The sequence below is a fragment of the Pedobacter sp. Leaf170 genome (assembly GCF_920984665.1).
In the GTDB taxonomy this organism is placed as follows: domain Bacteria; phylum Bacteroidota; class Bacteroidia; order Sphingobacteriales; family Sphingobacteriaceae; genus Pedobacter.
Window position 1 is genome coordinate 230,687 of sequence record NZ_CAKLBP010000007.1, and the last position, 57,458, is coordinate 288,144.

Genomic DNA, 57,458 nt, shown 5'->3' on the forward strand with positions numbered 1-57,458 from the left:
TGGATTTTTAGCTCACGCCCATAGTAAAGCATTTTAGCATAAGTTGGCCAAAATTCCTTTGCATCATATTTTGGAAAATCACTCTCGTTTGGCATTTTGCTCATGTAAGTATAAATCAATTTATAATCCTCTGCAGTTAAATTATATCGTTCTTTTACTGGAAAAACTTCTGGAAACATTAACTTTTTCATCAGTTGTTGTTGGTCCTCAATTGCAAAAGCATTTTTATTCTCTAAACTAAATGGCTTGTTTATTAATTTATCGGCACTGTCTAAATAACCTTTACCCATCACCGTATTGGTTAAGTTTAAATTATATTCTTTTTCGTCGTACTGTGCCGACTGGCTGTAGATTAATTTATTTCCATTATAAAATTTAACCGGATTGGTGTGCTTAGATGTTTCGCCGGCATCGCCAACGGCCAAACGGTTTAATATTCTGCTATTAGCCAGTCCATTCTTTCTTAGCTTTTTATTTATTTCGGCTCTTCCAATAAATTCGAAAAGCCTATTAAATGCATCGTTATCGCTGGTTAGCAAAATCTTTTTAATGTAATGCTCAATGCTTGGTAAACCATTTTGTGCTGAGGTATCTTTAGTAACTTTGGTTTGTTTTTTAAAAGCACTATCTGTTATCATTACGCTTTTAGCTGTTAAACCGGTAATTTTTAATCTATTTACTTTTTCCAAAGCAAAAATCACGGCTGCTAACTTTACTGTACTTGCAGGATAAAAGTAACGGTGTGCATCAAGGTTATAACTAAAACTTTTAAAGCTGGGTTTGTTGTTGGCGTCCCGATTAATTTGCGTGTATAAAACCTGAATTTGATTTTTATCAGGATGTGTTAAAACACCACTAAAAAGTTCGGGCTTGGTTTTCATTAAGTTTTCGAGATATGTGGTATCTATTTTTTGTGCCATAGCTGAAAAACATGCAAATAGTAGGAGTGAAGTGAAAATTGATTTCATGTTAGGTATTTGAATCTTAAAGTTAACGTTTTGTATTTCAAATGCCATTTTCCATCATCCATTTTACAACCAACATTATTTTATTACTTTTGCAGCGCTTTTGGTTTCCGGCTTTACACCCGGAATTAAAAGGGAATGCAGTGAAATTCTGCAACTGTCCCGCAGCTGTAAGCTCTATAACGGTAATTCAATCTAAAGCCACTGTTTTTAATTAAACGGGAAGGTAGAAATCACCGGGAGTAAGTCAGAAGACCTGCCTTTAGCGATTAATTTCATAGCTTTCGGGGATTGAAGCTAGGATTGAGGTACTTAACGTTACACGTATTTTCATTTCCTTTCCTAATCTGTTGGCTGTGGGCAAAACTCACAATCAAATGAACAAAAAAAGAATTTTAATTGCTGCAGGCCTGGGGTTTGCACAATTAAGCTTTAGCCAATTTGCTAAAGCACAAGACAGTTTAAAACTTGATGATGTTGTTATCAAGGCAACTAAAAACGACCAGAAGCAATCGCAAACTGGTAAAGTTGTAACTATCATTTCTAAAGAAACTTTAGAACGCAGTCACGGTAAATCGTTACCGGAATTAATTAGCGAACAAGCCGGAATTATCGTTGCAGGTTCCAGTAGCAATCCTGGTTTAAATAAATCTGTATTTTTTCGTGGTGCCGGAAGTGCTTACGCAGTTGTATTAATTGATGGTATTGTTCAAAATGACCCATCTGGAAATGGTGGAGCATTTGATTTACGATTAATATCTATCGACCAAATTGACCATATAGAGATTTTACGAGGCGGTCAATCTACAATTTACGGTTCTGATGCGGTTGCTGGTGTAATCAACATCATTACCAAAAAGGGCGGACCAAAAGGAAATACAATTTATGGTGTTGCAACAGCAGGCAGCTACGAAACTTACAAAGGAACTATTGGTTTAAATGGTGCTGTTGAGGGATTTTATTATAACATTAATTACACTCAGCATAAAACAAACGGCATTTCTGAGGCAGCTAATCCAATAGGTAACAATACAGAATTTGATAAAGATGGCTTTAGAACTGGTGCTTTAAATGCAAACTTCGGGATTGAACTGGATAAAAATTTTACTGTAAATCCTTTTGTTAGGTATTATTATGGTAATTATAGTTTTGATGGTGGCTCTTTTGTAGATGCCGGTAATTATTCAATTTTAAAAAATGTTGCCGTTGGTACAAATGCTAAATATGAATTTGGAACAGGTAAAATTAATTTAAACTATAGTTACGAAAGTACATCGAACGATGCGCACAGCAGTTTCCCTAGCTTTACTCAAGGTAAAATTAATATAATTGATTTATTCTACAATCAAAAATTAGGAAGTAAAGTTGATTTATTGGTTGGTTTGGATAACAGAAGTATGAAACTTAAAGCTGGCACAGCAAGTCCGAACACAAATATTTTTGCTGCTTATACATCATTATTTTTGCATGATTTAAGCATATTTAATTTAGAAGTTGGTGGGCGTTATAATAAACACGAGCAATATGGCGAAAACTATACTTACTCTGTAACGCCAACAATTAATATCATAAAAGAAATTAAATTATTTGGTACGGTATCTACAGCCTTTAAAATTCCAACATTAAATATGTTGTTCGGTCAATTTGGTGCTAACTTAAATTTGAAGCCCGAGAAATCTCAAAATTACGAAGCAGGTGTAAATTTCAGCTTTGCTGATGATAAATTTAGCCTGAGAGTTGCAGGTTACAAACGCGATTTATCAGATGCAATTATTTATGCTTATCCGGCAGGATACATTAATCAGGTGAGCCAAAAAACAAAGGGATTTGAAGTTGAACCAGCGGTAAAATTTGGTAGATTTAATGTTAGCGGTTACTACGGTTATGTTGAAGGAAATGAGTTTAATTTTGTTGATAATGCAATTGCTGATTATTTATTCCGCAGACCTAAACATACTTTCGGTATAAATGCAGGCTTACAAGCTACAAGCAATTTATATGTTAGTGCTAACTATCGTTATTTTGGTAAACGTACTGATGGTAACTTTTCTAGCTATACTGTAGATACTTTGCCTGCTTACAAATTACTAAACGCCTATGCAGAATATGCCTTGGCAAACAAGCGTGTTAAGATTTTCTTTGATGCAAAAAACATCCTGAACGAAAAATACAATGAAATTATTGGTTATAACACTATGGGTTTCAATTTTAATACAGGCGTTAGTTTTAATATCCGCTAATAAAAAATTAACTTTGCAAAAAGATCTTAGGTTTAATTCCGATATTTTATATAAAATACTTAATAAATAATATGGCTCATTTAAAATTTAATCCACGTACGGCAATTTTACTGTTAATGATTTTAGCAATAACGGCCTTCCGTTTACTGGTAACTTTTAACTCTGATGAATTAAAATTTGCAAACTTCTCTTCAATAGGCGCTGTAGCATTATTTGGCGGAGCTTATTTTAAAGATAATTTGAAAGCTTTTGCCTTCCCTTTGTTAAGTTTATTTTTAAGCGATTTCGTTTTAGCCACAACCATATTTAGTAAATACAGTAATGGCTTTTTGTATGAGGGCTGGTATTGGGTATATTTAGCTTTTGCCTTGATGGTTTTGGTTGGCAGAATTTTATTAAAAAATATCAATGTAGTAAATTTGCTAACATCAACATTTGTAATTGTTTTAATTCATTGGATTGTTACCGATTTTCCCATTTGGTACAAAAACCCAGCTTATACACAAGATATAGCAGGCTTTTGGCTTTGCTTGGAAAGAGCTATTCCTTTTGAGATAAGATTTTTAGAAGGAACTATTATTTATGGGGCGATTTTATTCGGAGCGTTTGAAATTCTAAAATCAAAATATCCTGTTTTAAAATTGCAAACACAAAAAGCATAATAATTCATTACATGGCTATTGAAAATCCTCTTTTGATTAATTTCTAAAGAGGATTTTTTTCTTTAACATTGAGCAATAATAGCAACTAAATCAGCCTCCGTCATTCATTTAACCTTTTACCATATATGAAAGTTGTCTCTTTCCTTCCCGCTGCAACCAAAATGATTTACGACATGGGGTTGCAGGAATATCTGCATGGCGTTACTTTCGAATGCCCTAAAGAAGCAGCCGATATGCCTAAAATTGTACGCTGTATTTTAGAAGGAAAGAATTATTCGAGCATGGAAATTGATAGGATTTTTTCAGCCTCAAAAGCACAAGGAAAAAGTTTGTATTGGGTAGATGATGAACTTTTGGAGCGCATTTCGCCTGATATTGTTTTCACACAAGATATTTGCGAAGTGTGTAATATTGATACCGTTTGTACTGAAACTGCAGTGATGAAACTAAGCAAGCAGCCTAAGCTTGTTCCACTATCTCCAAATAATTTACAGGATGTTTTTGAATGCGCTTTAACAATTGCCAAAGCTATTGGTAAAGAAGAGGTTGCTCTAAAATATTTGGCTGGTTTACAAGTAAAAACCGATTCTATATTAGATAAGTTAAGGGCAAACCGAGCTCCTTTAAAACGTGTAATGTTAATGGAATGGATTGAACCTATTTACAACTGCGGACATTGGATTCCTTTCCAGATTGCTGCTGCAGGTGGTGTAGATATGCTTTCAAACCCTGCCGGAGATTCTATTGTTACCCAATGGGATAAAATTTTAAAATACAATCCTGAGGTTCTGGTAATTGCACCTTGTGGTTTTGATGTTATTCGAAGTGCCGAAGAAATGACTTTACTTACATCTAAACCTGGATGGGATAACCTCGAAGCTGTTAAAAACAACCAAGTATATATTGCTGATTTCGATATGTTTACTCAACCGAGTATTGGTACCTTAGTTGAAGGTATTGAAGCATTATCTTGCATGTTTCATCCCGAAATTTTTTCAGCTGATGATAGAATCGCGAAGAAATTCATCAATTATTCGGAAATAAAAGTTAATTGTTAATGATGAAATTGGTAGTATTAACTGGTGCTGGTATTAGTGCAGAGAGCGGCTTAAAAACCTTTCGCGATTCGGATGGATTATGGGAAGGACATAATGTTTATGATGTTGCTACGCCCGAAGCCTGGGAACGAAATCCTATACTGGTGCAGGATTTTTATAATGAGCGTAGGAGGCAGGTTTTGGCGGCCAAACCCAATTTAGCACATTCTATTTTAGTAGAATTAGAGGAGGAATTTGATGTTGAAATTATCACCCAAAACATAGATGATTTACATGAGCGGGCAGGTTCTACAAAAGTTACGCATCTTCATGGTGTGATAACTAAATCTCAATCTGATGTAAATTCATCACTCACATATCCAATTAATGGTGCGGAAATTAAAATGGGCGAATTATGCGAATTGGGTTCGCAGCTAAGACCGCATGTGGTATGGTTTGGTGAAGCTGTACCAATGATTGAGTATGCTGCCAGACTTTGTCAATCTGCAGATTTTTTTGTAATAATCGGAACATCTCTTGCGGTTTATCCGGCTTCCGGTTTGGTCGATTTTGTACCGAAACACACAACAAAATACATTATCGATCCTCGGACTCCAGATATTAGACATTATAAAAATGTCGTAAATATTGAACAGAATGCGGTAAATGGCGTGCAAATGCTGAAGAAAATCTTGCTAAATGCCATCTAAAAAACAATGTATTTTCAATTGGAGTGGTGGTAAAGATAGTACACTCGCACTGCACTATGCTCTACAAGATGATTCGTTGGAAATAAAATATCTGGTTACAACGGTAACTGAAAAGTTTAATAGAGTTTCCATGCATGGTGTTAGAGCAGCTCTCTTAATAAAACAGGCTCAAAGCGTTGGTATTCCATTGTATCAAATTCAACTGCCAGATATGCCTGATATGGAAACCTATGATAATGTTATGAAAAATCACATGAACCATTTTAAGGCATGTGGAATAACACATTCTATATTTGGTGATATTTTTCTCGAAGATTTAAGAAAATACAGAGAGGAAAAACTGTCTGAAGTTGGCCTAAAAGCAATATTCCCGTTGTGGAAGCGAAATACTACCGATATCGTTAACGATTTTCTAAATTTAGGTTACAAAACAATAATAGTTTGCTGTCAGCAAAATCTAAAATTATACTGTGGCGAAGTTATTACTAAAGATTTAATAAATAATTTGCCACCTGATATTGACCCCTGTGGTGAAAATGGTGAATACCATACATTTGCCTTTGATGGTCCAGTGTTCAATAATAAACTCGATTTCAATATAGGCGAAATGGTTTTTAGAAGCTATTCAAAGCCAAGCGATACTACCCAAGATGATACTTTATCTATCAGTAAATCAGATAGTTTAGGTTTTTGGTACATTGATTTAGAAGAAAAAAATTAAAACATTAAAACTTTTTGGCATCATTTTTTCTTTACTATCTGTAATTAACTAAAAAACACATACAAATGAAATCTTTTGGCTTTAGGTGGCTAAAGGTTTACTTTAAAAAATTTATGTTATGAAAAAGATATTAGTAGTAATCGCATTAAGTAGTTCGGTTTTATTCGCTTGTAACAATAAAGCAAAAGAAGAAGCTGCATTAAAACAAGCAGAAGCTGAAAAAGCAACGGCCGTTAAAGCCGTAAAAGATAGTTTAAGATTGGATAGTTTCAAGAGAGCAGAAACTGCAAAAATTGAAGCAGAAAAAGAAGCTAAACATCAGGCAGAATTAGTAGCTGCAAGAAAAGCAGGACAACGTTCTTCGTATTCTGGTTCTGGTCGTACTTATTCCAGCACTAGCTCAAGCTCTTACGGTGGTACACAACCAACTGCTAAAAAACAAGGTTGGAGCGATGCTGCAAAAGGTTCAGTAATTGGTGGGGCAGCAGGTGCAGTTGGTGGTGCATTAATTGATAAGAAAAAAGGTAGAGGTGCAATTATTGGTGGTTTAGTTGGAGCTGGTGGCGGTTATTTAATTGGTAGAGGTGAAGACAGAAAATCAGGTCGAGTGCAACCTAAAAACTAATATTTTTTTTCACTCTTCGGAGATATGATGAAGTGGCAACCAGTTAATGGTTGCCACTTTTTTTTTGGAGGTATTTAACCATTCGTTATTTTGAACATGTTTGAGTTTCATTTTGATTGAGGATTTTTTTTTAAACTAATACATAAAAGCTCCGTGCTTCATTGCGAGAGGCGTATGCATTTCGTGATTCTGAACTTTCTCCTGAAACTTTTTCATTGATGATTATATACAAACCGATATGTAAGCTTCCTGCGTCATTGCGAGGCACGAAGCAATCTTATGGCGCATGCCATTTAAACTTGATGTTTAAGATTGCTTCGTGCCTCGCAATGACGTGGTGTGTAAGTGTGTCGTGTTTCTGAACTTGATCCTGAAACTCTTTTATTAAAGATTATATTGAAAACTATGCCTACGGGATCATGCGTCATTGCGAGGTACGAAGCAATCTATTAGCGCTGGCCCCATTCAAACCTTAAGATTGCTTCGTATTTTGCAATAAGTTGGTGTGTAAGCATGAGGTAAGACATAAGCTTCCTGCGTCATTGCGAGGTACGAAGCAATCTCATGGCGCATGCCAGTTGCACCTAATGTTTTAGACTGCTTCGTGCCTCGCAATGACGTGGTGTGTAAGCGTGTTTTGATTCTAAACTTGTTTAAGAATCATTTTCATTGAGGATTATATACAAACCTATATGTAAGCTTCCTGCGTCATTGCGAGGCACGAAGTAATCTCATGGCGCTTGCCATTCAAACCTAATGTTTAAGATTGCTTCGTGCCTCGCAATGAAGTGGTGCATATATGTGAGAATGTCGTGATTCTGAACTTGTATAAGAATCTCTATTATAAAATTTCACAAGCGGAAAATTCTTTTGAAACATCAATAAACGCAAAAAAGCCTCAATGAAATATTTCACCGAGGCTTCAAACTTAATTTTAAACTATTAATTAATATAATGTAAATTCTACGCGACGGTTAGCTTGACGTCCGGATGCACTTTTGTTAGTCGCAATCGGTTGGTCTGGTCCGTAACCTGTAGCTTCGATTCTTGAAGCATTAGCACCTTGAGACACTAAATAAGCTTTTACTGATTCAGCTCTATCTTTAGATAAACGTAAGTTCAATTCTCTGCCACCAGTGTTATCTGTATGTCCAGCTAATTTTAAGCTAAAGTTTTTCTCCATTAACAAAGTAGCAACTCTGTTTAACGTTTCGTAAGATTTAGAACGGATTGTTGATTTACCTAAATCAAATTCTAAGTTAGAGATTGCATCTCTTACCACTTTACGGTCAGCTTCTGTAATTACAGTAGTTTCTTTAATTACTTTAGTTGTTGGAGCAGCTAATGGACAACCTGAACCATCAACAACAGTACCTGAAGCAGTTCCAGGGCATTTGTCGAATTTGTTAGCTACACCATCATTATCATCATCAGCTAAATCTTTAGCATATTGTGCTCTGTCTCTGGCAGCATTTTCTTCAGCTGTAGATAAAGCTCTTCTTAACTCATTACTTTCTTCAGCAGTTTGTTTACGTAAATCTGCAATAGCGCTGTAGTTCTGTAATTGAGAGTTTTCTTTGTTTCCTAATGCAAACTCAAGACCTACGTGAGAGTATGAATATCTGTTCTCTAAGTAAGCACTTTTAACTGTTGGAGAAGATTTGATAAAGTTAATGTCGTAACCTAAATCGATGTTAATTCCTTTTGATACACCAAATTTAAATCCAACACCTGTTGGGATATACCAACCTTCTCTGTCTTGAAAAACTTGAGTAGCACCAACTTGCGAATCTGACGACATGTAACCGGCACCCGCTTTAATGTAAGGGATTAAAACTGCGTTTTCAGTATTTAAACTAAAGTTAGCAATGTTTAATACCGCAGTTAATGAACCAGCCCAATTGATGCTGTTTTTTTGCTCGATTGTACTTGTAGCGTTTAAAGTTTTAATCTCACCACGTAAGAAATCTGCTTGTAAGCCTAATGCAGGAAGAATTTGTTTTTTGATAAAAGCTCCGTAACCTACGCTTTTAAATTCTCTAGCTTTAACACTTCCGCCGCCTAAGATGGTATTTTGGCTGAAGATACCACCCTGAGCACCAACGCTCCATGTTCTTAAATTTTGTTTGCCGAATCTACCAGAAGCGGTAGGTGTTTCTTGTGCAAATAATTGTGATGATAATCCTAATAAGGCAACCAACATTGTTGATTTTGTAATTTTCGTATTCATATTTTATTTTCTAAATAATAGTGGTTAAACAGCTTATTTATAATTCTGTTTTACACTTTTTAGAAAAATATATGCCTAAATATGATTTAAAACTGCAAACCGCAATAAATCAATTACTTATGTTATAATTTTTTTCACAAAAAAGTTACGTTGATATTTAAATTATATCACAATATATATGTATTTTATGAAAAACTATGCTTTTTTAATCTTCAAAATACCTAAGCAGACGGATTCTTCTTACCATCTAAAAGCATAATTAGTGCCTTATCAATTCTTGCTTGTCTTGTTTTTTCTTGTTTGGCTGATAGAATCCAAAGTACATACTCCTTTTTATTGGAGTATGCCAGGCTTTCAAAGTAACGAATTGCTTGTGGATGTTGTTCCAAAACAAATTTTAGACCTGAAGGTAAGGTTACTTTTTTATTTACAACATCGATAAAATCCGAATAATCATTTGTTTGAATATGGTCGTTTCTTAAACCGCTTGGTTTTATTTCGCCTATAAATTTTAATCTTAAAGCTGTCCAAATCTCATTTACAGAAGCAGATGAACAAGGATTTAATCCAAAAACATCCAACTCATGCCAGCTTTTCATCAAATCTAAATCAGTTTTTATTTTTGATGATTTCTTTGGTGAGAAAATCCAAATTATAGTTTTTGGATTTAAATACATTAGCTGACTTTCGATTTGGGCTTTTAATTGATTTTGAGAAGTTGTAAAAGTAATAAGTGCATCAAAATGATTTACCTCATCGTAACAGATGGAAATATTATCTGGTTTATTCAAAAAGATGGAGTCTACGTTTTCTGGCGCATCAATAACTTTGACAACAAAGCCAGGCTTAATTTGTAGCTTTTTTAATAAGGCATGTTCCATCTTAGTCTTTTTATAACCTAAGTTTTGCAAAGAAATCCCAAAAAACAATTCCTGCAGAAATGGTTATATTAAACGAATGTTTTGTGCCAAACTGAGGAATTTCGATGCACTCATCAATTTTAGCCATTACTTCATCGCTCACACCATCAACCTCGTTACCAAAAATTAAAGCGTATTTTTTGTCTTTATCTGGCGAAAAAATATTAAGCATTGTGCTATTTTCTGCTTGCTCGATAGCTACAATTTCATAACCTTTTGCTCGTAATTCATCAACGGCAGTTGTTGTATCAGCATAATGCATCCATTCTACTGATTGCGTTGCGCCTAAAGCCGTCTTTTCAATTTCCCGATGTGGTGGTTGTGCCGTAATACCACACAACACTACTTGCTCTAATGCAAAACCATCTGCCGTACGGAAAATAGAACCTACATTGTGCATACTTCTAACATTATCCAAAATGGCTACTACGGGTAACTTTTCTTGTGCTTTAAACGATTCAACATCTGCTCTGTTAAGTTCGTTTAGTTTTAACTTTTTCATTTATAAAAAGGTTAGCTAAATCTTTAGCTAATAATTAAATTATAATTTGGTTGGTCCGTTGCCAATGTCACTTACATATATTTCTCCCGGGTATCCAATTCTTGCTACATAATAATCTGTTAAATGTTTCGCAAAATCTTCCTCAAAGCCTTTTTCTAAAAGTGCTATTGCACAACCGCCAAAACCAGCACCAGTCATTCTCGCACCAATTACATGTTCATAATCTATACAAAAATCTACAACTGTATCTAACTCTTTACCGCTTACCTCATATAAGCTGCGTAGCGATTGATGTGACGCATACATTAAACGTCCAAATTCTTCTAATTCACCGGCATTAAGCGCTTTGGCAGCCAAATGAACTCTATCATTTTCTTTAACTACGTGAGATGCTCTGTTTAAAATCGTTTCATCTGCAATTACATGCTTGTGAAGCGCAAATTTCTCCGCGTTTAAATCGCATAAATTATTCAGTTTTACTTCTTCATTAAGCAATTTTAGTGCAGTCTGGCATTCTTCCACACGTTCATTATATTTAGAATCGGCTAATTCGCGTGGTTTTTTTGTATTGATAATTGCCAGAACATATTTGCCTAAATTAATATCAACCATTTTATATTTAAGTGTCTCGCAATCCAAAACAATTGCTTTATCTTTCTCCCCGAAAGCAACTGCGAATTGATCCATAATGCCAGAATTTAAACCAATAAAATCGTTCTCAACCCTTTTAGCCTTTTTAACCAATTCTAAGTTATCATAACCAAGGTTGAAATAATCGTTTATTGCAAAAGCTGTGGCAATCTCAATAGATGCAGAAGAAGACAATCCTGAACCTATAGGGATGTTTCCAAAATATAAAAAATCTAAACCACTGATTTCTTTACCATCTTTAATAAACTCATTGATTACACCAATAGGGTAATTAGACCATAAACCTCCATTTTTTTGATGCAGAACATTACTTTCTACCTCAGTTTGCTCATTAAAGTTTAAACTTTTAAATCTGAATTTACCATCGTTATTTGGTGAGATGGCCAGCCATGTACCTAAAGTAATTGCACAAGGCATTACCAAGCCGCCATTGTAATCGATATGTTCACCAATTAAATTTACACGACCAGGTGTAAAATAAACCGCATCAGCATTTTTTTGATATTGTTCTGCAAATTTTTCTTCGAGTTGAGATTTCATCAGTTTAAAATATTTATAAAAGCAAGTATTAATGGTATGTTTGTTTAGCAAACAAAAGCCCTAAGTTACAATTTATGAGCATTAAGCAAATACCAACAGGAAATATAATTAATGGCGAAGAAGTTATCGCAATAGAATTAACTAATAATAATGGCACCTACATTAAATTATATAATTATGGAGCCATTATTAATAATTTTATAATTAAAAATGCCAAAGGCAATATGCAGGATATTGTTTTAGGCTTTGATGATTTTAACCAATATTTCGGAGCAGATTACCTGGATAACAATCCACACTTAGGAGCAGTGATAGGCAGATACGCAAACCGTATAAAGGGTGCATCATTCCAAATTGATGGTCAAAATTTTAATTTACCTAAAAATAATAACAGTGATACCTTACATGGAGGGATTGATGGTTTTGATAAAAAGGTTTGGGATATAGTTGAATTTGATGAAGAAATATCATCCGTTACTTTACAATATGAAAGTATTGATGGTGAAGAAGGCTTTCCAGGTACTTTAATTGTTGATTTAACTTTGCAATTAACAGAAAACGATGAACTTATTTTAAGCTACGAAGCTGAAACAGATAAAGCGACAGCCATAAATTTGACTCACCATGGCTATTTTAATTTATCACCTGATGGTGGAAAAATTGATAAACATAAGCAACAGATTTTTGCCAAAAATTATTTAGAACAAGATGATAATTATTGCGTAACCGGCAAATTAATTCCTGTTAAGGATACCGCACTTGATTTTACAGAGTTAAAGGAATTTGGTAAAGACTGGAATCCGGAGGAAGGTTATGACCAAACTTATGTTTTAGATAAAACTTATGGAGATTTAACGTTGGCCAGCAAAACAGTTGAGCAGGAGAGTGGTTTAACGCTTAGCATTTATACTACAGAACCGGTAGCGCATTTATATACATCAAAATACTTAAAGGTAAAAAATGGTAAGGGCGGAAAAGATTATAGTGGTTTTGAAGCTTTTTGTGTGGAAACCCAACACCACCCGAATGCTGTAAATATTATTGAATTTCCTTCAACAATTTTGCGACCAGGAGAGTTATATACTCAAACAACCATTTACAAAGTATCAACTAACAAATAATTATATGTTTTCCATAGAAGAAATAAAATCTGCAGAATCAAAAATTAAAACCGGCGCAGATTTCCCACAATTTATAAAAGAGATTGCAGCCTTAGGGGTTGTTAGAAATGATGTTTATGTAGCAAATGGATTATCGGTATATTTTGGCAATGATGATACTTCTGTTCAGGCAAGCCCCGAAAATTATCCTGAATTGATTATCAATGATGAATCATCTGCTGAAAAATTAGCGCATGCTTTAAAAATTCATCAGAATGGTGAAACTGATTATTTTACCTTCTGCAAGCAGGCTGCTGATGCAGGAGTTGAAAAATGGGTTATAGATATTCAGAAAATGACTTGCTCATATTTAGATATGGAACAAAAGGAATTGGTAAAAGAAACTATACCAGGTGCATAAATAGCTTATAATTCAAAGTATTATTTTTCACATTAAGCCTCTCGAGATGTTTATAATTCGCTTTCGGGAGGCTCATACAGATTTGGAATTAAATTCTTTCGAGCACCGTTTCAATTGCTTTTGCAACAATTTTATCTGGCTGATTACTAAATTCATATTTCACCCGACTCGCTAATATGGCATTAACAGATAATGCATTATGCCCTAAAATTTTTGCTAAAGCATAAATTCCGGCAGTTTCCATCTCCAAATTTGTAATTCTTTCTTGATTGCATTTAAAACTGTTAATCAAGCCAATAAAATCCGGAACTGCATTTTTCGCCCTAACTTTTCTACCTTGCGGTGCATAAAAACCTGGAGCTGTAATTGTAATTCCTTTAACCATCTCTTTTCCAATCGTATCCAATAATCTACTGCTCGAAGCCGTTAAATAAGGTTTTATATTTTTTAAATGGCCGAAATGAATATTAATATCGTTTAATAAATTTTGCTCGTCTCCATTTAATTCATGTACATAATAATTCATTAACGAATCCATGCCTAAGCCGTATGATGATGACAGAATTGTTCCCATTTCTATATCAGGCTGAACTGCGCCAGATGTACCAATTCTTATGATATCTAGTGATTTAAGTTTGCTATTTACTTCGCGTGTTTCAAAATTAATATTAACCAGAGCATCAAGCTCGTTGAAAACAATATCAATATTATCTGTACCAATTCCGGTTGAAAGCACAGTAACCCGTTTTTTACCCACATATCCAGTATGTGTGATAAACTCTCTTTTGCCTTTTTTAAGTTCGATACTATCAAAATACTTGCTAACCTCGCCAACGCGATCAGGGTCGCCAACCGTGATAACCGTATCCGCAATATCTTCAGGTAATAAGTTTAAATGATAAATTGTACCATCAGGGTTTATAATAAGGTCGCTTTCTGGAATTTTCATAATGAATTTGGCTGATATTTAATTCGAAAAGATAATAACTATTTATGGTTACAAGGTTTCTAAATATTTAAGTTTGATGTTTTCAATCTTATCAAACTTAGCTAAAACCTGATTTAACTGGGCTTTTCTTATTTCAAATTTTATGATACAATTGATATCAAATTTCTGCTCAATAACTTCCAGACCTTCATCTTTTATCAATTTCATTACATCGTTCATTTGCAAATAATCGAAATACACTTCATAAACATCGTTTATAGTTTTGGTAATCTTTTCTGCGTTTTGAAGTGCTTCAATTGTAGCCGTTTTGTATGCATTAATTAAACCCGGAACGCCCAATAAAGTTCCGCCAAAATACCTTACAACTACAACCAAAATATAAGTAACATCTTCTGATAATAAGCAGTTCAAAATCGGTCTGCCTGCTGTTCCTGATGGTTCTCCGTCGTCATTTACCCTAAAAACAGAACGGTCTGTAGTTAAACGATATGCATAGCAAAAATGCCTGGCTTTGGCATGTTCAGTTCTTAAAGCATTTATTATTGGCTTAATTTCTTCATCAGAACGTATTGGGTAAGCATAAGCTATAAATTTGCTTCCTTTATCCCTAAAAATTGCTTCTGAAGGTTTATTAATGGTTTTATAAGAATCGTCAAATAGCATTTAGTTGTGATAATGTAATTAAGATAACTGCACAAATTGCAAAAGCAATTCCGATGTAATTAATGCGGCTTAATTTTTCTTTAAATACGAGCACACCAATTAAACTACCAACTACAATAACACCTAAATTCATAGCTGCAAAAACTGTTGATGGATTGTTGGCAAGTGCTTTATGGGCTTTCATGTAGAATAATATGTTTCCAAAATTGAATAATCCTAAAATTAAACCACAACCGATATTTACGATTTGTATTTTGGTTTTTTTAATTAAAACCATAACTAATACAATAATTAGGGAAACGATAAAAGCGAGACAAAAAACAATAAATAATGATGTTGTATAAGGAAATTCTTTGTGCAAAGCAATTTGCTTAAATAATACATCAATCACTCCAAAACCTATAAACACCGAGAGTGGAAAAATCCATCTACTGTTTTTTTGATTATTATCGCTTTTGCGGAGAAAAGTTAAAACTATAGCAGCAAAGCCAACAGCCAAACCAACAAATTTTAAAGGGTTAAAATTTTCTTTAAAGATAAAGTAGGCGGCAAGAATTGGGATAAACAAGGATAACCTTTGTGCAATATCAGTTTTAACAATTCCTAAATTTTTAACCGATGCCGCTAGTATTAAAAAAATTGATGGTAACAAAATAGCTAATGATATATATATTGGCCAAGGTGCGTGAGCATCAATTAGCTTAACATCTGGCTTAAAGAAAAGAAAACATAAAAATAACGCGGTAAGGTAATTTATAGTAACTGCTTGTATTATACTAATCTTATATCTTTTTGCAAGTTTTAAAAGCACTGCTACAGTAACGCTACATAAAACGCTTAATATAATGTATGTCATTAATTTATATCATTTACATAAATAGAAAGTTTATCACTTTCAATTTGAATTTGTTCGGTTAAAATACCTTTTATCACAGGAGATGCTATTCCTGCAGACCAACTATTTTTTGAAGAAAAAATTCTGGCTTCATCCCAAATTCCAGCACCTAAAAATTGATTTAGAATATTAGCACCACCTTCTACAATTACAGATTGAATATCCATTAGATAAAGCTGAAAAGCAATTTTTTGAGGCAAATAAAAGTGCATGTCTTCCATTTGGATGTAGTGGATATTATCAACTACATCTGTTTTTACCTCGTTAAATATGATGGTTTTAGCTTCCTTGTTAAAAACATTATTATCTGATGAAATTTGAAGATTTTTATCAATCACTAATCTGATTGGATTTTTGCCTGGCCATAATCTACTTGTTAATTGTGGGTTATCAATTATAGCAGTTTGTTTACCAATTAAAATGGCATCTTCTTCAGTGCGCCACTGGTGCGCCAATCGTTTTGCCAATGCGCCACTTATCCACTTTTGATGTCCATCTAAGCTAGCGAAAAAGCCGTTTGCAGTTTCTGCCCATTTAAGTATTATGTAAGGTCGCTGATTTTGTATTCTGGTAAAAAATCTTTTATTAAAACCTCTGCATTCTTTATCCAGAACACCACTAATTACTTCAATTCCGGCATTTTTTAATTTCTCGATACCTTTTCCATCAACGCCAGAGAAGGGATCTCGATTGCCAATTACAACCTTTTTTAGTTTATGTTTAACAAATAAATCTGCACAAGGTGGTGTCTTACCAAAGTGTGCACAAGGTTCTAAATTTACATAGGCTGTTGCAGTTTTCAATAAATCATCGGCCTGCGCACCAAATTTCTCTATTACAGCTTTTATTGCGTTTGGTTCGGCGTGTGCTTCACCGTATTTCTGATGATAACCCTCGCCGATTATTTCTCCGTTTGCTACAATTACGCAACCTACCATTGGGTTCGGACTAACATTTCCGATTGCCTTAGCAGCCAGTTCTAAGCAGCGCTTAACAAAAAATTCATCGCTCATTAACACAAAAGTAGTTAAATTATGACAAGGAAAGTTACACGATTTATTACTTTTGCGGCAGATGAATATTAAAGATTTAGAAAAAGAATATTTACAGAGTTTAAAAGATTTATACGGCGCCGAAGAAGCAAAAGCTTTATTTATTTTATCAACATCGAATATTGTAAAACTTACACAAAGTGAGATCCTTTTAAAACAAGATAAAGTTATTACTGTTAAACAAAGTGATAAACTTTTAAAAATTTTGGAGGATTTGAAAATGGGGAAACCCATACAACATATTTTAGGCGAAGCCTATTTTTATAATTTGCCGTTTCGGGTTAATGAAAATGTTTTGGTGCCCAGGCCAGAAACTGAAGAATTAGTGGGCTGGATAGTTACTGAAGTAAAGCAAACTAAAAAGAGTTTGATTGATATTGGAACTGGTTCTGGTTGCATTGCGGTTAGTTTAAAAAAGAATTTGTCTCACTTAGATGTTTCTGCTCTAGATGTTTCGGAGAAAGCATTAACTGTTGCTCAAGAGAATGCCAACCTAAATCAGGCAGAGATTAATTTTATCGAAGCAGATATTTTATCCTATACAACTTCTGAAACTTATGATATTATTGTTAGCAATCCGCCTTACATAAGAGAATTGGAAAAAGCAGATATGCATCAAAATGTTTTGGAACATGAGCCACACCGTGCATTATTTGTGAGTAATGAAAATCCACTTATTTTTTACAATGCCATAGCAGATTTTGCCTTAACAAATTTAAATCCAAATGGTTACCTGTTCTTCGAAATTAATGAGTTCTTATGGGCAGAAACGCTTCAAATATTAATTGATAAACAGTTCAAAAACATAGAGTTAAGAAAAGACATGCAAGGTAAAGACCGCATGATTATGGCGAGAACAAATCCTTAAGAACGTGGATGAAAGTGAGTAATCACTTCTTTTAAATAATTTCTGTCAATATGCGTGTAAATTTCAGTTGTGGTTATACTGGAATGACCAAGCATTTCTTGTACAGCTCTTAAATCTGCACCACCTTCTATTAAATGTGTAGCAAAAGAATGGCGCAAAGTGTGCGGGCTAATCGTTTTCTTTAAACCAATTGCCGCCGCTAAACCTTTAATTAGCGTGAATATTGTAGTTCGAGATAATTTCGCCCCAAACCGATTTAAAAAAACGAAATCTTCATTGCCTTTTTTAATCGCTTGATGATTTCTAACCTGATTAAGGTAAATATCTATCAATTTTAACGCAACACCTCCAATTGGTATCAATCTTTCCTTGTTCCCTTTACCAATCACTTTAATAAATTCTATTTGTGGATAAAGATTAGAAATTTTTAAATCTGTTAACTCAGTAACACGTAAACCACAGCCGTACAAAACCTCTATAATCGCTTTATTGCGCATACCTTCTGGTTTTGAGGCATCAATCGCGTCAATAAGTTGATTAATTTCATTAATATTTAAAGTGTCGGGTAGTTTTCTGCTCAACTTTGGCGCCTCAATAAGTGCCATTGGGTCGGTTTCAATAACTTCTTCTTGTATTAAATATGAAAAAAAAGCCTTTAAGCCAGAAATTACTCTTGCCTGTGTAGTAGCTAACATACCTAATTCATTTAACCAGGTAATAAATAATTTTACATCATCAGTTTTAACCTCCGTTATTTTTGGCTGTGTATCAAGCGATTCAAAAAATTGACTGAACTTTTCTACATCGCTTAGATATGCGCTAACTGAATGGCCCGATAAGGAGCGTTCGAGTTTTAAATAACCATTAAATCCTTTAATATATGTTTGCCAAAGCATGTTTTATTTAAGATTTTTTATAACATTGCAACGTTACAATAATTAATGCGATAAAATAAAATGAAAGTACAAATTATCAATGGTCCGAATCTTAATCTTTTAGGTGTAAGAGAACCTTCAATTTATGGAAATACTAGTATTGAGGATTACATTAAAGAATTAAAATCTATTTATACCATTGTAGAAATTGATTATTTTCAAAGCAATGTTGAGGGTGAAATCATCAACAAACTACACGAAGTCGGTTTTTCTTTTGATGGCATTATTTTAAACGCTGGCGGTTACACACATACATCAGTTGCCATTGCAGATGCAATTGCAGCCATTAAAACACCGGTTGTAGAAGTACACATCTCTAATATTTATGCCAGAGAACAATTTAGACATACATCTTTAACAGGAAAAAATTGTGCTGGCGTGTTAACTGGTTTTGGAATGAATGGTTATCGCCTTGCTTTAGAAAGTTTACTAATTAAAACTGATAAATAATGATAAAAAACACGCTCTTGATCTCTCTGATTTTATTTTCCTTTTTTTGCTACGGACAAAACCAAAGCAAAGCGCCAAACCCTCTTAATGAACAAACAATTGTTAGGGGAGAAGATGGTATGGTATATCCTTACAATATTTGGCAATCATTATTAAGAACCGGAAAATATTCCATCCGTAGCCGGAATACAAAAAGCGATAAGGGCGAACCGGAGTATTTAATTTATGAGCTATCTGCCGAACAACGGAAAGCAATCATGGATAAGATGCCCAAACCACGTACAAGCGATGCATTTCAGGAGGGTGAAGCTTTTAAAGGCTTTAAGGTTACCGATATGAATGGCAATAAGTACGATTTAAGAACAAATACAGGTAATGTGATTGTGCTAAATTTTTGGTTTATTAACTGCCCGCCTTGCAAAGCCGAAATACCGGAATTAAACGAATTGGTAAAGAGTTATGCTGATAACAAAGAAGTAATTTTTCTGGCTGTAGCTTTAGATAGTAAGTACGAAATCAAAGATTTTTTAAAAACTAATCCATATCAATATAATATTATTGATGATGGAAGATTTATGGCCGATAAATATGGTGTTAAATCTTACCCAACTCATGCTGTAATTGGTAAGGATGGTATTGTAAAGTTTGGTACAGTTGGTTTGGCATTTAATACGGTTTCTTACATCAAAAAAACTATCGATGAAGCTTTAACGGCTAAGTAAGTTGAGAAAACCATTTCACTTTTTTAATGAAGAAAGCCCATACAATGCTGTTTTTGTAAACACCTGCATGTTTTAAATACGGCTTTTGGTACGCAGATCTTTTAGCTGCTGTTTTAAGTAGAGATTTTAAAAAATGCCAATGCCCTTTACTTACGGCCATTGTAAATTTTGGCTTACCAGATAGCAGAAAATGCCACCAGGCGATAAAATCAATACACATCCTGATAGAAATACGAAAAATAGCATCGCCAAATGGCAAATTCTTTTGCATTATTATTAGGTTGTTTCTAAAATTTAAATAGGTTTTAAAAGGATTTTCGGTTTGTAAAGTGCCACCGCCAACGTGGAAAACCTCACTATCCGGACAATAAACTACTTTGTAATTTAAGTTTTTCAATCTCCAGCATAAATCAATCTCTTCCATGTGGGCAAACAAATCGGCATCTAATCCACCAGCTTCTAACCAGCATTTACTTTTGATGAAAAATGAAGCACCACTTGCCCAAAAAATTTCTTTAGCATCATTGTACTGTCCATTGTCCGTTTCATATATATTAAATAATCGTCCGCGGCAAAAAGGGTAACCATAAACATCTAAGTAACCGCCAGCAGCACCTGCATATTCAAACTGACTTTTTTCTTGCTGAAATTTTATTTTGGGCTGTGCAGCAGCAATCTTTTCATCGCTTTTCATTAAATCGATAATGGGTTGTATCCAATTTGGCGTTACTTCTACATCACTATTTAGAAGAATAAAGTAATCAGCTTCAACACGTTCTAAAATTTTATTGTAACCACCTGCAAATCCATAATTAGCCTCATTTTTAAGAATTTTAACTGTTGGAAAGTTAATGGCCAAAAATTCTACCGAATCATCAGTTGAGCCATTATCACCTACAACTACCTGCAAATTATCGTAGCTTGACTTTAAAACTCCCGGGAGGAATTTTTCGAGCCAGCTTCTACCATTCCAGTTTAAAATTACAACCGCTACTGAAGGATTCATTTATATATTTTCGGGTTTAAATTTCCAGCGTTTATGGCTCCAAAGCCAATATTGAGGAGTTTCATTAATTATATTTTCTAAGAATTTGAAATGCAATTTTGTAATTTCACCATCTACAGTTTCTGCAGGATTTAAACACATAGGCAGCACTTCAACATCATAATAACCTGGTTTAACCACATTTACTTTAAAATAATAAATCGGCCGGTTGGTTGATTTGGCAATTTTTTCTACTCCTAAAAGGGCAGGAGTAGGTTGATTTAAAAAATCGAGAAAGAATTTACTTTCTTCTCTAACAGGAGATTGATCACTTGCAAAACAAAGCAAACTTGGCTCATTTTTATAGGTTGCCATACAACGCAAAGTTTGGCGCATAGCTACAAAAATGTTCCCAAATTTTGTTCTTATCTTATCAAACCATTCTTCAAAAACTTTATTGTTAATAGGTTTGTAAATTACAATAGTTTTGGCCGATAAATTTAAGCCGAGCGCCAACGTACCAAGTTCCCAATTTCCATAATGGCCTGTACAAGCCAAAATACTTTCACTTTTTTTAAAGTGCTCTTCTAATTGTTCTAAGCCTTTAAATTTTACACGCTTTAAAGTCTCTTTTTTAGAAATTGAGGTAAGTTCTATGATTTCAAAAATGAGTTGCGATAAAAATTTATAATACTTTTTTTCAATTGATTTAATTTCAATAGCTGTTTTTTCGGGAAATGAATTACGAAGATTTTCGCTAACTACATTTTTTCTATAGCCGATAACATAATACAGGATATAATAAAGTATTCTTGCAAAGATTGATAATACTTGCAGCGGCAAAAGCGAAATAAGGTACAATAAAAATACGCCTACATGCGCAAAACCCCTTTTAATCATTAATTTTGAAACGTTTGAACTACAAACATATATTTTCAAATGCAAAATACAGCTATACTTCCATTATTTTATCTTCCTCCGGTAGGCTATATTAGTCGGCTACAATCAGTTAGTGATAATTTTTTACTAGAGAAATACGAGCATTTTCCTAAACAAACATATAGAAACCGGGCAAGTATTTATTCACCTAACGGGAAATTAGATTTAACAGTTCCGGTTGTTAAGGGTTCTAAAATGCGTACGGCAATGAAAGATGTTAAAATAAGCTATGATTTTAATTGGCAACGCTTACATTGGATGAGTTTTGAAAGTTCTTACCGAAGTTCGGCTTATTTTGAATATTACGAAGATGAAATGGCCGTTTTTTATAATAAGAAGTACGATTTTCTGTTCGATTATAATCTGGAGCTTTTGGAATGGATTAGCAAAAAGTTAAAGTTGAACGTAGAATTTAATTGTACAACAGCGTACACGGATGATTTAGCCGAAGGACTTAATTATCGAGATTTTATGAATCCGAAGAAAACTGAAGAATATTTAAACAATAAACCATATTATCAGGTTTTTGAAGATAAACATCAATTTATTGCTAACCTTAGTGTTGTAGATTTACTTTTTAACCAGGGTCCGCAAGCAAAATCATATCTCTAATTATGGCTAAAAACAAACCTCGTAATCGAAGCAGACATACACATTATAAGGTTCCCGAACCAGGTACAAGTCCAGGTTCATACGCCATAGACGAGAATGCTTTGAAGCCTATAATAACGCTTCACAAATACAATACAAAATCGTACGAGAAAGAAGAGTTAAAAAACATCAACAATATTGATAAATTAACTGCTAACAAGGATTTTTTTTATTGGTTTGATATTAAAGGCTTAGCAGATCCAGGTATTTTTGAAACACTTTTTAAAGAGTTGAACATTAGCCGTTTGGTTTTAGAAGATATAACCAGCTCATATCAGCGCCCAAAATTAGATGAATACGATGCTGATGAATATGTTTTTTCGGTAAGCAGGCATCTTTATATTAATGAAGAAGGCGACTTAATTAATGAGCAAATCTCCTTTGTACTCACTACAAAATGCTTGATTACTTTTCAGGAAAATTACGAAGATTGCTTTAATCCCGTTAGGAAACGCTTAGAAATTGGCAAGGGAAATATTAGAATTGGCGGAGCAAGCTATTTAATGTATGCCATGATGGATGCAATAGTAGATAATTACTTTTCGCTTTTAAATTACTGGGGAGAGGAGCTTGATGCAATTGAAGATAGGTTATTTGATAATCCGGATAGGAGAATTATGTACGATACACAAGGCATTAAGCGTTCTTTGATTACAATTAGAAAAGTTGCCTGGCCCGAAAGAGATAAATTAAACGATATTATTAGAAGCGACAGTAACTTAATTTCTGATTTGACCAAAACCTACATGAAAGATGCTTACGACCATTGCATCCAGATTATCGATTTTATCGAATCTTTAAAGGAAATAGCCTCTGCCAATATCGATATGAACTTATCGATAACAAGTAACCGTATGAATGAGATTATGAAGGTTTTGACTATAATCTCCTCTATATTTATTCCGCTGACATTTATTGCCGGTATTTACGGCATGAATTTTAGCCGCGAAGACCCGGTTACAGGTAAAATTTTAAAAGATAACATGCCAGAACTTTACGCCGAGCATGGTTACTTCTACACCTGGTTGGTTATGTTGTTAATTGCCATAGTTCAGATAATTTATTTTTGGCGTAGGGGATGGTTTAAATAAAATCTTCTTTTTTTAAAGTTGATTTAAAGCATTAAAAATCTATTAGAATTTCTATTTTAGGGGAATTAAAGCTATGCAGTCATCATTCGAAATAGATAAAAGCGACGTTGTAAAGGTTAAGAATGCGATCTTAGCTGGCGATGAAACCCTTAAAGAGGTTTTAGAAGAGTATCATGCCTCAGAAATTGCAATTCTTTTCGAAAGGTTAGATAAATCAGAGCAACAGCATATCATAAATTTATTACCGGCCGAAATCGCTTCAGAAATTATTTCGGAGATGGATGAAGAATCTCATCCTGAAGATTTGCTTTTTCAGCTCCATCCGGATAAGCGTACAGAAATTGTAGAGGAATTAGATTATGATGATGCAACAGATATTATCTCTCAACTCGAAGACCACGAGCAAAAAGAGATTCTTGAGGATTTGCAGGATGACCACGCATCTGAAATACGAAATCTTTTAACTTACGACGAAAAAACAGCTGGTGGTTTAATGAATACAGAATTAATCTGTGTTAACATTAACCTCACTAAAAAACATGCTATTGATGAAATTATTCGCCAAAGCGAAGAAATGGAAGAATTTTATACCATTTACGTTGTTGATGATAATGATGTTTTTAAAGGTATTGTTTCGCTAAAAGAAATTATTAAGGCCAAACACGATGCAAAAATTACGGAGCTTGTTATTACTAATGCAGTTTACGTTTCTCCCGACACCGACCAGGAAGAGGTGGCGCAGTTAATTTCGCAGTATAACTTAACCAGTATTCCGGTAATTGATGAGAACCAGAAATTACTAGGAAGAGTAACTTTTGATGATGTAATTGATGTTTTAGAAGCAGAAAGTACGGAAGATATCTTAAAAATCTCCGGTGTATCAGAAGATGAAGAACTTAGCGGTAATTGGGTTGAGGCTGTAAAATCTCGTTTGCCGTGGTTAATTATTAACTTAGGTACAGCTTTTTTGGCATCATCCGTTATCAGATATTTTGACCCAACCATAAAGCTAATTCCATCATTAGCTGCATACATGACAATAATTGCCGGAATGGGTGGTAATGCTGCTACACAAGCCTTAGCCGTTACCGTTCGTCGTATTTCTTTATATGATTTAACGGATAATCAAGCCTATAGAACTGTTTTAAAAGAATTTACTGTAGGCTTAATTAATGGCGCCGCAAACGGCTTAATCGTGTTTATCTTTGCTTATTTCTTTGATGGAAACCCAATGCTTGGGGTTGTTATTTTTCTGGCGATGACGGGCAATTTGGTTATTGCAGGCATTACCGGTGCAAGTATTCCTTTGGTTTTAAAAAGAGTAGGTATTGACCCTGCTATAGCATCATCTATAATTATTACAACATTTACAGATGTTTTCGGCTTTATGCTGATTTTAGGTCTGGCCAGTAAACTCTTATTATAAATTAGTATTTACATAAAACAAAAATGGCAGATTATTTATCTGCCATTTTTGTTCCGTATTTATATCGCCGTAACTCTCACTTCGATATTTCCTTTTGTTGCTTTAGAGTAAGGACAGGTTTTGTGAGCCTTATCTGCAATTTTTTGAGCTTCTTCGGTGGTAATGCCAGGTATATGAACATCCAATTCTGCTGATAAACCATACACGTTTCCATCCTTATTAAAAGAAACCTGAACGTTAACAGTTGCTTCGCTAGTATCAACACCTTCACGTTCGGCAATAGAACCTAATGCGCCTAAATAGCATGATCCCCATGCTGCTGCAAATAATTGCTCAGGATTTGACGCACCACCTTGACCGCCCATTTCTTTTGGTTTTCTTAATTCCAAATCCAAAATTCCATCATTCGACTTTACATGTCCGTCTCTTCCGCCGGTGGCTGTTACTTCAGCCGTATATAATTTTTCCATAATACAGTTTTAATAAAGGATAACAAACAATGAAATGCATTGTTTTATTTAAAATATATCCCTAAAACGGTTAAATTTCGTGTAAAAATCTCCTTTTTCGTTTGTAATTCGAGATTGCAATTTTTCTACTCAATTCAATAAAAACCAGCTCGTTGCTTATCAAGTTTAAAACAATATATATTCCTAAAAGGAGTAATTCATGTAAATTACTTGTTCTAAGCATACTAAGATTGATATTCATAATTCATTAAGATCTAATTTTGGGTAACCAAATTGATAAATCTATAAATCTCCCTATAGTGAACTTCAAAATTTTGTTGATGCTAATTGTGGCTTGGATTGCCGCAACATCAAATTTGAGAGGGCAACAATGCCCGGAAAATATTGATTTTGAAAATGGCAATTTCAAGAATTGGAAAATATACACTGGCTTAGTTACCGAAATATCTCTTGATTTAGCACCAGTCTCTGCCGAAATTTTTGGCCGCCACACCATCATTAGTGATAAAAATGCAATCGACTTGTATGGCCAATTTTCTATAATTCCAAAAAATAGTGGTGGAAACGTTGTAAAATTAGGTAATGATGGCACAGGTGGACAAGCAGATGCAATATCATATTTAATAAATGTACCAACAAATAAACCTGAGTATTCAATAACTTACCAATATGCGGTTGTATTAGAAGACCCTATGCATGTTACACCAGAGCAGCCTAGGTTCATTGTTAGGGTAAGGGATGTTTTAACAAATGAATATCTTCCTTGCGCCTCATTTCAATACATTGCAACATCAGATTTACCTGGTTTTAAAAAATCGCCAACAGATCCAATCGTGATATATAAGGATTGGTCGGCAGTTACTTTAAATTTATCAGGCTATCAAGGCAAACAGTTAGAATTAGAATTCATTACGACAGACTGTACTCTGGGTGGTCATTTTGGATATGCATACGTAGATGTTAGCGGTATATGTGGCGACATGATTTTAGGGGCTACTTATTGCAAAAGTTCTGAACAGATAGCAATTTTAGGGCCTAGCGGTTATAAAAGTTACACCTGGTATAATGAAGATAGAACTATAAACTATGGTAGCGGCCAATCGCTAACGATAAAACCTACTCCAGCTGAGGGAAGTAAACTCCTTTTAGATTTAGTACCTTATACAGGTTTTGGATGCTCAAATACTGTTGTAACGGTAATAAAAAGTGTAGATTATAAACTCGAATTGCCACCAAAATTTACTGTTTGTGAAGGCACTGTTATCGATCCTTCAGCAGAAGAATTCATATTAAACCGGCATCCTGATTTTACCTATTATGTTTATGAAGATAAAGATCTAACAATTCCTGTAAATGGCCCATTCTCCGTAACTCAAAATAAAACATATTATGTGCAGGCTACCAACAATAGAGGTTGTGTAAGTGTAGCATCAATCGATATTTCGCTCTATCCTTTAGCGAATGTAAAAATTAATCATCCGCCAAAAGTTTGTTATACTGAAACTGTTGATATAACAAAAAACGAATTATATAGTGGTGATTATACAAATACTAACAGAAGTTACTATACTAATGCCGAAGCAACAAACGTACTGCAAAACCCAACTGCAGTAAATTTGAGTGGTAAATATTACGTTAAATTCCTTTCAGATTTAGGTTGTGTTAAAATACTTCCAATTGATGTAACGATAAGTGAGCGGCCGGTATTAAAAATTATAAATCCGGCTTTAGTTTGCTATCCATCTACTGTTGATATAACAGATGTTAAGCTCTATGCAGGAAGTGATTCTGATTTAAAGCTAAGTTACTACCTGGATGAATCATTATCGCAAGAAATTATCAATCCAAAAGCTATTTCAACAGCAGGTACATATTACATTAAAGCCATTAACAACTTTGGCTGCATAGAAAAGGGTAGGATTAGGGTCGATTTTAATGAACAACCTATGCTATCCGTAAAAAATCCCGATACTGTTTGTTATCCATCAACTGTTGATATAACTAATGCTCAATTATATCAGGGTACAACTCATGCCGTTAAGTTTGAATATTTTAAGGATAGTAATTTGTCGAACAAACTAAATCAGCCATGGCAAGTAACACAAAGTGGAACCTATTATGTAAAAATCACAAATGAAAACGGTTGTTCAGTTTCTGATAAGATAATTGTTTCAATCAATAATATGCCAACTATTGTTTTAAATAAACCTAAACCAATTTTTGACAATGCTTACATCGATTTAACTAATCCAGAAATTACCAAAGGCAGTAAAGATTTTGTGAAAATAAAATATTACGAAAATGAATCTTTAACCACACCAGTCCTTCAGCCAGAAAAAGTTAACAAAGCCGGAACCTATTATATTATGTTGGAAAATGAAAACAGCTGTAGTGTTTCTGCAGCGCTAACGTTAAATATTTTATCCTCTCCAAAAATTTTGGTACCAACAGCATTTACGCCGCAAAAAAGCACAAATAACAGGTTGTACCCTTTTTTTACAAGCATTCAAAAACTGGGCTCGTTTAAAGTTTACAATAAGTGGGGTTTATTAGTTTATCAAACTAATGATATGTCTACAGATGGTTGGGACGGTCAGGTTAAATCTCGTATGCAGCCTTTAGAAACTTATTCCTGGTTTGCGGATGGAGTAGATGTGTTAGGCAACAAATTTCAAACTAAAGGGAAAACAGTATTAATATTATAGGTAATGTGCAAAATTATAATCACCCTATTTTTGTGCTTTATTACAGTTTATAGTTCGGCGCAAGATCCAAGGTTTTCGCAATATTTTGCGGCGCCTTTGGCACTAAATCCGGCATTTACGGGTTATTTTGATGGAATTTATAGAGTTGCCTTGAATACAAGAAGGCAATGGGGAAACCTTGGCGACCCTTATAACACCCACAGCATTTCGGGCGATTTAAAATTAATTGCTGATGAGAATTTCGCCGATAGTTATTTTAGTGTTGGTTTAAGTGGCTTGTTTGATGAATCTTTTAACAAAGCACTAAAATCTCAATACTTAAGTGCAAGCTTTTCTTATTATCAATATTTAGATGTTAACCATCGGTTTAAGTTTGGTTTGGCGCCACAAGTTTCTCATGTTTCAAGATATCTGGATCAAACCAAACTAACCTTTGCAACGCAATTTACAGGATACGATTTTGATACTTCAATGCCAAATTACCTCGATTTGGAGAATGATAGAATATCTTATTTCGATGTAAGCATAGGCGTAAATTTTTCTGCTCAATTTGAAAGTTTTAGTGTGGTTGGAGGTTATGCACATTACCATTTAACCGAACCAAACGAATCTTTCTTAGGGGCAAATAAAACCCCACTAAAAGCCCGGCGAAACATCAATTTTGGTTTATTGTATCCAATTAATAACTATGTAGATTTAAACTTAAGTGCGATTTATAACTTTCAAGGTACTGTAAATGATAGGATTGTTGGTGCTGTTGTTGGCATACAACCCAATGAAGATTCGAAAATTAAAATTAATGCCGGACTTTGGCATAACATAAACGAATCTTCGTTCTATCCGTATTTAGGACTGGTTTATGGAAATCTTAGTGCTGGCTTAAATTACACCTTACACGCTAACAAAATCATAAATACTTTGCCCCGTACTTATGAGATATCTCTTATTTACCGTCATAATAATTTTAAAGGATTTAAAGTACCGTGCCCAAGATTTTAAGAAATGAAATCAACCATCTTATTACTATTTTTAGTGGTAGCCACTAAAATTTCATTTGCTCAAAACGCAAAAAAGAACATCGATTATCAATACCATCGCGATGGTAAAATTTATTATGCCTATGAAATTTATAAAAATCCGGCTTCTGCCGAAACCATATTTTACCTTAATTTTTCGGCGAGCAAAACTTTTAATAAGATTGAAAAAATTTATTTAAAAGAAGGAAAAGTAACGGAGAAACTGAAATTTAAAATGAATGATATAACAATTAAAAACGATAATAAAGAACTTAAATTTTATGCTATAATATTAAACTCATCCGATATAAATAAAGAGAACATTAGCTGTAATCCAAAAATAATATTTAAGCTTGATGATGAGTCGGTTTACGAATTGCCATTTCAAAAATGTGTGATAGTGGAGCAGTTAGCTAAGCCTTAAATTTTAATTTTTACAGATAATTTGTAAACATCATAGGCAACTTTTTGAACTGAATCGAATTGTTCGGGAATTAAATCTTCGCCGGTTACAACTTTTAAAGAGGAATCACTCAATCTAACTAAAGGAACATTATCAATAGTAGATTGTCTTTTCTCCAGATTTTCGATCGAGGTATCTAACAAATAAATGGTGTTATTCGCAATTGGTTTAAGTGAATCGAAATTTTGTGTCTGAAAATCGTGCTCCTTATTATATAGTGATAGTGTTGCCGTATAAGATGAAATTAAATGATTTAAAGCGGTAAACTGATGTACTTCTTTTATAAATAATTGCTTGCTTTTAGGCTCAGAAAACATCCTTTGAAATAACGATGCGAGGTTCGCCGTACTAACATACAATTCCTTTCTGGCAAGTTTATATTCTGTTCGGTTATAGGTTTTTTCAAAATATAGCTTTACAACTTGCTCAAAATAAGCCTTATTGGCTTTTAGCATGTCAAGCATCGCTTCTTTTAACTTTTCGTGTTCCCAAGTTGGGAAAAGAGAATAACTAGCTAAAAGTGCAATCCCCGAGCCAATAAATGTATCGTAAATTCTTTCTCTAGCTAACGCGATAGAACCCATGCCCAAAAAATCGAAAAGTATCAGTATGTACGGCGTCATAAACAAAACGCTGACTACATAATTTTTCCGCTGAAAACTATAACAGCCAATCATACAAATTAAAAGGATGGCAAATAACGTGTTTTTATCGTGAATATAACTCACAACCGCCATACCAATAAAGGCACCAATGGTTGTACCAATTAATCGCTGATAATTCCTTTGTTTAGTTAGGCTGAAGCCCGGTTTGGATATCACCAGAATGGTTAATAAAATCCAATAACTGTGCGAAAAATTTAATATTTGCGAAACTATAAAACCTAATAACATTACAACCGTAACCCTTAAAGAGTGCCTGAATGTTGAGGAGCTGTAAGTTAAATTTTCTGTAAAGAGATTAAAATCAAATTTTTGTCGGGTGATAAATTTTTCAGCATCAACCTCTGCCTTTCGTATTTCGTTACTGTTTCTAAGTTTAAAATAGCTGTTAATGGTTTTTACACGACCTAAAATATTTTCGATATTAACTTCGATGTTTTTTAACGCAATGATGCCTGAGGTGCTAAATTTTTGTTCAGTATTGTTGCGTTCTAAATCATTAATCTTAATTTTTAAGCGCTCAATCTCTATCAGCAACCGTTTAGAAATTTTTGGCTTCCCACCACTTTTCAAAGCAAAGGCAATATCATCTAAAGCATAAGAAATCCTTTTAATTGCCATTTCATAGTCTGATAAAATTCCGGCAGAATCAAATTGCTCATGTAGTTGCTTGTAATTATAATAGGTAGACATTACCTGCTCGAACAAATCGACCATATCTACAAAAACCAACATTAAAAAACGACCTTCAGGTGTAGAATCTCTTATAATTTCCCTCGTTCTAAAAAGCATTTCCCTTACCGCATCTTGCTTTTCGTGTACAGAAACCTGCAACTGCAATAAATCAGCATAAGTTTTGTCATAATTGTTGTTTCGGTGATAGAACTTTGCTTTCTCCCTTAAAAATTCGGCAACCTCAAAAATTGAATCACTTAGCGATTGCTGTACCAGCCTAAAAGGACGTAACCTATAAACAAAATAACTTAAGGCGGTGTACCAAATACTTCCGGCTAAAATCATCAATCCGTGAGTTAAAACATCTTGCCAAGGCCTAATGTCATCAATACTTAAAACCATGATGAGTAGGGTAGCTGTACCAATTGATGCTGCTCTTACACCATAAATGTAGAACATACTAAAAATGAAACTGGAAATGGTTAAAAGAAAGCCTATGAAGAAATGGTTTCTATTCGTTAATCCTGTTAAAATGGAGAATACAAAAATTAAAAGAGTAGTGATGAGCATGGCATTTCTTCGATGCACCATTGGTCCAGGGCTATCTACAACGCTTACACACAATGCACCTAAAGAAAGGGTCATTCCGTATTTTAGCATTCCAAATTGAGCCAGAATTAATGAAGGCAGTAAAACACCGATAGTTATGCGCAACCCATCTGCAAAATATGTGCTTAATAAAAAATCTTGAACACTTCTAACGGGTTGTCTTATCTCCATGTGTACAAAAATAACATATTAGGTCTGCTTTTGTTGATGGATTTTTTAGAAGATTTTTATTTTTAAGCAGATTTTAAAGGTAATTCTAAAACAAATTTCTAAAATTTTGTTAATAAGCTGATAATCAGTTAATGTTAATAAAATTGAATAAATCTATTTTTTGGACTGATGTTTATAGTTTGGCAAAAAAAATAATGTTAAGAAGTCTCATTTTCAGGTTAATAACTTTGTTTATAAAATATTTATCTAAACTATTGACAAGCGTACATTTATGTGCTAAATTAGTTTATATCAAATACGGAGTAATTGAAAGTTTGAAAAAGAGAAATCCAACAGAAAGATTAACCTAAAGGACAGTTTTTCCGGATGAATCTAAAAAAGGATATGATGATTTCTAATGGGTTAAACCAGTAGAAAATGAATAGAAATCGAAAGATGGACATTTCAAATCAGAATACTTAACAAGCATTATTGAAGATAGTATTGTTCTATGGAATACGGCTATCGGAAATAATTTCTAAACGAGTTACAAAAGTTTGCAAAAGCCAAGTAAAAACGAAGAAATTCAATTACAATTATTAGATACCTGACAAACAATTACGGTTGTTATTAGGGTTAAACGGGGAACAGAATCGAAAGAAGACGGTCCCCGTTTTTTTTTGTGCTTTTTAATAACACATCTTTCAACCGTTGCGCCTAAAATATTAAATTTACAGAATGGCTAAGAAAAGTAAATCAGATACAAGTTCAAAAAAGATTTTCGTTTTAGATACTTCTGTTATTCTGTACGATCATGATGCAATAAACAATTTTAAAGAACATGATGTAGCCATACCAATTCAGGTTTTAGAAGAACTAGATAATTTTAAAAGCGGCAATGAAACCAGAAATTTTGAAGCCAGAAGTTTTATTAGGCTTATTGATTTAGCTGCCGAGCAAAAATTGATTAGCAACTGGGTTCCGTTACAAAAAGCCAATTCGGGCATGTTTAAGGTTGTTATGAGTGAAAAACCGAAGCATGTAAATGCCGAAGATGTTTTTGGAAAAGGTAAAAATGACAACAAAATTTTAAATGCGGCACTTATCCTCAAAGAAGAATATCCGGCTAAAAAAGTTGTTTTGGTTTCAAAAGATATTTGCTTACGCCTAAAGGCCAAAGCCCTTGATATTAATGCAGAAGATTACGAAACCGGAAAAATTAAAAATGCAGATCAACTTTATGCCGGAAAAACGGAACTGAATAACATTCAGGAGCATATTATTGATACATTAAAAAAAAAGGAAAATGTAGAACTTGCCGATTTGGAGCTTCCTGTAGAAACTGGAAATCACTTTTATATCCTTAAAAACAAAAGAAAATCGGTACATATTTTTTATAATCATCACCTAAAAAAAATAAGTCCTGTTGTTTCAGAAGCTATTTTTAAAATTAAGCCCAAAAACCCAGAACAAGCTTTTGCTATTCACGCTTTATTAAATCCGGATATTAAAATTGTAAGTATTCAGGGTAATGCAGGTACAGGCAAAACCCTGCTGGCGCTCGCTAGTGCATTAGAGCAACGTAGAGATTTCAGGCAAATTTACGTAACCCGACCAATTGTTTCACTCAGCAATAAAGATATTGGTTTTCTTCCTGGTGATGCAAAATCTAAAACAGATCCTTTTATGGCGCCAATTTGGGATAATCTTCGTTTTATAAAGGAGCAGTTTAATGGCGATGAAAAAATGATTGCTAAAATTGATGAGCTGATTACAACGGAGAAAATTGCGATTGCTCCACTTGCATTTATAAGAGGAAGAACGCTTACTAAAATATTTTTTATTGTGGATGAAGCCCAAAATTTAACGCCTCACGAAATAAAAACCATCATATCCAGAGCAGGTGAACATACTAAAATTGTTTTCACAGGCGATATTTATCAAATCGACACACCTTATCTCGATTCGGAAAGCAATGGATTAAGTTATTTAATAGAGAATGCAAAGAATCATCCGCTTTATGCGCACATAACTTTGCAAAAAGGGGAGCGGAGCGAGCTGGCTAATTTAGCAAACGAGCTTCTTTAAAGTGATATTTTTAGTGATATAAAGCTTCCTACTAATTAGTTAATGATATTTTTTCAAACTCCTTAAACAAATAAATAAGCCTATCAATGTTAAAAAAGCGCTTAATATGAATGGTGCACCTGGAAAATAGATTGATGTACTATCATCAATAAAATAAGCAAATATATGTGTCATCGCCCAGGGTGCAAATATTGCAGCTAAGCTTTGTAAGCCTGTTAATACACCTTGCATTTCACCTTGTGCATTTGATGGCACTTGGTTTGAAATTAATCCTTGCATGGCTGGTCCGCCAATTCCTGCCAAACCATACGGCAACATAAAGGCGAACATCATCCATCCTTTGGTTGCAAAAGCAAAGGCCGTAAAACCGATTACATATAGAATCAATCCAAAATAAACAGCCCGTTTTTCGCCAATTTTCGGAAGTATGATTCTTATTAAACCGCCTTGTACAATTCCGATTACCAATCCAACAAAACCCAAAGAGTAACCCACCCAGGCTGCATCCCAATTAAATTTTTCCATGGTGTAGAATGTCCAGTTTGATTGTACGGAATGGCTGGAAAAGTACAGTAAAAATAATGTTGCCATTAAACCCATCAATGCGGGGTATTTACCAATGCTTAATAATGAGCCAACCGGGTTAGCTCTTTTCCATTCAAATGCCCTGCGTTTTTCAACCGATAAAGATTCTGGCAAAATAAAATATCCATAAAGCCAGTTAATTAATGAAAGTCCGGCAGCTATCATAAAAGGAACTCGTGTACCAAAATGGCTAAAAGCACCACCTAATACCGGACCAAGAATGAAGCCAACACCAAATGCAGCACCAACCAAACCAAAGTTTTGAGCTCTTTTTTCAGGAGCAGATATATCTGCAATGTAAGCCTGGGCAGTTGTGAAGCTGGCCCCTGTAATGCCTGCAATTATTCTACCTATAAATAACCAAATTATTGATGGCGCAAAAGCCAGGAATATATAATCAACCCCTAATCCAAATAAAGAACAAAGTAAAACCGGCCGACGACCATATCTATCGCTTAAAGCACCAATTATTGGTGAAAAAATAAATTGAACAGAGGCATAAGCTAATGTTAGCCAGCCACCATATTCGGCTGCTAATCCAAAGCCACCACCCGTAAAATCCTGAATAAGTTTTGGTAAAACTGGTATAATAATTCCAAATCCGGTAAAGTCTATTAGCAGGGTTATCATTATAAAACCCATTGCCGATTTTTTTGTGCTCGCCATCAAAGCAAAAATATATATAATGATTAAATAACAGAAGATTATTCCATTTATAACTAAACACATAAATTGCGCTGAATAAACTGAAAGTTGCCTAGGGGCTTTAGAACATACCCAAAGGGTCAAAACTTTTCCACAATGCCTTATTTCGGCATAATTTTTTTAAATTCGCAAGGTTATAATAATACCTTTTTGAAATATCGTTTTAACAGCGAGAATAATAATTTATGGCAGAAGATTTAGAAAATCAACAAAACGACAAAATCATCCAAATTAATATAGAGGAGCAGATGAAATCGGCCTACATTGACTACTCAATGTCGGTAATTGTATCAAGGGCTTTGCCTGATGTACGCGATGGATTAAAACCGGTTCACCGTCGTGTTTTATATGGCATGCTTGATCTTGGTGTAACAAGTAATAAACCTCACAAAAAATCGGCCCGTATTGTAGGGGAGGTTTTAGGTAAATATCACCCACATGGTGATGCTTCCGTTTATTTTACAATGGTGCGTATGGCTCAGGATTGGAGCTTACGTTACCCAATGGTAGATGGACAAGGAAACTTTGGCCACATTGACGGCGACTCGCCGGCTGCAATGCGTTATACTGAGGCTCGTTTCTCTAAAATTGCAGAAGAAATGCTTGCCGATATCAATAAAGATACGGTAGATTTTCAGTTAAACTTTGATGATACATTACAGGAACCAACGGTTTTACCTGCTAAAATTCCTAACCTTTTAGTTAACGGTTCTAGTGGTATTGCGGTAGGTATGGCAACAAATATGGCGCCACATAACCTAACCGAATGTATTGATGGTATTGTAAATTATATTGATAATAGAGAAATCACTATCGAGGAATTGATGAAGTTTGTAAAAGCTCCCGATTTTCCTACTGGTGGTATTATTTATGGATATACTGGTGTTAAAGAAGCTTTCGAAACTGGGCGGGGCCGTATTGTAATGCGTGCTAAAGCAGAAATCGAAAACCTTAAAGACCGTGAAGTAATCATTGTTACAGAAATCCCTTACCAGGTTAATAAAGCACAAATGATTGAGCGTACTGCTGAATTAGTTGGCGAGAAAAAACTTGAAGGTATTTCTAACATTAAAGATGAATCTAACAAAGATGGTATCCGTATCGTTTACGAAATTAAAAGGGATGCAAATGCCTCTATCGTTTTAAACAACTTATATAAATACACAGCTTTACAAACATCTTTCAGTGTAAATAATATTGCATTGGTAAAAGGTCGTCCGCAAATGTTAAATCTTAAAGATTTGATTGTACATTTTGTAGATCACCGTCATGATGTTGTGATTCGTAGAACGAAATACGAATTAGCAGAAGCTGAAAAACGTGCACACATTTTAGAAGGGTATTTAATCGCTTTAGATCATTTAGATGAGGTAATTAAATTAATTCGTGCATCAGAAACTCCTGAAGAAGCCCGTGTTGGTTTAATGGAGAAATTTGGTTTAAGCGATATTCAGGCTCGTGCAATCCTTGATATGACTTTGCGTCGTTTAACAGGACTAGAGCGTGATAAAATTAAAGAAGAGTATGCTGAATTAATGAAAACCATCGAAAATTTGAAATCTGTCTTAGCAGATGAAGGTTTGCGCATGCAGATTATCAAAGATGAACTGGAAGAAATTAAGCAAAAATTCGGCGATGAACGTAAAACAACCATAGTTCATTCTGCTGAAGATATGAGCATGGAAGATTTCATAGATGATGAAGAAGTTGTAATCACTATTTCTCACGAGGGTTATGTAAAACGTACACCAGCAACAGAATTTAGAGCACAGGGTAGAGGTGGTAAAGGTTCTAAAGGCAGTACATCAAGAAATGAAGATTTTATTGAGCACATGCTGGTTGCAACCAACCATAATTATATGTTATTCTTTACCGAAGCGGGAAGATGTTTCTGGTTAAGGGTTTATGAAATTCCGGAAGGTTCTCGTACAAGTAAGGGCAGGGCCATCCAAAACATCATCAATATACCAAAAGAAGAAAAAATTAAGGCATATATTAAAGTTAAGAATCTAAAAGATCAGGAATATTTAGAGAATAACTTTATCATAATGTGTACTAAACAAGGTACAATAAAGAAAACTTCTCTTGAGGCATATTCTCGTCCGCGTGTAAATGGTATTAATGCAATTAATATTAACGAAGGTGATGTTTTATTAGAAGCTTGTTTAACAAATGGCGAAAGCGAAATTGTTATGGCTTTACGCTCTGGAAGGGCAATCCGCTTTAATGAGAAAACTGTTCGTCCGATGGGTAGAACTGCAACCGGAGTACGCGGCGTAAGATTAGCTCATGATAAAGATGAAGTTGTTGGCATGATTGCTGTAAACAATTCTGAAGTAACTGTGTTAGTAGTTTCAGAAAAAGGATACGGAAAACGTACAGATATCGAAGATTACCGTGTAACCAACCGTGGGGGTAAAGGTGTAAAAACCATTAACGTAACGGAAAAAACCGGACAATTAGTTTCGATAAAAGACGTTACAGATAGCGAAGATTTAATGATTATCAACCGTTCTGGCATTGTAATTAGAATACCGGTTTCGGCTTTAAGAGTGATGGGACGTGCAACTCAAGGTGTTCGTTTAATATCTTTAAAAGGTGATGATGAAATTGCTTCGGTAACCAAAATAGACCACGAGGATGATGAGGAAGAAGTAGACTTAGAAAATATTGTTGTTGATGGCGAAGAATTAGAAGCCGATAACACAACAGAAACAGAGGAAACTGAAGAGGAGAGTGGCTCGGAAGATGAAGATGAAAAAGAAGAAAATTAAACTAATTAAATAAGAATAGAATAGTTGTTTTATGAAAAGAATAGTTTTAAGTAGCATTTTAGTTGGCGTTGCTAGTTTAGCATTTGCCCAAAAAAGCGAAGTTAGTGCCGCAAAAAATGCATGGGGTGTATTCCAGATTACTGGACAAACTGCATCAACACCATTAGCTAAAAAGTTAGAATCTTTATCTGCAGGCTTAGCTCACACAGATAAAGCAATAGCTGATGAAAAATCTAAAGTAATGCCAGAAGCCTGGACCTATCGTGCTTTGTTCGCCTCATCGGCAGCTTTGCTTGATACCACCAATGCACAAAATGCTGATGCTCAGTTAAAAATTGCTACTGATGCAGTTGCACAGGCAAAAACATTAGATACGAAAGGTGCAGAAAAAGATAACATTACAATTGCTGAAACTAATATTGCAAATGCAATTAGAAATGCTGGTGTAATGGCTTACAACAAAAAAGATTACAAAACTGCTTACGATAAATTTGTTCAGGCAACTGTAATTAATCCTGCAGATACCGCCATGTATTTAAATGCTGGTGTTGCTGCAAGAAATTTAAATGATTACCCAAATACCATTAAACAGTTTAAAAAGGTAATCTCTTTAAATTCGCCACAGGCTAAAGATTTGTATTCTGAATTAATTAATATGTCTTTATCTCAACAGAAAGATACAACAGCTGCGATAGCATTAATTCAAGAGGCAACAGCTAAATATCCTGAGGAAACAAATTTTATTAAATCAGAAACTCAGATTTATATTGATAGAGGTGATGTTGCAAAATCTGAACAAATGTTAAACACTTTAGCTACAAAAGAGCCAAATAATGCAGCATATCAGGTTTTATTGGGTAATATTTATTTCTCTCAGGCATTAAAATTACAAGATGCTAGAAATAAAATTGATGCTAAAAAAGTTAAAGAGTTTAATGATGTAACTACGAAAATGAATGGTTTATTAGAAAAATCGTTACCATTTTACAAGAAGGCATTGGATATAGATGCTAAAAATGTAGGTGCTTTAGAAACTTTGAAAACAATTTATGCTTTCAAAAATGATACAAAAAACTACGAGGATGTTAAAAAACGTTTGGATGCACTTCCAAAACAATAATATTTAGCAATGTAAAAAAAGAGCTTCGAAATTTCGAGGCTCTTTTTTTTATGTCTATTTTTACGCTTTAACATTTCAATATTCTATGCTAAAATACTCAGGTTTACTATTCGGAACGCTAATTACGCTATCAATTAATACAATGGCACAAAAAAGCCAAATGCTAATCGCCAGAAATTCGGTTGGTAAACTTCAAGCTTCTTTTGCCGGTAAAGATGATGCTAAAAAGCAACTGGGTATAATTACTGAAGGATTAAAATCTATAGAATCAGCAGAAAAAGATAGTAAGACTAAAAACTGGCCTGAAACCTTTGCTATAAAATCATACTTAACATCTTATGCAGCAATTATTGATACCGATGCCGCTGCATCTGATAAGTATTTCGACGCTGCAGTTGAAGCAGTAAAAAAAGCTAAAAGCCTGGAGAAATATGAGGATCCGGCAGGTTTAATTAAAGCATCTGAACATAATATTTTAATTAAAAAGCAGGATAGGGGCAATCTATCTTATTTTAATAATGATTTTAAGGAAGCGCTTGAAGATTTAAGAGAGGTTAGCGATAAATTTCCGGCTGATACTACATTAGCCTTAAATACAGCTATTTGCGCTCAAAACGTTCAACTTTATGATGAATCATTGAAATATTTTAAGAGAGCGAAGGAGGACAGTATTAAAAACCCGGCAGTTTTTCAAAAAATGTCTCAGCTTTATGTAGCTAAATATGATAACGAGGCTGCTATAAAAGTTTTAGAAGATGGTTTGAAACTAAATCCTTATAATCATTCCTTAACCAACGATTACATTAATCTTTTGTTAGATAACGAGAATTACACAAAAGCATCATCATTAATTGAAAGCAATTTAAAAGTTGAAAAAGGAAATAAATTATTGTTTTTCTTATACGGCTATCTACAGCAAGTTAGTGGCAATAATCCAACAGCAATTTTAGCTTATAATAAAGCACTCGAAACCGACCAAAACTATTTTGATGCACTTTATCAGTTAGGCTTAGCATACATTAATACTGCAAATGAAGCTTTGAAGAAAGCAGATGCTGATAAGAAAAACCAATATGGCTCGCTAATTAATAAAGCGCAGTTTGCTTTACTTAGAGCAAATGAAATCAATCCAAACGACAAGAAAGCTGTACAGCTGCTTATGGAAATTTACACCAGAAAAAATGCACAAGATAAAGTGCAGGATTTACAACGTAGATTACAGGAACTTTAAAATATTATTGTTGATGTCCTTAAATAAAGGAAGAGGTTGTGTAAATATCAACTTAACATAATATTAATTATAAGACAAATTATTAGTTCGTATTATATCAGGTAATTACTTCGACGTTTGCTTGGCTGCAGAAATTACTAATGGCGGATTATCAGCTGCGTTACCTTTGTTCAGTTTTAAAATGCCTTTAACAGATACTGGTAAGTAAGTAAATTTTATAGGCTCGGCCATTTCAACTAAAACCATAATTGGAATACCATTTTTACCACAAAAGAAACATTGATTTATTGGCAATGTTGAAAGCATAAACTTAGTTTGTTTCATACCATCTTTTATCGGCACAATATATCCTTCCAATTCAAAGGCTTTATTCTCATGCTTTTTAATTTCAGCATTGTAAACTGCGTACATTTCTGTAGGCTTCACATTTTTAAAAGTTACATCTCCAATAATGTCCCAGTTTGGCGAATCAATCTGGTCACTAAAATCGTGTTGCGCACTCGCTTTAAATCCAATAAAAATTAAAGCAATTAAAATTATTTTTTTCATAGTATGATTTTGTGATCTAATTGATTTTTTCTGAACAAGCTTCACAAATCCCGGTGGCGACTAAATTTAATTGCGCTACACTAAATCCTTTTGGCACACTAAATGCCGGAATTTTAACGCTGTCTAAACAATAAACTTTTTGACAATTATTGCAATTGAAATGCACATGTTCATCGTGATGTTGGTGTGCAGAGCAACCATCAGAACAAATTGCATAATTTGCCGTTCCATGATTATCAAGAACTTTATGAATTATTCCTTTCTCTTCAAAAGCTTTTAAAACCCTATATAAAGTAACACGGTCTACAATTTTCCCCATCACTTGTTCTAAATATGGTTGAGAAACTGCAGAATCTCTTTTACTTAAAATATCCAGAACTTGCAACCTTGGACCGGTGCGTTTAAGTCCGTTTTTTATAAGTAAATTTTCAAATCTTTCTGTGTTTTTCATCAACACAAAAATAAACATTTATATTATGATTTTGGCATTTTTGAGGGATATAGGTGCTGCAAAACTAGCATCCCTCCTTTCGAGTTTCAAAATTCCAGCGATTTTAATTGGCTTAACAGAGAAGGCGATTGCTTTGTCCATCTCCACCATAATCATTGCTGGAATACCGTTTTTTCCGCAGAAATAACATTGATTTATTGGCAATGTTGCCAAAAAGAATTTCTGCTGATTTACACCAGCTTTTATCGGAATTAGATATCCGGTTAGGTCAAATACTTTGTTCTCAAAACGTTTTATCGATTCGCTAAATATTGGGAAAAGTTCATTCTTATCTGTAAGTTCAAATTTTACTGAGCCAATAATATCCCAATTTAACGAATGTAATTCATCACTTAATTGATGTTTTTTATTAGATTGAGCTACAGATTTTAAACTGCAGCAAGCGAAAAAAATCAAGAGAAAGCCTTTCATAATTGCTCAGCATCTAGAAGAAAAAATTCAGATCGTTTATCACCAGAATCGTTTATTACAATTTTGCCTTTAAGTTTTATCGGTTTGCTGCTATAATTTATAGGATTTTTCATTTTAACTTCTACCATAGCTGGTATATCTCCGGAGCCACAAAATGGACATGATTCTACAGGAACTATTGATAGCATAAATTCAGAAAACTTGTTTCCAACTTTTATAGGAATGATGTAACCTGGTAATTCAATTATTTTATTATTTAAAGCTTTTAGTTCTGCCGGATAAAATACTTTCCATTCTAAGGGCTTAACTTGTTTCTCGTATCTCAAACCAATTAAATTCCAGTATTTGGTTCTCATATCTGTATGCACCTGTACTTGCGCATGTATTGCTTTGCTGGTAAAAGCTAAAAACAAAATCACTAATATTAGCCTTTTCATAAGTTATTATTGTAAGATTAATACCGCATCCACAAGAAAAAATTCACTTTGATCATTACCAGAATCATTAATTATAAATTTGCCTTTTAACTTTATCGGTTTATCCGTTATAGCAATTGATTTACTGGTTTTTACCTGCAACATTGCCGGAATATCACCGGTGCCACAATACGGGCATGATTCTACAGGTACAATCGAAAACATAAATTCCGTGAATTTAGCGCCGACTTTCGTCGGAATCATATAACCAGGCAATTCGATTATTTTATTGTGTAACGATGTTAAGGGTGCGGGATAAACACTTCCCCATTTACCGGGCGAAAGTTCTTTATCATATCTTAAACCAATAGTATTCCAGGTTTTGGTGCGCAAGTCTTTATGAACCTTAACCTGAGCTTTAAGTTCGAGTAAACCTAAAAATAAGACATTAAAAAAAAATAAGACCACTACCCTCTTCATTTTATCTGTCTTTAGAAAGTGTTTTGGCAATATCCACCCGGTAGGTTTGCAATGCAGGAATTACTGATGCGACGATACCTATAATTAGTCCGGCCAAAAGCAAATAAAGTTCTTCTACAACAAAATAAAGTCCGGTTAATTTAGCCTGAGATGATTCCTGGTATTTGCCAATAACTTCAATAGCAAGGTGTCCAATTAAAAGTCCGATGAAGGCACCAATAGTGGTGATTAATAAGCCTTCTAACATCACCAAAAAGAAAAGTTTTAGTTTTGATGCACCCAAACAACGCATAATAGCCAAATCGTATTTCTTCTCTTTCATAGAATTATATAAACTGATAAAAACGCTTAACGCAGAAATTGCCATAATTAGGATGGCAAACCATTTCAATGTATCAATGCCCACACCAATAAGTGAAAATAATCTTGCACTTTCCATTGCCGGAGAAGCCGCTTGCATGTTTGTACTTTGATTTACCATGCGGGGAAATATTACAACTGACATTGGAGAACGATATTGAATTAAGATTGAAGTGATTTCTTTTTCATCAAGCTCATTTTTAGGTTCCTTCTGATGTTCTTCATGCTCATCTTCCTCAGCATGCATTTTGTAAATGCTACCGATATTTGTCAGAATTAAATTATCAGTTACATTATTCTGAACCTTTAAAATTCCTCTAACAACGTAGGCATTCTTTTTATGTTCATCTCCGTTATCACTTAATCCGTGTGCACCGAAAAACTTGTCTCCAACTTTTAAATTCGCTTCTTTGGCAACAGTATTACCTATTGTTGCTTCCAAATCCTTGCTCCAAAAATTGCCTTTATCTAACTTTAAACCATACAAACCTATAAAAGTTGTATCCGTACCAACAATCCTATATCCGGCATAGTTATCGCCCAGCGCCAAAGGAACAGCTCTTTTAACTAATGGATTTTGCATTAATTCCTGAGCATCTTTTGCAGGGATATTTCCTGTTGGGAAATCTATATGATAAATACTGCTCAAAATTAATTGCAGCGGACTACCCTTAGCACCTACCACCAAATCGATATCCTTTGCATTTTGCTCTAATTTGTTACCAATTTGTGATGATGCTAGAAATAATATCGACAGTATGCCTACGCCAAAAGCAACCAATAATATATTTAAAATAGCCGTTAGCTTATTTCTGAATATGTTTTTATAACTAATTTTAAGAATATTCATTACAATAAATAAGCTTTAGTGATGTGGTTTCGAACGCGTTGATCATGTGTAGCAATAATTAGTGCTGCACCGTTATTCTGAGCCTGATTAGTTAACATTTCCAATACCTGAATCGTATTATTATCGTCAAGGCTTGATGTTGGTTCATCAGCAATTAAAAGTGAAGGTTTATTTACCAAAGCACGAGCAACAGAAACCCTTTGCAATTGCCCTTGACTTAGCTCATCAGGGTAACTGCTTTGTTTTTCATTCAATCCTAAATCATTCAAAATTAACTTGATACGCTGTTTATCAAATTTACATCCGGCCATAGAAGCCGCAATTTCTAAATTTTCAATCACAGTTAATGAACGAATTAAGTGTGGCCTTTGAAAAACTATACCAATTTTCTGCCCTCTAAATTTGTCCATGCTCTTGGCCGACAAGCCATAAAGATTTACATCATCAAATTTTACATCACCTTGTGTAGGCCTTAATAAACCCGAAATAATGTTAAGCAATGTACTTTTTCCACTGCCGGAAACCCCCATAAGTAACCATTGTTCTTTATCTTCGATATTCCAATCGGGAAATTTAATAACTTGTCCTTTAGGATATTGATGTGAAATGGAATTGAGATTTATCATTTAATTATTTTTAAGGTCGGTTTAGGCTGCTTGATTATTAAATTTTTAATTGCATACCTTCTGTAAAGTTCAGTAGCATCATTACTGCCATGTTTACACGATGGATTAAGCATGGCGATGATACCTAATGCTATTGCGCATCGCATTTTATTTCTAATCATGTAGTTTTGCAAATATAGAATTTAAAATATAGGCCAAACGTGGCTGTATTAATAAGGTTACGCTTAATGATTATGTTTCACAGTGCACGATTTAACATATTTTAAATTAATAAAATGTGCTGTTGCAATAACAATTCCGCCAATTGGAATCAAAATTGGCTCTAAAAAATCATAACCCGAAAAATGCCCGGCTGCTATTAGCGCAAAGCCTAAAACGAGTATTACTGTTGGATATATTTTGCGATGTTCTTTCCGGTAAGATATGCTTAAAGACCAAATGCCTAAAATTAGAGAAACCAGTATCATAGAAATTTCCACCCATTCATTTGCGAGAAAACTAAGGCCCCAAAGTGGTAAAAAGGTAATCAATAATGGAACTAAGGCACAATGGATGGCGCAAAGTACAGAAGCCGTTATACCCAAACTATCTAAATTTATACTCGTTTTGGTGATTTTCATGTTTCAATATTTGAAAACAAATATAAAAGCAATATTGTTGCATTTATAATTTATCATAATAAATTATTTTTTTTTCGTGATTGTTCAATGAATTTGAATTTTGTTTTGTTATTAAGGAATGTATGATAATTTCCCGTTAGCAGAAGCTGCAAAGCTTCAGGTTGAGTTGGCTAAGCAATTAAAATTTGAAAAGGTTACTACTATTTCTACAATTGCTGGAGCAGATATTTCATTTAATAAAGACAGCACAACAATGTATGCAGCAATAGTTGTTTTATCTTTCCCAGAGCTTAGGCTTATTGGTTATGCTATAGATACTTATGATACCACATTCCCTTTTGAAGATGGATTTTTAGGTTTTAAAGAAGTTCCGGCATTGTTAAAGGCCTGGGAACTAATTAAGGAAAAGCCTGATGTTGTAGTTTTAGATGGCAACGGAATTCTTCATACAAGAAGGATGGGCGTGGCGTCTCATTTTGGAATTTTAGCCAATCAGCCTGCAATTGGATGTGCCAAGACGATGCTTAATGGCGAAAATTTTAGTCCGGAAAATTTAAAATTTAGTACCACTGAGCTAAAAAATAACCAGGAATTTTTAGGCTTTGCATTAAGAACTAAAGTAAATTGTGCTCCAGTTTACGTTTCGGCTGGTCATTTAATTACTCATCAACAAAGCCTTGAATTGATTAAAAAATGTGTTGGCAAGTATAGAATTCCTGAACCTACACGTATTGCGCATGAAATTGCTAACCAGTTTAGATTAGGAAAAATTAAAGCTGGTTATCAAACAATTCAAAAACCACTTACTTTATTTTAGATCCAATTAATTCCTTTTTTTAGTAGCTGCAGGGTTTTATATTCTTCAGAACCAATTTCTGGTTGTACATTATAACCCCAATTAGCTTGTGGAGGTAAACTCATTAATATAGATTCTATCCTTCCATTGGTTTCTAAGCCAAATTTAGTTCCCGAATCGTAAACCAGATTAAATTCTACGTACCTGCTTCTACGCTGATACTGCCATTCTTTTTGAACTTCCGTAAATACTTTTTCACGGTTTCTATCAATCAGTTCAGTATAAATTGGCAAAAATGTTTGTCCAATATTTACAGAAAAGTTAAGTATTTCTGCCCAGGTTAATGCTGTATTTTCAGGCTTTAATCTGTCATAAAATATACCGCCAATGCCCCTTGTTTCCTCTCTGTGTTTAATGAAAAAGTAATCATCAGCATGATTTTTAAACTTTGGGTAAAAATCTACATTGAAATCATCGCAAGCCTGTTTTAATTTATGATGAAAAAACCTTGCATCGTTTTCAAAAACATAATGTGGCGTTAAATCAATCCCACCGCCAAACCATCTTGTTTCCTCGTTTAATTCAAAATAGCGAATATTCATGTGGATAATTGGAACCAATGGATGATTTGGATGAATAACGATAGAAACGCCGGTAGCAAAAAAATCTTCCTCGGTAACATTAAAAGCCTTTTTCACAGCTTCGGGAAGTTTGCCATAAACTGCAGAAAAATTAACGCCGCCTTTTTCTATTATTGCACCGTTCTGCATAATACGTGTACGTCCACCTCCTCCTCCATTTCTTTCCCAAAGCTCTTCTTGAAATTTCCCCTTTCCATCAGCTATTTCTAGTCCACGACAAATTTCATCCTGTATTAATTTATAACGCTCGGCTACTTCTTCTTTAAACATGGCTGCTCTTCTATTTCCAAGCAAATTTAAGGCTATTAAACTAGCAAAATCTATTAATGTTTAGATTTACATTTTATTGACAGTTTCTGAAAAATTCTACTCTTCCAAATAGTTTAAATCTTTATTGAAACTTTCTTTTAAATAGGTTACAGAAATCATAGCAATTACAGTTACAATGCCCATTACAATAAAAGCGGCTGTTATAATGTTAAACTGCTGAACAAAATATTCGAATGTTAAAGTTATTGGGATGAGTGCGCCACGTACAAAATTTGGTGCCGTTGTGGTTACTGTAGAACGGATGTTGGTGCCAAATTGCTCAGCAGCAATGGTAACAAAAGTTGCCCAATAACCTACTGCAAAACCCATAAACAGGCAAATTAGTATGAAATTATTCTCGGTTAATTGCGTTCTTGTTAAATAGATAATTACCGTTACTACCGATAAGCTTTGAAAAATTAATACCGTTTTTTTTCTAGATTTTAAAATTTGTGCCAGAAAACCGCAAACAACATCGCCAATGGCAATACCAAAATAAGTATACATAATTCCGGTTCCTGCATTCAAAACCTCTTTAGCGCCTAATGCTTTACCAATTTCTGGCGATTGGGTGACCAAAATGCCTACAATAAACCATAATGGCAAACCTAAACAGATGCAAGCGAGGTATTTTAAAAATCGTTTTCTATCTGAAAACAACATAAAGAAGTTACCTTTTGAAACACCTGTTGCTTCTTCGGCTTTTTTGAACATGCCAGATTCAAAAGTGCCAACACGTAACAATAAGAGCAACAAACCCATTCCTCCACCAACAAAATACGATGTTTGCCAGGAAAAATGCTTCCCAACAGTTGCAGCGGCGGCAGCGCCTAATAAACCAATCCCGGCAACTACCATTGTTCCGTAGCCGCGTTTTTCTTTATCCATTGTTTCGGTTACCAGAGTGATGCCTGCGCCAAGTTCACCGGCCAAACCTATCCCAGCTATAAAACGAATAATGGCATAGCTATGTACATCGGTAACAAATCCATTAGCTATGTTGGCAAGAGAATACATTAAGATAGAACCGAAAAGTACTTTAATTCTACCAAATTTATCGCCGATAATACCCCAAAGCAAGCCACCAAGCAAAAGCCCGAACATTTGCATGTTGATAACGTATTCACCATCGGTACGCATGTGCTCAGGCGAAACGCCTATATCGGCAAAACTTTTTAATCGAACAACAGAAAAGAGTACGAGGTCGTATATATCAACGAAGTAGCCTAGAGCGGCTACAATGACTAAGAAAATAACGTTGCGGTTATTGGAAGGTTTAGGCTCCATTGGTTTATTTGGTTTAATCGCTGAAAGTACAAATAAGCACAAATAAAAAAAAGCCGTAAACGAAAAAAGCCCCGAATGTTTCGGGGCTTTTTTCCTCTAAATTGGAGGAATCGTCTTTTTCATGGTATCGGGTGGCGTCGTTGTCTTGGCTGTATCCATTGGAGTTGTAGAAGTTTTAGTAGTATCCATTGGTGCAGTTGTTGCAGTTGAATCAGCCATTGTACTATCAGAAGAACCGGCCATGTTTTTTGATGAGTTGCATGCTGTAGTGGCTACCATTAACGTGCCAGCGAAAGCAAGACTTAAGATTAAATTTTTCATTAGGGTTGAGTTTTAATTTTTATAAAATGAAACAATCATTTATATGATGGTTCACTGTTTTCTTCTTACTTAATATCAAACAACCTTTTAATCATTTAGTTTTACAATTATTTTAAAATTTAATTGTCGATTTATTTTTTTATCAAAGGATTATATGTTAATTGTATAAAAGCAACTCATTCAATATCAAATCATTCCAAAATTCTTCTACCAAAGTTTTACTTAAGCATGCTTTGTAAAACTTTAAAAGGTGGTAAAACTTTCTGATATTAGTAATTATGATTATTTCTCAAAACACCCTTAAATGGGTTATGCGCCTTTATCCCCCACTATTCTTTCAGCGCATTTGGGTTCAAAAATTTGAGAACGATTTTACAAGTTGTACGGTTAAGCTGAGTAAAAGCTTTTTAAATAAAAATTATAATGGTTCTATTTTTGGCGGAACCATTTATGCTGCAACAGATCCTTTTTATGCTTTACTTTTTGATCAGTTGATGCAACGCAGAGGTTTAAAAGTAAGGGTTTGGCTTAAAAGTGCATCAATTCAATACTTAAAACCCGGGCGTTCGGATTTATTTTTTACGATAAACGTTACCGAAGAAATGATTTTAGAAGCAGAACAAGCTTTGAAAACCGTAGGCAAGTTTGTAAAAGCCTACCCTATGGAAATTACGAATAAACAGGGCGAACTTTGCGCCACAGTAATGAATGAAGTTTACATAAGAAACCTGCACCAGGGCGAACAGCCTAGAGTTGCTTACTAATCTATTTTATATGCCGAGTATTAAAAGTTTGATTTTGCAGGGTGAAGGCGTTACGCTTGATTTCAAAAAAACGATTACCAATACTGGCAAAATTGCCAAAAGCCTGGTCGCTTTTGCAAATAATAAAGGCGGCAAATTATTAATTGGAGTAGCTGATGATGGTACAATAAAGGGAGTGAAAGCTGAAGATGAAGAAAGGTATATGATTTTAACTGCAGCACACCAATTTTGCAAACCTGCAATTGAACCAAACTTTGAAGAAATTTATGTAGATGATAAATTGATTTTGGTTGCTAATATACCGGAAAGCGACACCAAACCACATTATGCTTTAGATGAGGATAACAAATGGTGGGCATATATTCGTATAGATGATAAAAGCGTTTTAGCAAGCAAAATTATTGTCGAAGTTTTAAAGAATGACCATAAAAATAACGGTGTGCTTATCTCTTATTCTGATAACGAGAAAAAGCTACTCGAATATCTGGACAAAAACGATAAAATAACGCTAAAAGAATACAGCAAATTAATGAGAAGCTCTTATCGCAAGGCGCAAAAAATTATTGTAAACCTTATTTTGGCAAACGTAATTAAATCCAATACCTCCGAAAAGGAAGAGTATTTCACAGCAGTATAACTCCTTAGATTTTCGTTCGATTTATCATTCTTTTTGAAGTTTAAAAAGCCGAACTTCGCAGACTTATGTTTTCAAAAATTTACTCAAAATACAAACCTTATTATAAAGAAAACCTTCATTTGGCATTGCCGATTGTAGGCTCGCAGGTTGGCCATACGTTGGTGCACATGGCCGATAGCGTAATCGTTGGTCATTTTACAGATACTACGCAACTTGCCGCCGTATCTTTAGTGAACAGCATATTTATTTTAATTATGGTTATCGGTTTGGGTATTTCTTATGGTTTAACGCCATTAATCGCTCAAGAAAACGGACGCTCTAATCCTGAAGAGTGCGGAAAACTCTTATCAAACAGTTTGATAATTAATGTTTTGATAGGCATTTTACTTTACTGCCTTGTTCATTTTGGTGTATTGCTTGTTATCGATAATTTAGGACAAACACCTGCTGTAGTTTATTATGCAAAGCCATATCTTGGTTTCCTCTCTGTATCTATTATTCCATTGCTGGTGTTTCAAACATTTAAGCAATTTGCCGAAGGTTTAGGTTTTACCAAACAAGCCATGTTTGTATCTATTTGGGGCAATGCAATTAACATAATATTAGGAATCATTTTCGTTAAAGGAATGTTTGGCATTAAACCGATGGGCGTAAGCGGTGTTGGACTTAGCACATTGATTGACAGAATTTTAATGGCTACCGTAATGGCGATTTATGTGCTAAGATCAAAACATTTCAGAAAGTATCTTATCAATTTTAAAGCAACTTTTATTGATAAAGTTAGGGCAATTAAAATTATCAAAATTGGTGCACCAGTTGCCATGCAATATTCATTTGAAATTAGTGCATTTAGTGGTGCAGCGGTACTAATTGGAACTATTGGCGCAACAGAACAAGCCGCACATCAAATTGCGATAAGCCTGGCTGCAATGACGTATATGATTGCAAGTGGAATTGCATCTGCAGCAACAATTAAAACAGGTAATAATTTTGGTAAAAATAATTTTGATGATTTAAGAAAATCCGCTATTGCCAGCTATCACGTTATTTTGTTGTTTATGAGTTGTACAGCAATAATTTTCATCCTGGCAAACAGCCTTATGCCTTTCATTTATACAGAAGATTTAAATGTGATTAAAATTGCTGCTCAATTACTAATCATTGCCGGCTTTTTTCAATTATTTGATGGTACGCAAGTTGTAGGTTTAGGAGTTTTACGCGGCATTGGAGATGTTAATGTGCCTACTTTTATTACATTTTTAGCATATTGGGTTGTAGGCATTCCTATTGGATATGTTTTAGGCTTTAAGTTTAATTTGGGCGTTAACGGGATTTGGTATGGTCTAACTTTCGGTTTATTAACTGCATCTATCCTATTGTTTTTGAGATTCCAGAATAAAACTAAAGCATTAAATATTAAGGCCGAAAAACAATTAATAAATTAACTGTAAATGTTGATTATTTACCGCCAACATTAACAATTAAGCCGATAGTGAAAATTGAATTTCCTGCCGACATGTATTTTCTGCTTTTTAAACCAATATTGCTGCTGGTTGTATATTGCAGTTGAAAAGTTTTACTTAATGCCATACGTGTAAAGAAAATTGGCTCAAAGAAAATGTTATCTTCTTTAGGTTGAACAACACCATTTATAAAAAACCTATCCATTGTTAGATGGCTTATTCTTAATGCCGTACCATAGTTAATCGGAAAATCTGTTCCGAACAACCTTAAATTATTCTTCTTTTTTGAGCTATAATTAACTTGCAAAAAGGCTTTGCGGAAATCAACCTCCTGCACTTCATTACTTATTAAAATATCATTTTTATAATCTCTAAAAGTTATGTCGCTCCAGCCCTTTCCAACGCCTGCATAGATTTCGATAATCCTGTTATCATCTGGTCCAAAGGTGTCAAAATATCCGCCACCAATTTCAACAAGCTTGTGTCCAAAATCTTTAGTTTTTCGTTCATTATTCATTGTAGAAGCGCTAAACAAAACACCAAAATGATTTGAAACCGCATAAGCGCCATTTATACTGGCATTACCCTTTAAAGAAATATGTCCGCCACCACTAAATTCGCCTTGCTTGCTGAGCATTGGTGTATTCGGAACATTTGGCATGTAAACTGAAGAACAACTGGCCATAAAAAGCGCAAAAACCGGAACTGTTAAACGTAAGTATTTTATCATAGATGTTTAATAAACAGAATTTGTTGACAAAAATTGTGCTAAAGTTTCATTTTCATAAAATCCATTACTCTTTTAAATTCGTCATGTAAATCCGCTTTCAAATAAATCCTTTCTTTACTAATGGGATGAAAAAAGCTTAGTTCGGATGCATGTAAGAGCATGGTTGTCATATTCCATTGCTCTAAAAAGAATTTATTTTGCTTATTGCAGCCATGTGTTCTATCGCCAATTATTGGATGCAAAATATGACTAAAATGCCGTCTTAGCTGGTGCATCCTTCCTGTTTTTGGGGTAGCTTCAACTAATGAATATCTTGAGGTTGCATGTTTGCCCAAAGGTATATCAACCTCAGCCTTTTGCAGGGTTTTAAATGACGTAAATGCATCCTGCATGGTTCCGTTTTCTTTAGCCAAGGGATAATCTATGTCCATTATATCTGGGGCAAAACCACGTAGTATCGCAAGATATTTTTTATCAGTTTCAGTATTCATAAACTGTTGATGCATAGCAATTTCGGCTACTTTATCAAAAGCAAAAAGTAATATACCACTAGTCTTTCTATCCAGTCTATGTACCGGGCTTACGTGTTTGCCAACCTGGTCTCGGAGCATTTGAAGCGCAAATTCGGTAGCATCTCTGGCAATTGATGATTGGTGCACTAATAATCCATGCGGTTTATTTATTGCAATTAAATGTTCATCCTGATAAATGATTTCGAGCATGGGCGAAGATAAGGATATTGTTAAGTAAACAAGTCAAATGCTAATCGGTAAGTATTACAATGCGCATCAACTATATCTTTAATATCTGCAGAATAACCGCCTCCCATGCTTACTTGGACAGGCAGGCCTTTACTCCTACACGCTTGCAAAACAATATTATCCCGCTCCTTACAGGCCATTTTGCTTAGCGAAAGTTTCCCTAACTTATCGGTGGCTAAAACATCAACACCTGATAAGTAAAATACAAAATCTGGTTTAGCTTCCAGAAATGCCTTTTCTAAATTACTAAGCATTATGGAAAGATATTCATCATCTCCAATACCATCGTTTAATGCAACATCTAAGTTTGATAGCTCTTTTCTAAACGGAAAATTTTTATCGCCATGCATGGAAAAAGTATAAACTTTTGGATGATTTTGAAAAATTTCTGCTGTGCCGTTACCTTGATGAACATCTAAATCAATAATTAATATGCGATAAGCTAATTTCTTATTTAATAAATAGTTAACAGCAATAGCTTGGTCGTTAAGCATACAAAATCCTTCTCCCCAATTGCTACCTGCATGATGCGTTCCACCTGCAACATTAAATGCAATTCCATTAGCCATTGCAAATTGTGCCCCATCTATTGTTCCTTGGGCAATCCGTAATTCGCGTTCAATTAGCTGAGCATTAAGCGGAAAACCTATTCTTCTTTGTTCTTTAGCAGGAAGCGTCAAATTTTTCAAATGTTTCCAATAAGAAACATCATGCGTAAGAAGTACATGTTCTTCAGCCAAAGGCTCCGGATGAAAAATGTTTTCTTCAGAGATTGTACCTTCGTGCAAAAGTTGTCCGGGAATTAATTCATATTTAAGCATCGGGAAACGATGCCCTTCGGGCAGTGGATGTGCATACAGCGGATGCCAGGCAACTTTTATCATTTACCTAATATTTCCTCCACGTGCTTTTCGATATTGTCACAAATCTGATCAACCGGTAAGTCGTTTGCATCCTCTCCAAATGGATTCTCAATTTCCTCAGCTATCAGCTCTAAACTCGCTAATACATAAAGAATAAAGGGAACGATTAATACCAGGTAATAGCCTAAACTGAAAACCCAACCAATTGGTATGGTAAGCACATAAATAAAAATGAATTTCTTTATGAAGGCACTATAAGAAAATGGAATCGGTGTATTTTTTATTCGTTCACAGCCGCCACAAATATCAGTAAATTGGTTCACGTCATTTGTTAACACGATTAATTGCTCTTGAGAGATTTGCTGGCTTGCCGTTAAAGCGTACAATCTGGAAATCATACTGCTCGCAATTTGATTGGGGATATGTTTACCGGCTTCAACCTCTATCAAAAAACTGTTTTTACCAAAATATTGTTTCTCACGTAAATGTTCTTTTAAAGCAAAGGCATATTTTGGAATACCATATTCAAAGAAACGAACGTCATCGTTGGATAGATTTAAAGCCTTAATTTTCATTGAAAAGTTTCGGCTAACATTGGTTAAGTTTCCTAAAAGCTTCCTGCCATCCCACCACCTGTCGTAAGATGTATTTGTTCTAAATACCAGTAGCATCGATATTACAAAGCCAAGTAAACTGTGCATCATGCCGATATTACTTACATAATCACTTTTAGAAAGTTTAAAAACATTCAATTCCAAGAAAGCCACTAATGCCGAGAAAATTGAAACGCTTAACATCAGCGGCCATAATTTCCGGATGGTATCAGCCTTATGAACATTAAATATGAAAGTAAACCAATCTTTAGGATTATAATTAATCATTTAGCTTATGTTAATGTTTAAAACTTGTTTGCATACTTTTAATAACGCTTGTCCGGTTAAATAAATATCTTCAAAAGAATTATACAAGGGAATCGGACTTAAGCGTATCACGTTTGGCTCACGCCAATCTCCAAGCACCCCGAAATCAATCAAACCATCAAAAATCTCTTTTCCTTTTTGCGCTGCGATGATAGAAAGTTGCGATCCTCTATCTATGGGGTTTTTAGGTGTAATTATTTTAAACTGCAACAAATTAATTTCTTTATTAACCTGATTGATAATAAATTCTAAATATCCAGTTAAACTTATACTTTTATTCCTAAGCGCTTCTACATTGCCGGCTTTATCAAAAATTTGTAGCGACGCGTGGTAAAGCGCCATTGGCATTACCTGCGTACAACTCACCTGCCAACCATCTGCACCTGCTTCCGCAACAAAGCCCTTTTCCATTTTAAAACGTTTACTTTCCTGATAACCCCACCATCCCGCAAAGCGATTCAGGCTGGTATTGTTATGATGTTTTTGATGGACGAAAATGCCACTAATTCCACCAGGACCAGAATTTTGATATTTATATGAACACCAGCATGCAAAATCTACATCCCAATTGTGCAACTGTAACGGCACATTACCTGCAGCATGGGCTAAATCCCAGCCCACAATTGCACCAACATCGTGACCAGCCGTAGTGATTTTCTCCATATCATACCATTGGCCGGTATAATAATTAATTCCTCCAAAAAGGACTAAGGCTATTTCCTCGCCATTTTCTTTGATTTTAGCAACAATATCTTCATTCCTTAAAATTTCTTCGCCTTCCCTTGGAAATACCTCTATAATTGCTTCATTTGGATTAAAGCCATGAAACTTAACCTGACTTTCAATGGCATATTGATCGGAAGGAAAAGCACCACCTTCCATTATAATTTTAAAGCGTTTGCCTTTTGGTTGATAAAAACTCACCATCAATAAATGAAGGTTTACCGTTAGCGTATTCATCGGACAAACCTCCATTGGTGATGCCCCAACAATCGGGGCCATCAAATTTTTAAGCGCTTTATGGTAAAACATCCAAGGTTCCTCACCATCAAACCAGCCCTCTACAGCATAGTTTGCCCAATTATCTAGCTGACGATTTAAAACCTCTCTTGCTACTTTAGGTTGCAAACCTAAAGAATTGCCGCACAGATATATAAACTCTCCATTTTTATGATTTGGAAATAGAAATTCAGACCTAAATTCTTTTAAAGAATCTGTTTCATCCAAGTGCTTTGCGAAAGCTAAATTATTTTCAAAATTCATTGCCTCAATATTACAAAAAAAGCAGGCATTGTTTCCAATCCTGCTTCAATCTGTTTTGATAATTGTTAAAATTTTATCGTGTCGTGTTTGCCAATATCTGGTGTATCGCCAGTAACAACAGCCTTTAATATGCTAAATAAAACTACAATTTTTGATGATGATGAATCCCAGTATTCTGCTTCTTCTGGTGTAACTTTTATCAAAATCAATCTTGGGTCTTCAACGCCATCAGGAAACCATGCTTTAACAAATGGATTAAAATAAGCTTCTTTTCTAACTTTATCATCTACTAATTCTGCCTTCCCCTTTACAGTTAGATAAGTGTTTTTAGACGGCTCACTATAAGCAAGCAGAACATTATTATCTTTTGAAATTTCTTTCGATTTTAATGAATATTCATTGGTAAAAAACCAAATACTTCCATCTTCTTCAATTTTTGCAGTACCCATTGGGCGACTACCGAATTCATCCTTAGTTGAAACTGTAGTAAACATACATGTTCTTACACTTTCAGCCATTTCTTTTAGAATTGATATATTTTTCTCGTTTTTCATAGCTTAATTTTATATAGATGAAAAACAGCGGTATGTTAGAAATGTTTTAGTTTAAACCTTATTTGGTTTACTAACATATTTATTTCCTTTAACAAAAAAACGCCAGGGTAATAGAGCATGTTCCTTTGCATAAGCAATCCCAACACGAGGCGTAGCAGCTATTTCAATGTCCTCATATTTTATACCATAATCCTCTATCCAGATTTCATCACCTGTTAAGTTTTTAGCATTAAAAGTTTTATCAATACCCAAAGCCTTTGCCGCCGAACCTGGTCCGGATGAAATTGCTGGTTTTGAAAGTAACATGTTACGCCTTTGCTCAATGATATCAATTCCAAGAATTGGCTCAATCGCCCTTATCAAAATCGCATGCGGTTCATCTTTGGCAGCGCTTACAACATTAAAAAGATGGTGCATACCATAACAGAGATAAACATAAGCAACACCACCTTCGCTATACATCGTTTCTGTTCTGCCGGTTCTTCTGCCTCCATAAGCATGTGAAGCTTTATCTTTAACACCAAAATAAGCTTCAGTTTCGACAATAATGCCAGCAGTTAATTCATTATCAATGTTGGTATAGAGCACCTTTCCTAATAAATCCTTTGCCAGAAAAATTGCATCAGAATTTAAATAATATTCGGCTTTTAGCTTCAAAATAATTAACTTATTACTTTAATAAAATTGATATAACCTGCTGTAAATAAACACTATCAATATTATCATAATGATTTAAGTATTCACTATCTACATCAAGCACACCAATTACTTCACCATCCTTTATCAATGGCAAAACGATTTCTGATTTAGATGCAGTTGCACACGCAATATGACCAGGAAATTCATCAACATTTGGTACAATAAGCGTTTTGGATTGTGCCCATGAAGCGCCACAAACACCTTTGCCTTTTTTAATGCGGGTACAAGCAACCGGACCTTGAAATGGACCCAAAACTAATTCATCATTCTTTACAAGATAAAAACCTACCCAAAACCAGTTAAACTGCTCTTTAAGTGCTGCTGATACATTAGCCATATTCGCAACGAAATCTTCTTCCCCATCAAGCAATGCCATAATTTGAGGGATTAATGATTCATATTGTTCTGCCTTTGTTTTGTTTCT

The 57,458-nt window shown here is 34.4% G+C and carries 59 protein-coding genes and 1 riboswitch (2 of these 60 running past the window's edge); of the genes, 25 read left to right on the forward strand and 34 right to left on the reverse strand.

Features of this window, described 5'->3' with window-relative positions; genetic code table 11:
* On the reverse strand, positions 1–968 hold the 5' portion of the coding sequence (locus LUA90_RS16715; protein WP_231491811.1) for a serine hydrolase. It extends 280 nt beyond the left edge of the window; the window shows 968 of its 1,248 coding nt (coding positions 1–968); it begins with the start codon at positions 966–968; its stop codon lies beyond the left edge, outside the window.
* 84 nt (positions 969–1,052) lie between these two features.
* Positions 1,053–1,244, forward strand: a riboswitch (cobalamin riboswitch).
* Between the two features lie 98 nt (positions 1,245–1,342).
* On the opposite strand from LUA90_RS16715, the gene LUA90_RS16720 reads away from it, so the two are divergent.
* From LUA90_RS16720 to LUA90_RS16745, 6 genes are all read left to right on the forward strand, one after another.
* Positions 1,343–3,205: a TonB-dependent siderophore receptor gene (locus LUA90_RS16720; RefSeq protein WP_231491812.1), complete on the forward strand. Its 1,863-nt coding sequence runs from the start codon at positions 1,343–1,345 to the stop codon at positions 3,203–3,205.
* A gap of 71 nt (positions 3,206–3,276) precedes the next feature.
* Positions 3,277–3,867, forward strand: a complete 591-nt coding sequence (locus LUA90_RS16725) for a DUF6580 family putative transport protein (protein WP_231459636.1) — start codon at positions 3,277–3,279, stop codon at positions 3,865–3,867.
* 125 nt (positions 3,868–3,992) lie between these two features.
* Positions 3,993–4,925, forward strand: coding sequence for an ABC transporter substrate-binding protein (locus LUA90_RS16730; protein WP_231459635.1), 933 nt, complete (start codon positions 3,993–3,995; stop codon positions 4,923–4,925).
* On the forward strand, positions 4,925–5,614 hold the full coding sequence (locus LUA90_RS16735; RefSeq protein WP_231459634.1) for a Sir2 family NAD-dependent protein deacetylase: 690 nt from the start codon (positions 4,925–4,927) through the stop codon (positions 5,612–5,614). The genes LUA90_RS16730 and LUA90_RS16735 overlap by 1 nt, the downstream gene beginning before the upstream one ends.
* On the forward strand, positions 5,604–6,335 hold the full coding sequence (locus tag LUA90_RS16740) for a diphthine--ammonia ligase (RefSeq protein ID WP_231459633.1): 732 nt from the start codon (positions 5,604–5,606) through the stop codon (positions 6,333–6,335). The genes LUA90_RS16735 and LUA90_RS16740 overlap by 11 nt, the downstream gene beginning before the upstream one ends.
* 118 nt (positions 6,336–6,453) lie before the next feature.
* Positions 6,454–6,960: a YMGG-like glycine zipper-containing protein gene (locus LUA90_RS16745; protein WP_231491813.1), complete on the forward strand. Its 507-nt coding sequence runs from the start codon at positions 6,454–6,456 to the stop codon at positions 6,958–6,960.
* A gap of 946 nt (positions 6,961–7,906) precedes the next feature.
* Here LUA90_RS16745 and LUA90_RS16750 read toward each other — a convergent pair.
* The 4 genes from LUA90_RS16750 to LUA90_RS16765 form a co-directional block, all read right to left on the reverse strand.
* Positions 7,907–9,190, reverse strand: coding sequence for an OmpA family protein (locus tag LUA90_RS16750; RefSeq protein ID WP_231459631.1), 1,284 nt, complete (start codon positions 9,188–9,190; stop codon positions 7,907–7,909).
* A gap of 221 nt (positions 9,191–9,411) precedes the next feature.
* Positions 9,412–10,071, reverse strand: a complete 660-nt coding sequence (locus tag LUA90_RS16755; RefSeq protein ID WP_231491814.1) for a YdeI family protein — start codon at positions 10,069–10,071, stop codon at positions 9,412–9,414.
* A 10-nt stretch (positions 10,072–10,081) separates the two neighbouring features.
* Complete coding sequence (locus LUA90_RS16760; protein WP_231459629.1) at positions 10,082–10,612, reverse strand: RNA methyltransferase; 531 nt, start codon at positions 10,610–10,612, stop codon at positions 10,082–10,084.
* A gap of 39 nt (positions 10,613–10,651) precedes the next feature.
* Complete coding sequence (locus LUA90_RS16765) at positions 10,652–11,803, reverse strand: galactokinase (RefSeq protein ID WP_231459628.1); 1,152 nt, start codon at positions 11,801–11,803, stop codon at positions 10,652–10,654.
* A gap of 74 nt (positions 11,804–11,877) precedes the next feature.
* Here LUA90_RS16765 and LUA90_RS16770 point away from each other — a divergent pair, with 74 nt between their 5' ends.
* Positions 11,878–12,924 (forward strand): aldose epimerase family protein, encoded by a 1,047-nt coding sequence (locus LUA90_RS16770; protein ID WP_231459627.1) that lies wholly within the window; start codon positions 11,878–11,880, stop codon positions 12,922–12,924.
* A gap of 4 nt (positions 12,925–12,928) precedes the next feature.
* Positions 12,929–13,324 carry a DUF1398 domain-containing protein gene (locus LUA90_RS16775; RefSeq protein ID WP_231459626.1) on the forward strand — a complete coding sequence of 132 codons (396 nt, stop codon included), beginning with the start codon at positions 12,929–12,931 and terminating at the stop codon, positions 13,322–13,324.
* 88 nt (positions 13,325–13,412) lie between these two features.
* On the opposite strand, the gene LUA90_RS16780 is transcribed toward LUA90_RS16775, so the two are convergent.
* From LUA90_RS16780 to ribD, 4 genes are read right to left on the reverse strand one after another with little or no spacing between them, the layout of a single operon-like run.
* A complete protein-coding gene (locus tag LUA90_RS16780; protein ID WP_231459625.1) occupies positions 13,413–14,273 on the reverse strand; it encodes a nucleoside phosphorylase in 861 nt (286 codons plus the stop codon).
* Between the two features lie 48 nt (positions 14,274–14,321).
* Complete coding sequence (locus LUA90_RS16785) at positions 14,322–14,936, reverse strand: YigZ family protein (RefSeq protein ID WP_231459624.1); 615 nt, start codon at positions 14,934–14,936, stop codon at positions 14,322–14,324.
* Positions 14,926–15,792 carry a DMT family transporter gene (locus tag LUA90_RS16790; protein WP_231459623.1) on the reverse strand — a complete coding sequence of 289 codons (867 nt, stop codon included), beginning with the start codon at positions 15,790–15,792 and terminating at the stop codon, positions 14,926–14,928. The genes LUA90_RS16785 and LUA90_RS16790 overlap by 11 nt, the downstream gene beginning before the upstream one ends.
* Entirely contained in the window at positions 15,792–16,844 is a 1,053-nt protein-coding gene (gene ribD / locus LUA90_RS16795) for a bifunctional diaminohydroxyphosphoribosylaminopyrimidine deaminase/5-amino-6-(5-phosphoribosylamino)uracil reductase RibD (RefSeq protein ID WP_231459622.1), read from the reverse strand. The genes LUA90_RS16790 and ribD overlap by 1 nt, the downstream gene beginning before the upstream one ends.
* Before the next feature lie 61 nt (positions 16,845–16,905).
* On the opposite strand from ribD, the gene prmC reads away from it, so the two are divergent.
* Positions 16,906–17,751, forward strand: coding sequence for a peptide chain release factor N(5)-glutamine methyltransferase (gene prmC / locus LUA90_RS16800; protein WP_231491815.1), 846 nt, complete (start codon positions 16,906–16,908; stop codon positions 17,749–17,751).
* On the opposite strand, the gene xerD is transcribed toward prmC, so the two are convergent.
* On the reverse strand, positions 17,748–18,647 hold the full coding sequence (xerD, locus tag LUA90_RS16805) for a site-specific tyrosine recombinase XerD (protein ID WP_231459620.1): 900 nt from the start codon (positions 18,645–18,647) through the stop codon (positions 17,748–17,750). The two genes, prmC and xerD, sit on opposite strands and share 4 nt — an antisense overlap.
* 60 nt (positions 18,648–18,707) lie before the next feature.
* Here xerD and aroQ point away from each other — a divergent pair, with 60 nt between their 5' ends.
* Positions 18,708–19,136 (forward strand): type II 3-dehydroquinate dehydratase, encoded by a 429-nt coding sequence (aroQ, locus tag LUA90_RS16810; RefSeq protein WP_231459619.1) that lies wholly within the window; start codon positions 18,708–18,710, stop codon positions 19,134–19,136.
* Entirely contained in the window at positions 19,136–19,858 is a 723-nt protein-coding gene (locus LUA90_RS16815; protein ID WP_231459618.1) for a TlpA disulfide reductase family protein, read from the forward strand. Before aroQ ends, LUA90_RS16815 begins: the two co-directional genes overlap by 1 nt.
* Here the strand turns inward: LUA90_RS16815 and LUA90_RS16820 are convergent.
* On the reverse strand, positions 19,851–20,864 hold the full coding sequence (locus tag LUA90_RS16820; protein WP_231459617.1) for a glycosyltransferase family 2 protein: 1,014 nt from the start codon (positions 20,862–20,864) through the stop codon (positions 19,851–19,853). The genes LUA90_RS16815 and LUA90_RS16820 overlap by 8 nt on opposite strands.
* A complete protein-coding gene (locus LUA90_RS16825) occupies positions 20,865–21,743 on the reverse strand; it encodes a lysophospholipid acyltransferase family protein (protein WP_231459616.1) in 879 nt (292 codons plus the stop codon).
* 39 nt (positions 21,744–21,782) lie between these two features.
* Here LUA90_RS16825 and LUA90_RS16830 point away from each other — a divergent pair, with 39 nt between their 5' ends.
* The 3 genes from LUA90_RS16830 to mgtE all read left to right on the forward strand — a co-directional run bounded on the left by LUA90_RS16830 (position 21,783) and on the right by mgtE (position 24,950).
* Positions 21,783–22,394, forward strand: coding sequence for a WbqC family protein (locus LUA90_RS16830; protein ID WP_231459615.1), 612 nt, complete (start codon positions 21,783–21,785; stop codon positions 22,392–22,394).
* Between the two features lie 2 nt (positions 22,395–22,396).
* Positions 22,397–23,524: a magnesium/cobalt transporter CorA gene (gene corA / locus LUA90_RS16835; RefSeq protein ID WP_231491816.1), complete on the forward strand. Its 1,128-nt coding sequence runs from the start codon at positions 22,397–22,399 to the stop codon at positions 23,522–23,524.
* A 73-nt stretch (positions 23,525–23,597) separates the two neighbouring features.
* A complete protein-coding gene (mgtE, locus tag LUA90_RS16840; RefSeq protein WP_231459613.1) occupies positions 23,598–24,950 on the forward strand; it encodes a magnesium transporter in 1,353 nt (450 codons plus the stop codon).
* A 59-nt stretch (positions 24,951–25,009) separates the two neighbouring features.
* Here the strand turns inward: mgtE and LUA90_RS16845 are convergent, their stop codons facing one another.
* Positions 25,010–25,420, reverse strand: a complete 411-nt coding sequence (locus tag LUA90_RS16845) for an organic hydroperoxide resistance protein (RefSeq protein WP_231459612.1) — start codon at positions 25,418–25,420, stop codon at positions 25,010–25,012.
* A 299-nt stretch (positions 25,421–25,719) separates the two neighbouring features.
* Between LUA90_RS16845 and LUA90_RS16850 the strand changes: the two genes are divergently transcribed.
* From LUA90_RS16850 to LUA90_RS16860, 3 genes are read left to right on the forward strand one after another with little or no spacing between them, the layout of a single operon-like run.
* Positions 25,720–28,125, forward strand: coding sequence for a gliding motility-associated C-terminal domain-containing protein (locus tag LUA90_RS16850; RefSeq protein WP_231491818.1), 2,406 nt, complete (start codon positions 25,720–25,722; stop codon positions 28,123–28,125).
* Positions 28,126–28,128: 3 nt separating this feature from the next.
* Positions 28,129–29,124, forward strand: coding sequence for a PorP/SprF family type IX secretion system membrane protein (locus LUA90_RS16855; protein WP_231491820.1), 996 nt, complete (start codon positions 28,129–28,131; stop codon positions 29,122–29,124).
* A 3-nt stretch (positions 29,125–29,127) separates the two neighbouring features.
* Complete coding sequence (locus LUA90_RS16860; protein WP_231459609.1) at positions 29,128–29,565, forward strand: hypothetical protein; 438 nt, start codon at positions 29,128–29,130, stop codon at positions 29,563–29,565.
* Here the strand turns inward: LUA90_RS16860 and LUA90_RS16865 are convergent.
* Positions 29,562–31,721 carry an FUSC family membrane protein gene (locus LUA90_RS16865; protein WP_231459608.1) on the reverse strand — a complete coding sequence of 720 codons (2,160 nt, stop codon included), beginning with the start codon at positions 31,719–31,721 and terminating at the stop codon, positions 29,562–29,564. The genes LUA90_RS16860 and LUA90_RS16865 overlap by 4 nt on opposite strands.
* 717 nt (positions 31,722–32,438) lie before the next feature.
* Between LUA90_RS16865 and LUA90_RS16870 the strand changes: the two genes are divergently transcribed.
* Complete coding sequence (locus LUA90_RS16870) at positions 32,439–33,788, forward strand: PhoH family protein (RefSeq protein WP_231459607.1); 1,350 nt, start codon at positions 32,439–32,441, stop codon at positions 33,786–33,788.
* Positions 33,789–33,827: 39 nt separating this feature from the next.
* Here the strand turns inward: LUA90_RS16870 and LUA90_RS16875 are convergent, their stop codons facing one another.
* Entirely contained in the window at positions 33,828–35,039 is a 1,212-nt protein-coding gene (locus tag LUA90_RS16875; RefSeq protein WP_231459606.1) for a TCR/Tet family MFS transporter, read from the reverse strand.
* A 224-nt stretch (positions 35,040–35,263) separates the two neighbouring features.
* On the opposite strand from LUA90_RS16875, the gene gyrA reads away from it, so the two are divergent.
* The 3 genes from gyrA (at position 35,264) to LUA90_RS16890 (ending at position 40,203) form a co-directional block, all read left to right on the forward strand.
* Positions 35,264–37,852 carry a DNA gyrase subunit A gene (gyrA, locus tag LUA90_RS16880; protein ID WP_231491822.1) on the forward strand — a complete coding sequence of 863 codons (2,589 nt, stop codon included), beginning with the start codon at positions 35,264–35,266 and terminating at the stop codon, positions 37,850–37,852.
* A 31-nt stretch (positions 37,853–37,883) separates the two neighbouring features.
* Entirely contained in the window at positions 37,884–38,972 is a 1,089-nt protein-coding gene (locus LUA90_RS16885) for a tetratricopeptide repeat protein (protein WP_231459604.1), read from the forward strand.
* Between the two features lie 85 nt (positions 38,973–39,057).
* Positions 39,058–40,203, forward strand: a complete 1,146-nt coding sequence (locus LUA90_RS16890; protein WP_231491823.1) for a lipopolysaccharide assembly protein LapB — start codon at positions 39,058–39,060, stop codon at positions 40,201–40,203.
* A 105-nt stretch (positions 40,204–40,308) separates the two neighbouring features.
* Here LUA90_RS16890 and LUA90_RS16895 read toward each other — a convergent pair whose 3' ends face one another.
* The 8 genes from LUA90_RS16895 to LUA90_RS16930 form a co-directional block, all read right to left on the reverse strand.
* A complete protein-coding gene (locus LUA90_RS16895; protein WP_231459602.1) occupies positions 40,309–40,752 on the reverse strand; it encodes a hypothetical protein in 444 nt (147 codons plus the stop codon).
* 16 nt (positions 40,753–40,768) lie between these two features.
* Positions 40,769–41,203 (reverse strand): Fur family transcriptional regulator, encoded by a 435-nt coding sequence (locus LUA90_RS16900; protein ID WP_231491825.1) that lies wholly within the window; start codon positions 41,201–41,203, stop codon positions 40,769–40,771.
* A gap of 18 nt (positions 41,204–41,221) precedes the next feature.
* The gene (locus LUA90_RS16905) at positions 41,222–41,674 is read right to left on the reverse strand and encodes a hypothetical protein (protein WP_231491826.1); all 453 of its coding nucleotides are present in this window, start codon (positions 41,672–41,674) and stop codon (positions 41,222–41,224) included.
* Positions 41,671–42,111, reverse strand: a complete 441-nt coding sequence (locus LUA90_RS16910; protein WP_231491828.1) for a DUF3299 domain-containing protein — start codon at positions 42,109–42,111, stop codon at positions 41,671–41,673. Before LUA90_RS16910 ends, LUA90_RS16905 begins: the two co-directional genes overlap by 4 nt.
* A gap of 6 nt (positions 42,112–42,117) precedes the next feature.
* Positions 42,118–42,570: a hypothetical protein gene (locus LUA90_RS16915; RefSeq protein WP_231491830.1), complete on the reverse strand. Its 453-nt coding sequence runs from the start codon at positions 42,568–42,570 to the stop codon at positions 42,118–42,120.
* 1 nt (position 42,571) lies between these two features.
* The gene (locus LUA90_RS16920; RefSeq protein ID WP_231491831.1) at positions 42,572–43,780 is read right to left on the reverse strand and encodes an FtsX-like permease family protein; all 1,209 of its coding nucleotides are present in this window, start codon (positions 43,778–43,780) and stop codon (positions 42,572–42,574) included.
* Positions 43,780–44,406 (reverse strand): ABC transporter ATP-binding protein, encoded by a 627-nt coding sequence (locus LUA90_RS16925; RefSeq protein WP_231491833.1) that lies wholly within the window; start codon positions 44,404–44,406, stop codon positions 43,780–43,782. The genes LUA90_RS16920 and LUA90_RS16925 overlap by 1 nt, the downstream gene beginning before the upstream one ends.
* A gap of 224 nt (positions 44,407–44,630) precedes the next feature.
* Positions 44,631–45,026 (reverse strand): MerC domain-containing protein, encoded by a 396-nt coding sequence (locus LUA90_RS16930; RefSeq protein ID WP_231491835.1) that lies wholly within the window; start codon positions 45,024–45,026, stop codon positions 44,631–44,633.
* 118 nt (positions 45,027–45,144) lie between these two features.
* Between LUA90_RS16930 and LUA90_RS16935 the strand changes: the two genes are divergently transcribed.
* The gene (locus LUA90_RS16935; protein WP_231491836.1) at positions 45,145–45,843 is read left to right on the forward strand and encodes an endonuclease V; all 699 of its coding nucleotides are present in this window, start codon (positions 45,145–45,147) and stop codon (positions 45,841–45,843) included.
* On the opposite strand, the gene hemF is transcribed toward LUA90_RS16935, so the two are convergent.
* From hemF to LUA90_RS16950, 3 genes are all read right to left on the reverse strand, one after another.
* Positions 45,840–46,733 carry an oxygen-dependent coproporphyrinogen oxidase gene (hemF, locus tag LUA90_RS16940; RefSeq protein WP_231491837.1) on the reverse strand — a complete coding sequence of 298 codons (894 nt, stop codon included), beginning with the start codon at positions 46,731–46,733 and terminating at the stop codon, positions 45,840–45,842. The two genes, LUA90_RS16935 and hemF, sit on opposite strands and share 4 nt — an antisense overlap.
* Before the next feature lie 96 nt (positions 46,734–46,829).
* On the reverse strand, positions 46,830–48,059 hold the full coding sequence (locus LUA90_RS16945) for an MFS transporter (RefSeq protein ID WP_231491838.1): 1,230 nt from the start codon (positions 48,057–48,059) through the stop codon (positions 46,830–46,832).
* 96 nt (positions 48,060–48,155) lie between these two features.
* The gene (locus tag LUA90_RS16950; protein WP_231491839.1) at positions 48,156–48,380 is read right to left on the reverse strand and encodes a coproporphyrinogen III oxidase; all 225 of its coding nucleotides are present in this window, start codon (positions 48,378–48,380) and stop codon (positions 48,156–48,158) included.
* Positions 48,381–48,658: 278 nt separating this feature from the next.
* Between LUA90_RS16950 and LUA90_RS16955 the strand changes: the two genes are divergently transcribed.
* The 3 genes from LUA90_RS16955 to LUA90_RS16965 all read left to right on the forward strand — a co-directional run bounded on the left by LUA90_RS16955 (position 48,659) and on the right by LUA90_RS16965 (position 51,226).
* A complete protein-coding gene (locus tag LUA90_RS16955) occupies positions 48,659–49,144 on the forward strand; it encodes a YiiD C-terminal domain-containing protein (protein WP_231459579.1) in 486 nt (161 codons plus the stop codon).
* A gap of 10 nt (positions 49,145–49,154) precedes the next feature.
* Positions 49,155–49,781, forward strand: a complete 627-nt coding sequence (locus LUA90_RS16960) for a helix-turn-helix domain-containing protein (protein ID WP_231459578.1) — start codon at positions 49,155–49,157, stop codon at positions 49,779–49,781.
* A gap of 65 nt (positions 49,782–49,846) precedes the next feature.
* A complete protein-coding gene (locus LUA90_RS16965; RefSeq protein WP_231491840.1) occupies positions 49,847–51,226 on the forward strand; it encodes an MATE family efflux transporter in 1,380 nt (459 codons plus the stop codon).
* Between the two features lie 13 nt (positions 51,227–51,239).
* Here the strand turns inward: LUA90_RS16965 and LUA90_RS16970 are convergent, their stop codons facing one another.
* The 8 genes from LUA90_RS16970 to LUA90_RS17005 all read right to left on the reverse strand — a co-directional run.
* On the reverse strand, positions 51,240–51,974 hold the full coding sequence (locus tag LUA90_RS16970; RefSeq protein WP_231491841.1) for a hypothetical protein: 735 nt from the start codon (positions 51,972–51,974) through the stop codon (positions 51,240–51,242).
* A gap of 38 nt (positions 51,975–52,012) precedes the next feature.
* On the reverse strand, positions 52,013–52,696 hold the full coding sequence (locus LUA90_RS16975) for a pseudouridine synthase (protein WP_231459573.1): 684 nt from the start codon (positions 52,694–52,696) through the stop codon (positions 52,013–52,015).
* Positions 52,697–52,716: 20 nt separating this feature from the next.
* Positions 52,717–53,619 (reverse strand): histone deacetylase, encoded by a 903-nt coding sequence (locus LUA90_RS16980; protein ID WP_231459572.1) that lies wholly within the window; start codon positions 53,617–53,619, stop codon positions 52,717–52,719.
* Complete coding sequence (locus LUA90_RS16985; protein WP_231459571.1) at positions 53,616–54,479, reverse strand: bestrophin family protein; 864 nt, start codon at positions 54,477–54,479, stop codon at positions 53,616–53,618. The genes LUA90_RS16980 and LUA90_RS16985 overlap by 4 nt, the downstream gene beginning before the upstream one ends.
* Entirely contained in the window at positions 54,480–55,781 is a 1,302-nt protein-coding gene (gene kynU / locus LUA90_RS16990) for a kynureninase (RefSeq protein ID WP_231491842.1), read from the reverse strand. It abuts the gene before it with no gap.
* Positions 55,782–55,846: 65 nt separating this feature from the next.
* Positions 55,847–56,335 carry a pyridoxamine 5'-phosphate oxidase family protein gene (locus tag LUA90_RS16995; RefSeq protein ID WP_231459568.1) on the reverse strand — a complete coding sequence of 163 codons (489 nt, stop codon included), beginning with the start codon at positions 56,333–56,335 and terminating at the stop codon, positions 55,847–55,849.
* Positions 56,336–56,386: 51 nt separating this feature from the next.
* Entirely contained in the window at positions 56,387–56,992 is a 606-nt protein-coding gene (locus LUA90_RS17000) for a DNA-3-methyladenine glycosylase (RefSeq protein WP_231459567.1), read from the reverse strand.
* Between the two features lie 13 nt (positions 56,993–57,005).
* Positions 57,006–57,458: the 3' portion of a GAF domain-containing protein gene (locus tag LUA90_RS17005; RefSeq protein ID WP_231459949.1), read on the reverse strand. It continues 24 nt past the right edge of the window; only the last 453 of its 477 coding nucleotides appear in the window; its start codon lies off the right edge, out of view; its stop codon occupies positions 57,006–57,008.

What these genes read in the sequence shown, in the direction of transcription:
- LUA90_RS16745 (WP_231491813.1), top strand. Translation starts at nt 6,454, where the DNA reads ATGAAAAAGATATTAGTAGTAATCGCATTAAGTAGTTCGGTTTTATTC.
- hemF (WP_231491837.1), bottom strand. Translation starts at nt 46,733, where the DNA reads ATGTTTAAAGAAGAAGTAGCCGAGCGTTATAAATTAATACAGGATGAA.
- LUA90_RS16985 (WP_231459571.1), bottom strand. Translation starts at nt 54,479, where the DNA reads ATGATTAATTATAATCCTAAAGATTGGTTTACTTTCATATTTAATGTT.
- corA (WP_231491816.1), top strand. Translation starts at nt 22,397, where the DNA reads ATGGCTAAAAACAAACCTCGTAATCGAAGCAGACATACACATTATAAG.
- kynU (WP_231491842.1), bottom strand. Translation starts at nt 55,781, where the DNA reads ATGAATTTTGAAAATAATTTAGCTTTCGCAAAGCACTTGGATGAAACA.
- LUA90_RS16830 (WP_231459615.1), top strand. Translation starts at nt 21,783, where the DNA reads ATGCAAAATACAGCTATACTTCCATTATTTTATCTTCCTCCGGTAGGC.
- LUA90_RS16770 (WP_231459627.1), top strand. Translation starts at nt 11,878, where the DNA reads ATGAGCATTAAGCAAATACCAACAGGAAATATAATTAATGGCGAAGAA.
- LUA90_RS16890 (WP_231491823.1), top strand. Translation starts at nt 39,058, where the DNA reads ATGCTAAAATACTCAGGTTTACTATTCGGAACGCTAATTACGCTATCA.
- LUA90_RS16920 (WP_231491831.1), bottom strand. Translation starts at nt 43,780, where the DNA reads ATGAATATTCTTAAAATTAGTTATAAAAACATATTCAGAAATAAGCTA.
- LUA90_RS16930 (WP_231491835.1), bottom strand. Translation starts at nt 45,026, where the DNA reads ATGAAAATCACCAAAACGAGTATAAATTTAGATAGTTTGGGTATAACG.
- LUA90_RS16905 (WP_231491826.1), bottom strand. Translation starts at nt 41,674, where the DNA reads ATGAAAGGCTTTCTCTTGATTTTTTTCGCTTGCTGCAGTTTAAAATCT.
- LUA90_RS16980 (WP_231459572.1), bottom strand. Translation starts at nt 53,619, where the DNA reads ATGATAAAAGTTGCCTGGCATCCGCTGTATGCACATCCACTGCCCGAA.
- aroQ (WP_231459619.1), top strand. Translation starts at nt 18,708, where the DNA reads ATGAAAGTACAAATTATCAATGGTCCGAATCTTAATCTTTTAGGTGTA.
- LUA90_RS16720 (WP_231491812.1), top strand. Translation starts at nt 1,343, where the DNA reads ATGAACAAAAAAAGAATTTTAATTGCTGCAGGCCTGGGGTTTGCACAA.
- LUA90_RS16865 (WP_231459608.1), bottom strand. Translation starts at nt 31,721, where the DNA reads ATGGAGATAAGACAACCCGTTAGAAGTGTTCAAGATTTTTTATTAAGC.
- LUA90_RS16790 (WP_231459623.1), bottom strand. Translation starts at nt 15,792, where the DNA reads ATGACATACATTATATTAAGCGTTTTATGTAGCGTTACTGTAGCAGTG.
- LUA90_RS16815 (WP_231459618.1), top strand. Translation starts at nt 19,136, where the DNA reads ATGATAAAAAACACGCTCTTGATCTCTCTGATTTTATTTTCCTTTTTT.
- LUA90_RS16900 (WP_231491825.1), bottom strand. Translation starts at nt 41,203, where the DNA reads ATGAAAAACACAGAAAGATTTGAAAATTTACTTATAAAAAACGGACTT.
- LUA90_RS16945 (WP_231491838.1), bottom strand. Translation starts at nt 48,059, where the DNA reads ATGGAGCCTAAACCTTCCAATAACCGCAACGTTATTTTCTTAGTCATT.
- LUA90_RS16775 (WP_231459626.1), top strand. Translation starts at nt 12,929, where the DNA reads ATGTTTTCCATAGAAGAAATAAAATCTGCAGAATCAAAAATTAAAACC.
- ribD (WP_231459622.1), bottom strand. Translation starts at nt 16,844, where the DNA reads ATGAGCGATGAATTTTTTGTTAAGCGCTGCTTAGAACTGGCTGCTAAG.
- LUA90_RS16740 (WP_231459633.1), top strand. Translation starts at nt 5,604, where the DNA reads ATGCCATCTAAAAAACAATGTATTTTCAATTGGAGTGGTGGTAAAGAT.
- LUA90_RS16760 (WP_231459629.1), bottom strand. Translation starts at nt 10,612, where the DNA reads ATGAAAAAGTTAAAACTAAACGAACTTAACAGAGCAGATGTTGAATCG.
- LUA90_RS16935 (WP_231491836.1), top strand. Translation starts at nt 45,145, where the DNA reads ATGTATGATAATTTCCCGTTAGCAGAAGCTGCAAAGCTTCAGGTTGAG.
- LUA90_RS16910 (WP_231491828.1), bottom strand. Translation starts at nt 42,111, where the DNA reads ATGAAAAGGCTAATATTAGTGATTTTGTTTTTAGCTTTTACCAGCAAA.
- LUA90_RS16765 (WP_231459628.1), bottom strand. Translation starts at nt 11,803, where the DNA reads ATGAAATCTCAACTCGAAGAAAAATTTGCAGAACAATATCAAAAAAAT.
- LUA90_RS16860 (WP_231459609.1), top strand. Translation starts at nt 29,128, where the DNA reads ATGAAATCAACCATCTTATTACTATTTTTAGTGGTAGCCACTAAAATT.
- LUA90_RS16955 (WP_231459579.1), top strand. Translation starts at nt 48,659, where the DNA reads ATGATTATTTCTCAAAACACCCTTAAATGGGTTATGCGCCTTTATCCC.
- LUA90_RS16875 (WP_231459606.1), bottom strand. Translation starts at nt 35,039, where the DNA reads ATGGCGAGCACAAAAAAATCGGCAATGGGTTTTATAATGATAACCCTG.
- LUA90_RS16725 (WP_231459636.1), top strand. Translation starts at nt 3,277, where the DNA reads ATGGCTCATTTAAAATTTAATCCACGTACGGCAATTTTACTGTTAATG.
- xerD (WP_231459620.1), bottom strand. Translation starts at nt 18,647, where the DNA reads ATGCTTTGGCAAACATATATTAAAGGATTTAATGGTTATTTAAAACTC.
- LUA90_RS16915 (WP_231491830.1), bottom strand. Translation starts at nt 42,570, where the DNA reads ATGAAGAGGGTAGTGGTCTTATTTTTTTTTAATGTCTTATTTTTAGGT.
- LUA90_RS16755 (WP_231491814.1), bottom strand. Translation starts at nt 10,071, where the DNA reads ATGGAACATGCCTTATTAAAAAAGCTACAAATTAAGCCTGGCTTTGTT.
- LUA90_RS16975 (WP_231459573.1), bottom strand. Translation starts at nt 52,696, where the DNA reads ATGCTCGAAATCATTTATCAGGATGAACATTTAATTGCAATAAATAAA.
- LUA90_RS16965 (WP_231491840.1), top strand. Translation starts at nt 49,847, where the DNA reads ATGTTTTCAAAAATTTACTCAAAATACAAACCTTATTATAAAGAAAAC.
- gyrA (WP_231491822.1), top strand. Translation starts at nt 35,264, where the DNA reads ATGGCAGAAGATTTAGAAAATCAACAAAACGACAAAATCATCCAAATT.
- mgtE (WP_231459613.1), top strand. Translation starts at nt 23,598, where the DNA reads ATGCAGTCATCATTCGAAATAGATAAAAGCGACGTTGTAAAGGTTAAG.
- LUA90_RS16735 (WP_231459634.1), top strand. Translation starts at nt 4,925, where the DNA reads ATGATGAAATTGGTAGTATTAACTGGTGCTGGTATTAGTGCAGAGAGC.
- LUA90_RS16885 (WP_231459604.1), top strand. Translation starts at nt 37,884, where the DNA reads ATGAAAAGAATAGTTTTAAGTAGCATTTTAGTTGGCGTTGCTAGTTTA.
- LUA90_RS16895 (WP_231459602.1), bottom strand. Translation starts at nt 40,752, where the DNA reads ATGAAAAAAATAATTTTAATTGCTTTAATTTTTATTGGATTTAAAGCG.
- LUA90_RS16750 (WP_231459631.1), bottom strand. Translation starts at nt 9,190, where the DNA reads ATGAATACGAAAATTACAAAATCAACAATGTTGGTTGCCTTATTAGGA.
- LUA90_RS16825 (WP_231459616.1), bottom strand. Translation starts at nt 21,743, where the DNA reads ATGATTAAAAGGGGTTTTGCGCATGTAGGCGTATTTTTATTGTACCTT.
- LUA90_RS16820 (WP_231459617.1), bottom strand. Translation starts at nt 20,864, where the DNA reads ATGAATCCTTCAGTAGCGGTTGTAATTTTAAACTGGAATGGTAGAAGC.
- LUA90_RS16950 (WP_231491839.1), bottom strand. Translation starts at nt 48,380, where the DNA reads ATGAAAAATTTAATCTTAAGTCTTGCTTTCGCTGGCACGTTAATGGTA.
- LUA90_RS16960 (WP_231459578.1), top strand. Translation starts at nt 49,155, where the DNA reads ATGCCGAGTATTAAAAGTTTGATTTTGCAGGGTGAAGGCGTTACGCTT.
- prmC (WP_231491815.1), top strand. Translation starts at nt 16,906, where the DNA reads ATGAATATTAAAGATTTAGAAAAAGAATATTTACAGAGTTTAAAAGAT.
- LUA90_RS16855 (WP_231491820.1), top strand. Translation starts at nt 28,129, where the DNA reads ATGTGCAAAATTATAATCACCCTATTTTTGTGCTTTATTACAGTTTAT.
- LUA90_RS16970 (WP_231491841.1), bottom strand. Translation starts at nt 51,974, where the DNA reads ATGATAAAATACTTACGTTTAACAGTTCCGGTTTTTGCGCTTTTTATG.
- LUA90_RS16845 (WP_231459612.1), bottom strand. Translation starts at nt 25,420, where the DNA reads ATGGAAAAATTATATACGGCTGAAGTAACAGCCACCGGCGGAAGAGAC.
- LUA90_RS16870 (WP_231459607.1), top strand. Translation starts at nt 32,439, where the DNA reads ATGGCTAAGAAAAGTAAATCAGATACAAGTTCAAAAAAGATTTTCGTT.
- LUA90_RS16995 (WP_231459568.1), bottom strand. Translation starts at nt 56,335, where the DNA reads ATGAAAAACGAGAAAAATATATCAATTCTAAAAGAAATGGCTGAAAGT.
- LUA90_RS16785 (WP_231459624.1), bottom strand. Translation starts at nt 14,936, where the DNA reads ATGCTATTTGACGATTCTTATAAAACCATTAATAAACCTTCAGAAGCA.
- LUA90_RS16780 (WP_231459625.1), bottom strand. Translation starts at nt 14,273, where the DNA reads ATGAAAATTCCAGAAAGCGACCTTATTATAAACCCTGATGGTACAATT.
- LUA90_RS16925 (WP_231491833.1), bottom strand. Translation starts at nt 44,406, where the DNA reads ATGATAAATCTCAATTCCATTTCACATCAATATCCTAAAGGACAAGTT.
- LUA90_RS16730 (WP_231459635.1), top strand. Translation starts at nt 3,993, where the DNA reads ATGAAAGTTGTCTCTTTCCTTCCCGCTGCAACCAAAATGATTTACGAC.